The sequence below is a fragment of the Lentimicrobiaceae bacterium genome, from assembly GCA_028697555.1.
GTDB lineage: Bacteria > Bacteroidota > Bacteroidia > Bacteroidales > UBA4417 > UBA4417.
The window spans coordinates 1-47,659 of record JAQVEX010000013.1; the positions used below are offsets into that span (position 1 = coordinate 1).

Here is a 47,659-nt window from a genome sequence, read left to right on the forward strand (position 1 = left end):
GAAAGGTGTATGGTGTATGGGCTAGTTTCGAGTTTTGAGTTAGGAGTCAGGAGTTTAGAGAGTCAGAACTCTCCGAAACTTTGGGACAGAACTCAGAACTAACACGTACCACGCAACACGTACCCTAAACAAGCCAACGGCTAAGAGCCAATAGCCAACAGCCAAAGGCATTTATCAGACGACAATAAATATTTTTATATTTTAAAAAAACTACGTTTTGTAATTAATAATATAATCAATAGCTCTCTGTGTGTTTACTTTCAGCCCGTCAGACAGGTTTAACCAAAATATTTCAATTCCTTTTTTCTGCATATTTCTGTACCAAGTCATTTGTCTTTTTGAAAACTGATGAATAGCGATTTCTAAACCATTTTTCATCGTTTCAAAATCAATTTCGTTAAGCAAATAAGATGTGATGAATTTGTATTCAAGTCCGTAATATTTCAAATTATCGGGACTAATGCCACTATTGATAAGACTTTCAACTTCTTCAATCATTCCTTCCTTAAGCCGTTTTTCAAGACGCAGGTCTATGTTTTTAATAATATTTTTTCTTTCGTCAGTAATGCCGATAACAGGCGAAGGATAAAGTTTTTGCGGTTTCTCAGAATTATCCGAATTGTTTTCCGCTTTTGCAATTATCAATGCCTTAATAAGTCTGTTGCGGTCTTCCGTATCGGTTGTGTTGTGGAGCGTTTTTAATGATTTTAGCTCTTCAATAAGTTCTGCATCGCTGTAAGCAGCATACTTATCAATATTTTCTTTACTAAAATCGGCTTGAGGCAAATTGTAGTCTAACAAAACCGTATTCAAATACAAACCGCTACCACCGCACAGAATAGGAGTCTTGTTTTTGCTTTTTATTGCATTGTACGCAGCAATAAAATCGTTTTTGTAATTGTAGATATCATATTTTTCGCCAGCATCAACAATATCAATAAGATGTACAGGAATTTTTTCTCCGCAATAATTATAATCGTCGATATCTTTTCCCGTTCCAATGTCCATTCCCCTATAAACCTGACGAGAATCGGCACTAATAATTTCCGTTTTAAAATAATGAGCAATACCGACTGCCAATTTGGTTTTTCCAACGGCAGTAGGACCCAAAACTGTTATTAACGGTATATGCGACAACATTTTGCAAATATGCAAAAAAATACTCAATACTGCATCTTTTATTGATAATAATTAAAATGAAAATGTACCTTTGCATAAATATGGAGGCGATTACAAAATATTTTACAAATCTTAATGCGGTTCAGCTGAAGCAATTTCAGGAGATGAAAGAATTGTACGGCTATTGGAACGAGAGGATTAATTTGATTAGTCGCAAAGATTTCGATTCCTTTTATTTGCATCATGTGTTGCATTCGTTGAGCATTTGTAAAATTATAAGTTTTACCGATAATACAAAAATTATTGATGTCGGCACAGGTGGCGGGTTCCCCGGAATACCTTTGGCTATAATGTTTCCTAATTGCGATTTTGTTTTGGTAGATTCTATTCAAAAGAAAACCAATGCAGTCAAGCAGATAGCTGCCGATTTGAGTTTAAAAAATGTAGAAGTCATAACCGGTAGAATTGAAGAAATGGATATCAAGTCGCATTTTGTTGTAAGTCGTGCCGTTACTCAATTGCCTGTTTTTGTAAAATGGATTAAGGGGAAAATTGTCAGCGAAAATTTTAATGAGCTGAAAAACGGTATTTTGTACCTAAAAGGAGGTGATTTTGAAGACGAAATTAAAAAAATAAAAAATAAAGTTGTGCAATATCCAATTTCCGATTTCTTTGCAGAACCGTATTTTGAGACCAAAAAAATTGTATATATAAAAGCGTAGAATAAAAAACCACAAAACAATGACAAAAAAAGTAATATTATTTTTAATTATAATTATCATTTCGCTAAGTTCCACAAGCTGTCTGACTTGCGAAAAGAAAGAGTACGTTTTTCAGGTTTTAAAGGACAATAAAATACGTCTGACAATCAAATATTTAAATATTTTTTCATCGCTGATTGATTCGGTTCAGGAAATAGACCACGATTACGACGAGTTGATAAACATGTGGTTGGAAGGCGACAAAATTGAAAGAGATTTTCCAAAAGCAAAGAAAGTGAAAAAGCGTTTGTATGTGGAAAAAGGCGAGCTTAACGGCGAGATAACAATGACTTTCGATAACTATCAAGATGCGCGTTTGTACCGATATTTAAACAACGATTTTTTCATGTTCAGCATGTCGTCGGTTAACGACGATGGCGAAAATTTCTTTCAATCAAACGGTGATTTTGGTGGCGATATGATGCCGGTGGTTTTTTGGTCGAAGGAAGAAAAAATACTGAGGCTAGTTACAAAAATTGCAACACCCGACTCAACCTGCGTCAGTATGGCAAGCATGTGGGAAAATAGATACAAAAAGAGGCGAATTTCGGCTCCTTAAACTAGAACGAAAGCCCCAACGAGACGTAAACAGCTGAATGTTTTACGTCCGGAAAAGTATATTTGTTGCCAAGAATGGTGTTTTCTTTTCCTAATGTTTTCACACCGTAGTTGTATCTAAGCGATAGCTCCAGACTTCTACTAACTAACGAAGCTCCAAAAGCCAAACCGTAGTCCAATTCGTTGAGATTAACTTTTTTAAAGTCATCTTTTACCTGAGCTACTATATTGTTGTTATCGCTATTGCTTGTAAGTGATTTTTTATTAATAAGATACGAAAAATACGGTCCGGCATGCACATGGAGAATATCTATAATTGCAATGTCAAGTAAAACAGGCAATTCAATGTAGTCGGTCGATGATGTAGTGTTAATTTCCACATTACCAAATTTCGACATTTCTATTTTCGAGCCTTTTTGAGTGTATAGTAGTTCAGTTTGTAGCGATAAAAGACTAACTACAGGCAAACGCAAATATACTCCTGCGTTGAAGCCATATTTTAAGTTTTCATCATCAATTTTTTCGTCATCCGAAAGGTAACTTGTGATGTTTAAACCGCCTTTTATACCGAATCTTACTTGCGAATTAGCAATCAATGTAGTAGTCGCTAATAATAAAACTAAAGCTATTTTTAAATATTTCATAGTACTCTGTTTTTAAGATTATACATAACTTACATACTTTTTGTGTTAATTTTAGTTAGTAAGTTTGTCCCATATTCGCTTATTTATTAGAAGTAAATTAATTTTATTGTCAGATAAGTTGTTTTATTAGCTTCAACCAAAAACTCGCATTCGTCCATTCGTGGCGACCTTGTAAGCACTTTAGGGTTAGTTGAAAAGCCAAAACCTTCTTTTGGAAGACCTATAACGTTGCTATTCATTTTTCCGTCATTATTTGCGTCGTGAAGTACGGCAATAGCATATTTACCGGGAGTTATATTTTCAAAAACGAATTTAGCCGTATTATCTTTATTTATTTCGGTACAACCTTTTTTGAAAAATAAATTATCATTGTTAAATCTGTTTGGAGAACTCTCGTAGAGAGCGATGAATAGTGAGCCCTTATCATTTTTTAGGTTTGTGAAATTTATTTCTACTTTTCCCAAATTTTGTGATATCAAAAGGGAAGGACAAAAAAACAAAAACACTAATATTGTCAGTATTGAAGATATTTTTGTGTTTATTTTCATAATTCAATTGTTTTTATGGTAAAATTCTGATTAAATATGATACAATAACTATTCCTTATTGTTAGAATAACGAAAATTAATATTTAATTATTATCTTTGTGAGATTAAAAAAAAACAGAGTCATGGAAAAAAAAGATAATAAAAACGTTATTGGTGTTGATATTGGAGGCACCCATATTACAGCTTGTGCAGTTGATGTTAATTCAGACAAAATTTTAAGTAAAACTAAAGTTGAAGCCGATATTGACAACAAAGCCGAAGCTGATGTGATAATAAATAAATGGAGTAGTGTAATTGAGAAGTGTTTTAACAAAACCGAAAATTGCAGCAATATCGTATGCGTTGCTATACCCGGTCCTTTTGATTACGCCAATGGAATAGGTTTGTACGAAGGCAACGACAAATATCCTTTGCTTAAAGATGTTAATATAAAACAAAAGTTGGAGCAGAGTTTAAGTAAATACGATATTGAGGTGCGTTTTGTTAACGATGCGTTGGCATTTGCTATTTCGGAAGCCAATACTGCGGAGGCAAAAGCTATAAGTAAGACTATTGTGCTAACCCTTGGAACAGGTTTCGGTTCGGCGTTTATGGATAATGGTTTGCCTGTATTGGAAGGTGAAACAGTCCCTGAGCACGGCTGTTTGTGGTATATTCCTTTCAAATCTGGTATTGCCGACGATTATTTCTCAACACGTTGGTTCGAAACATCGTACTATCACGTTTCGGGTGTTGAAATTGAAGGTGTTAAAATGTTAAATAATCTTGCACAAAAAGATATTGTGGCTAAGTCGGTATTTGAGAAAATGGGAACTAATTTAGCTGAATTTTTGCATCCGCACATAAAGCAGTTTGGAGCTGAACAAATTATTTTAGGCGGCAATATTGCCAAGGCAAATGAATTGTTTTTGCCGTCTTTTGTTGAGAAATTAAAAGAGTTTGAAATAGAAGTAAAAATTTTAATCACCAAACATTTTCAAGATTCGGCTATTATTGGAGTTACAATGTTGGCTGACGATTCGTACTACGAAAAAATTAAGCCAATGCTGAAAAATATGTAGTTTTGGGGATTGGTGTTTAGTGTTTTTTTACGATTTTACGACTTTAATGTACACTTATTTAGAATTGTTTTACTTTTGTTTAGTTGACAGAATATTAGATATTGTGGGGAAAATTGTAGCATTTCGTTTTAATGTCTTGCAGCAAAATCAACTATTGGCAGAGTAACAGCACAGATAAATTAAATATTAACACTTAAATATTATTGAAATGAAAAAACTGAAAATTATAGCAATTATTTTATTGTCATTTTGTTTTATTACAAAAGTTTATTCACAGAGTAGTATTTCCGTCCATGTAGGACCTTCTTTTCCCCTTTCTGACTTTGGCTTAAGTAAGATGATTGATGAAGATTCTGAAGAAGTCATTACGAATGAGGGTTGTGCTGCAATTGGTTTAAATGGCGGTTTGCAATACGTGTACACATTCTCGAAAATTGGATTAGGCGTATTTGGTGGCGTTGATTTTAACTATAACGGATTACAAAAAAGCAGTAGAAGAGATTTTGAAAGAATATTTGAAGAAGATGGCATTGATGATATCAAAATAGAATACTTTAAGTACGTCAATGTCCCAATAAGTGTCGGTTTGAATTATACTTATGAAGGTGATGGTATGATTGGAGTGTTTGCCAATGCGGGTGTAGCTCTTAACTTATTAAAAATGACCAACATGAAATTAAGTTCCGAAGTTGAAGAGGAAGCTTTAAAAGTTAAGATGGACTTAGCTAGCAATTTAGGATTTAAAGCTGGTGCCGGTATTTTATTCGCTAAAAAGTATTTCGTTTCTATCGATTACTATGGCTTAGGAAAACACGAGATTGACGGTGAAATCAAAGAAATGGAACGGGTGGATTTGATAGTAGGTTTTGATATTGAACGCAAAGTAGATTTGCTTACAGTGTCATTGGGAATTAGGTTCTAAAAACCAAGCTCAAAGCGAGCTTTTGCATAAGATCGTTAATAAGGATTACGAAGTTTTAGCTATGTTGCACACTAGCTTGAATTAAAACCTTGTTCAAAAATATAATGTGCGAGTGTGGTATTTTTTGTTTAAAATATTATACCTTTGCTATGTAGATTATTTGTTATATTGATAGTTAAGTGTAAGACAAATTATTTTTACAATGAATTTTGACACTATATTAAATTCAATAATTACAGCAACATCAATTTTAGTGGCTGTTGGGTTTCCTTTTATTATACTTATTACTACAAATCATAAGAGCCGTAAAGAAAGATTACTCATTGAAATAAAAACTTATTATCCAAGATTAAATGCTTTTAGAGAGTTAATTTCTAAAGTGTCAGCAACAGGAATTGTTGATAATTATGATAGGTTAAAACAAAAAGCAAAAAAGGAAGAGGGAAAGAAAGAAATTGAAAAAAAAGAATCGTATGGTTTTTATAGAGCAATTGACTATATTTCAAAAGAATATAGTAAAGATTGTCTAAGTGAATCTATTCACTATAGAATATTCAATTTTGAAGAGATACAAAAATATCATTCATATGCAAATACAATATGGTATGATATTAACTGCCGAACAGACATTGTTAAAGAATTGAATACTTCTCAATTTTCCCAAATGTCGCCATTTGAGAGAGGAAGAATGCAAGAGATAATATTGTCAATAAATCCAAAATATAAAGATGATGAAATTACAATTGGATTAATAGCTAAGGTTGCTGGAGATATAGAAATGGAAGTAATTTATCCGCTTTTATATTTGACACAAAAATATGAAGAACCAATACCACCATTAGTAAAAAAGCTCTTTTTTACTTTATCTTCATCATTACTCGTCGGTGTGATAATTCCTTTGTTTATGATGCAATATATGTATTTAATGAAGTTATGGATGTTAATTAGCATAGTGTCTTTAATTACTATCTTTTATTCTTTGATAGTTATTTTTACGGGTAAGTACATTTGGAGAAATGGAAAGAATTAATATTGCTTTAAAAACACAAAAAATGAAAAAAATATTTATACTCAGTTTAATTATTAGCTTTTTAGTTCCAAGCTTAAAATCTCAAGTTCGTATAAAAATGCAAAGAGAAGGAGGGGTTTATACAATGCCATGCACAGTCAATGGATTGAAATTGCGTTTTATTTTTGACACAGGTGCCAGTAATGTTTCATTATCTCTTTCGGAGGCAATATTTATGTTAAAAAATGGGTACTTGGAAGAAAGTGATTTACACGGATCATCATTATCTCAAATTGCAAATGGAGATATTATAGAAAACACAACAGTTAATTTAAAAGAAATCGAAATAGGAGGAATAAAAATTTATAATGTTGAGGCAGCAATAATACATAATCTTTCCGCACCACTTTTACTTGGGCAATCTGCTATAAATAAATTAGGAAAAATACAACTTGATGGAGACGAGTTATTAATTATAGATAGCGATATTGTACCCGATAATTATAAATGCGAACTTGCTTCATCGTTAATTGAAGCAGCAAAAAAACATTATTATGATGATTTATATGCTTTAGCAGCACATACTTACGTAAAAGCTTATAATTTGTGTCCTAGTGTATTTTCGGAACCTGATATATGCTTCATGGGGCAGTCTTATTATGAAATGGAAGATTATGAAAACTCAATAAAATTTCTAAGTATGTGGCTTGAGCTTACCCAGGATGATGATGTATATCAGTATTTTCCTATTATGACAATAGCTAAATCGTATATGGTATTGGAAAATTATACAAAAGCGGAAATTTTTTATGAAAAAGCTTTTTCAATTGCTAGGGATGATCTTGACAGAAAAATGGGTTGTTTTGGTTTAGGTATTTTATACTATAAAAAAAAGTCATATTATAAATCAATAGATCATTTCAATGAAAGCCTTGATTATTACCTTAGATATAAAAATATTAATGATTTTGGTGAAGTACTTAGGAAAGCATATAAGGGTGAATTTGTAGATAAGCAAATCGGAGAAATTCTTTATAATATTGCCATGAATAATTTAAAACTAGGCGAAATTGATAAAGCTGAGGAGCTTTTGTATGATGCAGGACGTTTTGGTCATTCTGAAGCAAAGAATTTATGTAAAAAATACGGAATAAGTTTTAAACTTGTAGAATAACAGGGTGCTAACCAAAATAGGATATACAAATAAAAATGGAGAATAAAAAAAAGCTCACAATCCTATACTGTATAGGTGGTTGGATGTGCATAATGTTTATTTCCAAGTATTTTACGCAAAATCCATTTGAACCCAAATACAGCAACCTCCTAAAAATTCGGCTTCAAAGCGTACTTCAAGTAGTATTGTTCAATTTTGTTTACTGCTGTTTCGGCGTCGTCAACAAGTTCGTAAATATCTATATCTTTTTGGCTTACAGTGCCTTTTTCAAGCAATACTTCGTTAATCCAATCAACAAGACCGCCCCAGTAGCTTTTTCCAACTAAAATAATAGGGAATTTTACCATTTTGTGAGTTTGGATAAGAGTAATAGCTTCGAAAAGCTCGTCAAGTGTGCCGAAACCTCCTGGCAATACAATATACCCTTGAGAATATTTTGTAAAAATCAGCTTTCTGACAAAGAAATAATCGAAATTCAGAAGTTTATCGTTGTCAATAAAGGGGTTACCGCCTTGTTCGTGGGGCAGATTTATAGTAAGTCCGACAGACTTGCCACCGCCGAAGTGTGCTCCTTTGTTTGCAGCTTCCATTATTCCGGGTCCACCACCTGAAATAATTCCAAATCCTCTTTTGGTCAGAAGGTAAGCAATTTCTTCAGCAAGTTTGTAATATTGATTGTCGGGTTTTAGGCGCGCCGACCCAAAAATAGAAACGCAAGGACCTATGCGAGCCATTTTTTCAAATCCTTCAACCAATTCGGACATTATTTTAAACACCGACCACGAGTCAGTCGATTTTATCTCCGTCCAATCTTTAGGAGTTATAGCATCTATAATTCTTTCGTCTTCCGTTTTAAATGTTTTTGAATCGCTCATAATAAAAATATTAGTTTATTTGACAATGTACGGCTTTAAGTATTTTGCCGTGTAATTATTTTTAACTTTAATAATTTCTTCGGGTGTTCCTTGTGCAGTAATGGTTCCGCCATTGTTGCCGCCTTCGGGACCCAAATCTATAATGTAGTCGGCTATTTTAACAACATCAAGGTTGTGCTCAATAACAACGACCGTATTTCCTTTATCGACTAACTTTTGCAATACATTAAGCAATATTTTAATATCTGCGAAATGCAGACCGGTTGTCGGTTCATCTAGCAAATATAAGGTGTTTCCGGTATCTTTTTTACCCAACTCGGTTGCTAGTTTAATACGCTGAGCTTCGCCACCCGAAATAGTAGTTGAAGGTTGCCCTAAAGTAACGTAACCCAAACCTACATCATTAATTACTTTTATTTTTGAATAAATATGTGGAATGTTTTCGAAGAAAGAGCAGGCATCTTCAACCGTCATCTTTAGCACGTCGTTTATGGATTTGCCTTTATATCTGATTTCGAGAGTTTGCTTGTTGTATCGTTTTCCGTTGCAGGTTTCGCAATTGACGTGTACATCGGGCAGGAAGTTCATTTCAATAGTTTTTACACCTGCACCCGAACAGGTTTCGCATCTGCCACCTCTGACGTTAAAAGAAAATCTGCCGGGCTTGTATCCTCTAATTTTAGCTTCTGGAGTTTCGGCATACAGTTTTCTGATATCGTCAAAAACGCCGGTGTAAGTAGCCAAATTTGAGCGTGGAGTGCGTCCTATAGGCGATTGATCGACTTTGATTACTTTATTAATGTTTTTAACTCCTTCAATCGACTTGTAAGGCAATGGCTGTCTTATTGAACGATGCAATGTTTTACTTAAAATTGGATGCAAAGTATCGTTAATAAGTGTTGATTTTCCGCTACCCGAAACTCCCGTAACGCAGATAAATACACCCAAGGGAAGAGTCAGAGTAATATCTTTTAAATTGTTTCCGTTTGCTCCTTTAATCACAATTTTATCTTCTCCAATTTTTCTTCTTTTTTTAGGGACGGGTATTTCTTCCGTACCTTTCAAGTATTTTCCGGTGATTGAATTACTGTTTTCTATATCGCTGATGTTTCCTTTTGCTACAATTTTACCGCCGTGGGTTCCGCCTCCGGGACCTATATCCAAAATAAAATCGGCGGCTCTCATCATTTCTTCGTCGTGTTCAACAACAATTACCGAGTTGCCTGCATCTCGCAGTTGTTTTAATGAATTTATAAGTTTAATATTATCACGCTGATGCAGCCCTATGCTGGGTTCGTCTAAAATGTACATGACGCCAATCAGTTTAGAGCCGATTTGACTTGCCAACCTAATTCTTTGAGTTTCGCCGCCTGAAAGACTGTGTGCCGGACGGTTTAAGGTCAGATAATCAATCCCTAAATCAAGCAAAAATTGTATACGTTTTTCTATTTCGCCTATGATTTCGTTTGCTATGAGCAATTTCTTTTCGGACAAGTTGTTACGCAAGTCGGCAAACCAATCGCGCAGCGTTAAAACGTCCATTTCCGATATTTCCGAAATATTCTTATCGTTTATTTTAAACAAAAGACTGTCGGGTTTGAGCCGTGTGCCGTTACATACAGGACATTTTATTGTGTTGGTAAATTTTTCAGCCCAACTTTTCATCTTTAGCGATGTGGTTTCTTCAACCTGATTGTTGATGTAATACGCAATGCCCTTAAAATTAAGCTGATACGAACTTGTTATACCCAAATAGGCATTGTGTTCTTTGATGATTTCGTCGGTGCCGAACAAAATCTTATCGATTATTTCGGGCGGGATTTGTTTTATTTTTTTGTCAATACTGAGATTGTATTTATCTAAAATAAGTTCAATTTGTTTAAAAATCCATGAGTTTTTATATTTGCCAATGGGCGATATTCCACCGTTTCTGATGCTTAACTCGTCGTCGGGGATTACCTTTTTTATATCAACATCTACTATATAACCAATACCTTTGCAGTTGGGGCAGTAGCCGTACGGAGTATTAAACGAAAATAAATTCGGCTCAGGATTTTGGTATGATAAGCCACTTTCAGTGTCAATAAGGTTTAGACTGTAAAATTGGGCTTTATTTGTTTCGGTTTCGATAATCAAAATGCTATTGTCTCCCATTTCCAAAGCCGTATTTATCGACCTTGTCAATCTTCTTTCCGTTTGTTCAGAAACTGTCAGATTGTCGATTTCAATTTCTATGTTGTGCGTAACGTATCTGTCAAGCTGCATTCCTTGTATTAAATCGACAATTTCGCCGTCAATTCTGGCTTTAAGGTAACCTTTTCGTCTCGACTGCTCCAACTGCTCTCTGTAATGTCCTTTCCTGCCTGTAACAATTGGAGCAAGGATTTTAATGTTTTTGTCGAAATAAGTCTCAGAAATTAAGTCAATGATTTGACTACTAGTATATTTGACAAGTTTATTTCCGGTTGTAGGCGAGTAGGCATCGGCGATACGCGAATATAAAAGACGAATAAAATCGTAAATTTCGGTAATTGTACCAACGGTTGAACGCGGATTTTTATGCGTTGTTTTTTGCTCAATTGCAATAACCGGACTAAGTCCTCTAATGCTGTCAATATCCGGTCGTTCCATAGAACCAATATATTGTCGCGAGTAAGCCGAAAATGTTTCCAAGTAACGTCTTTGTCCTTCGGCATAAATAGTATCAAAAGCTAAGGACGATTTTCCGCTTCCGCTCAAACCCGTGAACACAACCAACTTGTTTAAAGGAATTTCTACGTCAATATTTTTTAGGTTATGGACTTTTACTCCTTTAATTTCAAGATTTTTTATTGCCTTAGAATTTTCTTTTATGCCTTCGGATCTCATTAATTACAAATTTTTTAGTACTGTCATTCGTTGAAAATTTCATCAGGATTTTCAGTTTCTAATAAAAGTGTGTCGTAGTTGAAATATTCTTTCTTTGGCAATAAAATATTATACGATAATTTTTCGGGATTGTCCATTTTGGTCGAACGAATCCAAGGGTTTAGCTCTTTAAGTATAAGATAATTGGTATTATGTTCTTTTGCAAAATTTATCCAATTAGAAATCGACGAATCTACCGAAACCTGATAAGTAGGGTAGTCGGGGTATAGGTCAACGTTTCGCAAGTAAAATCCGAAGTTGGTAGGCGAGTTGTAGATAAATTTTATAGCGATAATTCTGTACAAATACCTCATAGTTTCTTCGGGCAATACCATGTTGTAGTAGTCGTTGGTGCCTTGTCTTTCCATCTCTTTCAAAATACGGTTTTCGCCGGCATTAAAAGAAGCAGCAACCAAAGTCCAAGAGCCTAACATATTGTAATGCGATTTAAGCATTCTGCAGGCAGCATTTGTAGCTTTAACAAGGTCGTAGCGTTCGTCAACTTGGTCATCAACTCGCAATCCGTAGCGACGGGCTGTTGCGGGCATAAATTGCCAAAACCCTGCTGCACCGCGTGGCGAAACATCGTATTTAAAACCGCTTTCTATCATTGCAATGTACTTAATATCGTCGGGGACATTGTTTTGCTTTAATATAGGTTCGATGATTTTAAAATATTTCCGCGATTTTTTGAGCAAAAGCAGGGTAGAAGAGTGCCAATAAGTATTTACCGACATTTCTCTGTCTAAGCGTTCTCTGACGTGATAAATTCCTAATGGTAACTCTTCGTCGCAAAATTCGGCTGTCGACGGCAATACTATTCCATAGACTTTATTGCTATGCATAAAAGCCTTGTGATAGTCTTTGTCGGAATCGGTTTTTCGAAGTTTGTAACTGCTGTAAAAACCTTGTAGCGAAGCTGCGACTAACAAAATCAATATTATTAATATCCTTTTTTGCACTATTTGTTATTTGTTTTAAAATATTTCTGCCTGTTTAAGAGTAACGGCTTGCTTATCTTTTTCAGATATAATAAAGTCACCGTCGCTTTTTTTGAATTTATCCCAAGTAATATTTATATCCGGATCGTTCCAAATAATAGCTCTTTCCGATTCTTTGTTGTAGTAGTTTGTACATTTGTAGCAAAATACGGTGTTATCCGCAAGAGATAAAAAAGCGTGAGCAAATCCCGCAGGAATCCAAAGTTGATGTTTGTTGTCTTCAGTAAGTTCGAAAGCTACCCACTTTAAAAATGTAGGCGAATTTCGACGAATATCAACAGCAACATCTACAACAGCACCTTTTAATACTCTAACCAACTTGCCTTGTGCGTAGGGGTTAAGCTGATAGTGCAAACCGCGTATTACGTTAGCTTTCGACATAGATTCGTTGTCCTGAACAAAATCGGCATTGCAAACCAACTCTTTAAACTTTTTATCCTGAAACGACTCAAAAAAATATCCTCTATCGTCTCTGAAAATAGTCGGTTTTATAAGTTTTACTTCGGGTATGTCTGACGAAATTATCTCCATAAACTATAGATGTATTGCTTTGTTATACGCATTTTCAATAGCTTCAACAATTCCCTCGTTTATTGTTGGGTGCGGATGCACGGCTTTAACAATATCGTGAGCTGTAAGATTGTTTTCTATAGCTAAAACCATTTCGGCTATAAGTTCTGTAACATTGTAGCCAACAAGGTGTGCACCAAGCAATTTATCGGTTTTTTCGTCGATGACAACTTTTACCATACCGTCTCTAACTCCTACTGCTGTTGCTTTACCCGATGCAGTAAATGGAAATTTACCAACTCTCACACTATAACCTTGTTCAATGGCTTTTTTCTCCGAAAGTCCGGTTGATGAAACTTCGGGAATTGTGTAAATACAGCCTGGTATGTTGTTGTAATTTACAGGATTAACTTCTTGTTTTGCAATGTAATTAACACAAGCCAAGGCTTCGGCTGATGAAATGTGAGCCAATGCAGGTCCCGGAATTACGTCGCCTATGGCGTAAATGCCATCAACATTGGTTTTGTAGTTTTTATCGACAATTATTCTACCTTTTTCTACGTTTATTCCTAATTCTTCCAAACCGATATTTTCAATATTGGCACTTATACCAACAGCCGATAGAACTATGTCGCATTCAACTTGTTCGTCGCCTTTTGCGGTTTTTATGGTAACGTTGCATTTGTTGTTTTCGTTGATATCAACACTTTCGACAGTTGCAGAAGTCATAACTTTAATTTTCGACCTCTTGAAGTTTCGTTCAAGAATCCTAGCAATTTCTTCATCTTCGGTAGGCACTATTTGTGGCATAAACTCGACAAGCGTAACCTTGACGCCTATGGTGCTGAAAAAATACGCAAATTCGCTTCCAATGGCTCCAGAGCCGACAACAACCATACTTTCGGGCTTTTCTTTAAGAACAAGAGCCTCGCGATAGCCTATAATTTTTTTACCGTCTTGTTTTAGGTTAGGTAGCTCTCTAGACCTTGCTCCAGTAGCAATGATGATGTTTTCGGCTTCTATTGTTGTGGTCTCGCCGGTATTTAGTTTTACTTCAACAGAAGAATTGGTTTTGAGTTTTGCAAAACCTTCGTAAATGTCAATTTTATTTTTATCTAACAGAAATTTAACGCCTTTGCTCATGGTTGAAGAAACATCACGACTTCTGTTTACCATTTTCTCCAAATTTGCAACCGGCTGAGTTTCAATGTCAACTCCGTAGTTGCCGGCATTTGCAGAGTCTTTATAGACTTGTGCACATTTCAAAAGGGCTTTTGTGGGAATGCAACCCCAATTAAGGCAAATTCCGCCTAATTCGCTTTTTTCAACTACTGCGGTTTTAAGTCCAAGTTGTGCCGAACGTATGGCAGCAACGTAACCGCCGGGTCCACTTCCAATTACTAGTATATCGTATTTCATAATTATTACTTTTTTATGTTATTTATAAATAAATTCTTCATCATCATATCTTATGCTTAGTTTATTGCCTTCATCTTTGTTAGTTTCGCAATAGCCTATAATTTTGGCATCTATATTAAATTGCTTTGCAATAGAAATAATATTATTGGCAGCAACCAACGAATGTGTATAAATTTCCATTCTGTGTCCCATGTTAAAGACTTTAAACATTTCGTAAAGCGGAGTGCCGGATTCTTGCCTGATTAGCTCAAAAAGTGGCGGTATTTCGAATAAATTATCCTTAACAACGTGAATGTTTTCGACAAATTTTAAAACCTTAGTTTGAGCTCCACCGGTGCAATGTATTATTCCATTGATGTCGGAGAAGTTTTCGGCAAAAATCGCTTTCATAACAGGAGTGTAGGTTCTGGTTGGCGAAAGTATCATTTTACCAACATTAACGCCGTCAATGCTTGTGCTGTCGTTTATAAGTTTTGAACCGCAGTAAACCAAATTTTCGGCTATGCTATTATCGTAACTTTCGGGATATTTTTTTGCGTAATAATTGCTAAGCACGTCGTGGCGAGCAGAAGTCAGTCCGTTGCTACCCATGCCTCCGTTGTATTCGTCTTCGTAATTAGCCTGACCGAAAGATGCAAGACCGACAATAATATCGCCGTGTTGTATGTTGTTTTCAATAATTTGATTTCGTTTTACGCGTGCCGTAACGGTACTATCAACTATTACAGTTCTGACAAGGTCGCCGACATCGGCTGTTTCGCCACCGGTTGAATAAATATTTATTCCCAGACTTCTCAATTTTTCTAAAAATTCTTCGGTTCCGTTTATTATTTCGGAAATAACTTCGCCCGGGATAAGATATTTGTTTCTGCCTATGGTTGACGAAAGCAATATATTATCGGTAACGCCTACGCATAAAAGGTCGTCGATGTTCATAACAACTGCATCTTGAGCAATGCCTTTCCACACCGACAAATCGTTGTTTTCTTTCCAATAAATATAAGCCAAACTCGATTTGGTTCCGGCTCCGTCGGCGTGCATAATGTTGCAATATTCGGGGTCGTTGCCCAAATAGTCGGGGACAATTTTGCAGAAGGCATTTTCGTAAAGTCCCTTATCTATATTTTTTATTGCATTATGAACATCAGTTTTGCTTGATGAAACACCGCGTAAGTCATATTTATTGGTTTCCATTATCTTTTTGCTTATTGAAAAATAATCTGATTTTTTTCGTAATTAATATTGAAAGCACCGAACTTGCGGAGTATCTTTCTATTAATCACCAACTCGTAATTAAGCTTATGGTTTACTTCCGTTTCGATTTCAAAAGCAGAGTTGTCGCCTAAATTAATTTCGGCAATGTACAGTATAGCTTTGTTTGCAACGGTATTTTCGCCGATAATTTTTTCCGGGTCTCCTTCAAAATCGTATTTACCAATTGCACCCGACCTCAATAACATTAGCACGGCATCTAACGATATTTGAGCCACGTCAAACTCATCGTTGAGAGTTATTTTAAGAGTTTTACCGTTCACAATACCTGTAAAGCTAATGCTGTGGTCTGGATTTTCAGTAAACTGAATATTTTTAACTTCCGGATTAAGCTCTATACTTACAGCTTTAGAGAAGCTGGAGATGTCTTTGTTTTGTTTTTTGGGAACAAAATCTTTGCTAAGAATTCTAAACTCGGTACGACGGTTAAGTTCGTGAGCTTTTTCCTGCAATTCTTTGCTTTCCAACGAGTTGATAAATTCTTCGGTAAGTTTGGTTCCGGCTTTAAAGGTAAAATCGTTGTATATACGGTCTTCGCTTAGTGTTCGTGGCACTCTTTCGCCGTAGCCTTTAGCAACGAGTCTATCTGGGTCTATACCTCTTTCTATCAAATAATTTACAACCGATTCGGCACGTTTTTGCGATAAAATATCGTTGCTTTCTTCGGAACCACGCAAGTCGGTGTGCGAAGCCAATTCGATTATAATTGTTTCGTTTTCGTCTAAGGTTCTAATTAATCCTTGTAACGAGTCTTGATATTGCGGTTTTAAATCCCACTTAGCCAAATCGTACAAAATATCCGGTAACACAATAGGTTTGTCGGGTATTGGTTCCAAATTGAAATTAATTACAAAGTCGGTGTCAACTTCAACATCGACAGTAGTTTCTTTGGCTTTCTTGTTGAAGTAGTTAGGCTTTTCACAAACCAAATCGTATGTGGTGTTTGGTTTAATTTGTGATTTACTGAAACTATAAAAACCTTTTGCGTCAGTTTTAGCCTGAACAGTTGTTCCGTCGCTACCAATCAGCTTGATAATGGCGTTAGGAACAAATTGCAATGAATTATCGTCTTTAACTATTCCCGACAGGGTATAAACGACCGGCGGATTATCAAAGAAGTAGATATCATCTCCACCTCTACCGCCTTTTCTATTTGAGCAAAAGAAACCTTGGTCTAATTCGGGATGGAAAATAATTGCAAAGTCGTCGTAGTTGGAGTTTATAGGAGCTTTGACATTAACTGGTTTAGTCCATTTCCCGTTTGAAAATTTTGTTACGAAAATATCCAAGCCACCAAGTCCGGGATGCCCGTTTGATGCGAAATATAAAGTACTGTCGTTTCTCATAAATGGAAACATTTCATCTCCGGGAGTATTAATAACATCTCCCATATTTCGTGGTTTAGAAAATTCGGAGTTCACATTTTTTCTGGTAGCGTACCAAAGGTCTTTTCCACCAACGCCGTTTTTCAAATCGGAAGTGAAAAACAACACCAATTCGTCGGGCGAAAGAGCAGGAGTGCCGAACACGGTGGAACTATCGCCACCTAAGTCAATAACAATAGGCTCCGACCAATTTTTTCCAACTCGCTTGCTCACCATAATTTTACAGCCTTGCAACTCGTCGTCTTTTTTGGTGCATCTGGTAAAATACAGCTGATTAAACTTTGAGTTCAAATGCGGGTTTCCTTCGTTAGCTTCGGTGTTGATAATTTCGTTGTTGTCGATTAAAACCGGCGTCGACCACTTTCCTTTTGGGTCTATTTTTGTAATAAACAAGTCCGAAAAGTTTTCGTTTGTCCAATCGTCGGTGTATTTTCCGGTAGCTTCGTCTCTTGTAGAAGTAAAAATTAGAGTGTTGTACAGTTTGTCGGCGTACGTAGGCGAGAAGTCGGAATAGCGTGAGTTGATGCTTTTTATGGTTTCAATATTGTATTTCGATTTGTTATCCATCCAAACATCAGCCGAATCGCATGTTATAATGCCGTTATGACCTAACGGACTATCGGGGACGGCTTCTGCATATTTTTCGAAAAAAGGTTTCGCTTCGCTGTATTTTTGATTCATCACAAGCATTTGAGCCAAGTACAAATATGCCTGCGGGTTTTCTTTGGCATAGTTGCCTTTAATTATGCGTTTGTACGCAGGTATTGCTCGGCGATAATTATTTGTAATGCGGTAGCATTCAGCCATTTTAAAGCCAATGTATTCCTTTTCAGGTTTTATTTTGGCTTTAGAATATGCTTTTCGATAACGTTTTGCAGCTTTATTGTACTGCATGTTGTCGAACGCTTCTTCGGCTATTCGCATATGTCTGCTTTGTCTCGACTGTGCATCGACGCTTGTAGCTGCTATCAATAATGTTATTAGTAAAACACTTATTTTTATCTTCATTGTTTATTGTTTTCGTTTAGATATAAACGTTTGTTATAATGTTTTGTTTTACAAAAGTACTAAACACTTCTTAATTATGTATCTTATTCGGTGTTTTAGATGTAAATTTAATGCTAAAATTTACTAATCGTATAGTTTTAATAAATGATAAGTATTGCCGCAGTGGTTCAAAAATTTTATAAAATCGCTCCAACTTGTACTTATCGATGCAGTGTTTACGCATGGGTGAAAACTTATTCTTTCGACATTGGCAAGATTTTCGTCGATGAAAACTACGACGTGCTTTTCGGTGTCGTTTATTAAGCCGTACGGAGTAACCGAACCGGGTTTTACGCCTAAGTATTTGTCCAATCTTTTTTCTGAAGCAAACGTGAGTTTACCTTGTTTTAAACGTTTTTCCAAATCGGTAATATCAAGTCTTTGCTGATGTTCGATTATTACAAGATAGTGCTTGTTACCTTTGTGATTTCTGAAAAAAATATTTTTGCAATGAACGGCTTTGTCATTTTCCCAATATTGTCTGGCTATTTCAATGGTTGGAGCTTCGGGATGCTCCATGTAGCCGTATTTTATATTCAGATTTTCTAATATTTCGTAAAGTTTTGGATTTCCTCTCATATTTATGCAAAAAGGCTCATTATCATCAGTTTGATAATGAGCCTGGTAAAAGTTTAAATTATGTTACAAAGTTTGGTCGTCTATAGTAGCATCGGGTGCATTTTTCATAACAGATTTAATACCGTTATTCATACCGGCTTCAGCTTCGTACAACTGGCTCGAACCTACTACTTGTCCGTTTGTGGCTTTCACAACAAAATGAAACTTGCCGTTTTTTGCAGTTTTTGTCTCAAATCTTTCGGCAGCTGCATTTTTACGAACCGATTCTACACCGTTCATGCACGATTGCTTTGTTTTGTAACCTTCGCTCGATAAAATAATTTGACCGTTGTCGGCTAATAAATTAAACTGAAATTCGCCGTCTTTTCTTGTTGAAATAACAAATTTTCCCATAGTTATTATAAATTAAGAATTAATAAATGATACTGATTGCTACGCAAGTTTCGTACCAAAAAGTCAGACAATTACATTATTAAAATGTTATTTCCTTCTCTTTTTTACCGTGTTAATTTTAAAAATTCGGTAAATCAGGCTGTAGCCTGCTAATGCGGTTATTGCAATTATTATAGCCAAAATTATTAATACAATTCCGGTTTTAGAAGCAAGAATATCGCTGTATAACAACACAACAAAAATTATTAAAGCAATTAATAAGCGAATGGTTTTGTCGGTATTTCCAATGTTTTTTTTCATAAGTATAAAATTTTATCCTTTATTTAAAATTTTTTTCAGTGCACCATCAATTGTGGGGTATTGAGTGATGTAAATTTTCACTTTTCTGTTGGTAAGTCTTTCCAAATTTTCTTCCTGTTCCGATAAATTTGCTGCCTTTGCTTGTAGTATTGCTGGTTTTAGATGTTCGCGAAGTGCCAACTCGTTAAGGTTTTTCACAATTTCTTCCTTATCAATTTTTATAGACGGATCAATAGAAGCTTCTCTTATTTGATTTATAGTACTGTTGTCGATGGTGATATAAGTGAGCTCTAGCGAAGCATGTATTTCTATAAGGTCTTTTTTTACCACAAATTTAGTGTTTATCGTGTCGGCTAAGTCGATGTGAAAACCTATTCTTCCTCTTGCCGATGTTATAACTTTTTCCTGAAAGGTGAGAAAATCTAAATTAAAATATTTTTTTTCCTTTTCGGCAACGTTGTTAATTACAAAATCTTGCTCCCAAATAACCAATTTAGCAGCTGCTCGCAGCTTTTCCAAAACAATAATATTGTTAACGCTTTGTTTCGATTCGCTTAGTTTTATACTCGAAAGTTTTACAACAAAAACAATCAATATTATTGCTATTATTAGAAATAGTACAGCTTTTGCGTAATTGCTTAATTTTTTCATCATAATTGTTTACAAATTTTCCGAATCGGTTTCGGTGTTATTGTTTGTTTTTACCTTTGTTACCATATACTGTGCGTGCGAGTAGCTCACAATTTTGACCTGTTCGTTTTTTTCGATATAACCTACCATTGCAGTTGCATCGATAATTTCATTACCAACTTTGATTTTTCCTGACGGACGTAGGTCTGTGTAGGCAACACCTGTTTTGCCTATTTGCGTTTCGGTGTTTTTGGGAGCCGAATAGTAGCCAAAGTCTTTGTTTTGTTCTTCGCTAAGCGATAATGTTCCGAAAATTGTTTTGCCACCAAATAATTTTTTAGCAATAAAAAACGAAAAAATAATAGAAGTAAACGACGCAATAATTACAATAGCAAACGCTTTAAATATTTGTATGGAAGCATTTACCGGAAATTTGAAATAAAAATTGTCAATCATAGCAAAAGCTAAGCCTGCAACCATAAGTGTAATACCCGATATGCCGAAAACTCCAAAACCTGGGAAAGCAAATATTTCTATCGCCAGCAAAATCACTCCTATGACGAAAATTACAATTTCCCAATTGGCTGCCAAACCTTCAATGTATAAAGGTGCAAAGTACAATAACGCACCAACAGCGGCAATTACTATAGGAAATATAGCTCCAGGCGATTGGAATTCTAAATATATTCCGCCTATTATCATCATGATAAGTATTCCGGAAACTATACTGTTTGTCAGAAATTCTATCACCGAGTCCATTGCCTTAATTTCCTGGTGGACTATTTTATGCTGTTCAGTTTTGGCAAATTCTAAAATTTCGTCCATGTTTTCGGTTATGGCGTCGCAATATTTAACTTTAAGAGCTTCGTCAGCAGTTAGGGTAAGAATTTTACCTTTTTCCGAAACACCTTTAACTTCAACATCTTCATCGACCATAGCTTGAGCTATATCAGGGTTTCTGCCTTTGGCTTCGGCTGTACTTCTCATCAACGAACGCATGTACGATTGGTACTTATCGGGAACTTTATCGCCTTTTTGGTCGACTACGGTTGCTGCTCCCATGTTAGCTCCTTGTCGCATAAAAATACTATCGGCAGCTATTGATATCAATGCTCCCGCCGATGCAGCGTTATTGTCGATAAAAACCCAAAAAGGAATTTTTGAATTAAGTATCGCAGTTCTGATGCTGTCGGCTGCAACTAACTGACCACCGTAGGTGTTAAGTCGTAATAAAATAACATCGGCTTTAATCTCATTGGCTTCCTTTAAGGCTTTTTGAGTTCGTCTGACGGCTGCCTTTGATATTTCATTGTCGATTGTGTACGTGTAAATCAGCGTAGTGTCCGATGTTCGAGCTATCGAAATATTTGCTATTCCGCCGATTAGCAATAGTATTAAGATAGTGTTTTTTATTAGCTGTTTTGTCATATTTAAGTGTAAGTCAATTAGTTAGTATAATTGTATGTCTGTTGTTTTTCCCGATGATATTGTAAAAACTTTTTCCACATTATAAATTGTCGATTTTGAATTTTGCGGACGAAAAATTACCCTGTATTTGCCCGGCTGCATGTAAAGCGTTTCTAATGTTAAAGAGTTTTTAAGCGTGTAAATGTTTGTTAGTACATCGTTGCTGTAGCTTTGTATAATACCCGAACCTTGATAATTTTTTCGCAAGACTAATATTCCGGGTTCCGGAATTTCAATAGTTGTTGTGCTACTTTGTGCAATGTTTATATCTTTAATTTCTATTTTTGGTAAGGTGAAAATTTCAATATCGTAATCGCCAACAATAAAGTTGTGTTCGCGTTCAAAATTGTTTATCAATAAAGGCTTACAATCATTTGTGTGTGAAATTGCATAATTCAGATTTTGGGTGTAAAGGTTAGAAGTGTTCATCTTCAGTTTCAGCTTACCCTGTGGCGTATCTAAGGCAATAATATTATGTTTTCCGGGAGTAATTGTAACGTTTTCGATTTGTACCGGTGGAGTTGTGTGTGCAACAACCCTGTATGTTATCAAAGGGTCGATTACAATAGTGTCGGGTAAACCCCTATTGTTGAAAGTATGTATAAAATTGTAAACAATTCTTCCCGAAACTTGGTCGTAAAACGTAATACCTACATTTGTTTCGGTAGGTTTTTCGTTTATATCCAAAAGGTTTACTTGCGCCGTGGTTGAGTTTAACGTTTGAGAAATAATCACATTAAGGGCTTTTTTGAAATCTTCTTCCTTAGTTGCATCAAAGTAAGTTCCTACACAGTCGAAAGCTTCGTTAAAATCGTTGCCTATCCCGATAATAAAAGGTTTAAGAGCGATTCCGTTTTTCTGCAACATAGCCGAAACTGCACATGGGTCGCCGTTACATTCTTCTATTCCATCTGTTATTAAGATTATAATATTTCTAGAGTTTTCATCATCGGCAAAGTCTTTAACAGCTTGTTCCATAGCGAATGATAGGGGAGTTGTACCCCTTGCTTTTGAGCTTTGTAATTTCTGTTTAATTCTTTCAATATTATTATTGCCGAAAGGAACTTCCAATTTAGTGTCGTTACAAACCTGCGGTGGAAACTGATACTGATGTCCGTACAAACGTAGCGCTATTTGTGTATTTGGTACGCCTTTAATGCTATCTAAAAGTTCGTACATCAGTTTTCGGGCAATATTGAATTTCGAATCGCTTTGCCATCTACCAAGCATACTCTGCGAAGCATCGAAAATAAACAAAATACGTGTTACAGGTTTCGTTTTTTCAATATTTTCAACAGTTTGACTATGTGTATTTGTTGAAAATAAAGTCAGAAACAAAACAACAGCTACAGAGTATTTAATTGTTTTTTTTAACATCAAAATATATTAATAATCGCCTAAGGTTTCCTTTAACTGACTTAGAGCAATCTTAATTTCATCATCATTTGGCGGTGTGCCGTGCCATTTGTGGTTGTCGAGCATAAAGTCGACGCCTTGCCCCATATGAGTGTGCATTATAATAACAACGGGTTTGTTGCTGCTTTGTTGTTTTGCTTCGGTAAGAACTTTACGCATGTCGTCAAAGTTGTGTCCATCCATTTCCATAACATTCCAATGAAACGAAGTCCATTTGTCTCTAATACTTTCCAAAGCCATAACATCACTAACATCGCCATCAATTTGCTTGTTATTGTAGTCGATAACGGCAACAATATTTTTAACATTTTTAGCTCCGCCGTACATAATAGCTTCCCATATTTGCCCTTCCTGTATTTCGCCATCACCAATCAGGCAGAAAGTAACGCTATTATCATTGTTAAGCATTTTGTTTTGTGCCATACCCAAGGCAACCGACAAGCCTTGACCCAATGAGCCTGAAGCAATTCTGATTCCGGGCAAATTGAAGCTCGGAGTAGGGTGTCCTTGTAGGCGTGATTCTAATTTTCTGAATGTTGAAAGTTCGCTTATCGGAAAAAATCCAAAACGGGCTAAGGTGCTGTACCAAACCGGCGAAATGTGTCCGTTTGATAGAAAAAACACGTCTTCGTTGTTGCCGTTTATAGCAAAATTTTTCACATCATAATTTAAAATTTCGGCATACATTATGGTAAAAAAATCGGCACAACCTAAAGATCCACCAGGGTGTCCGGACTTTGCCGAATGTATCATTCGTAGACAATCGCGACGAATTTGTGTTGAATAATTTAGAAGTTCAGAATTTGTCATATTACAAGTTGCATTTATTTTTTGCTAAATTAAAAGTTTACTCTAAATAATAAACTTTTTGATAAATAATTTTTATTGGTGTTTGTTTTAAAAATGTAAAGTAACATTTATCTCATATTAGGACTTTTTGAATTTGTTTGTAAGTTACTGCTTATATTTTAATTAGGGTTATACTTTACAGTTGAGATTTTTTTATTTGATTAAAACTTTTCGATTTTAAAAAATTATCTTAAATTTGCATTGAAATCGAATAATGCAAATTGTATGAGACTTAATAAAAGTTTTGTTTATGTTCTGACGTTGATATTATTAATATTAAAGTCGTCATTTTCATTTGCATCGGAAGATCCATTTATCCATGTATCGGATTCGTTATTACAGGTTTTAGAAAAGACTACAGACGCAGAAAAAAAGTTATCTGCTTATTACGAATTGGGCAAGTTGTACGAATTGAACAACCTATCAAGAGAGGCAGTTGATATATACGAAAAAGCTTTAAACTTTGTTGATGCTGATGGTAAGTTTGAGGAGGAACTTCCCAAACTTTGTTTTTTGTTAGGAACGGCATATTTGGAGATTGGTTATAACAATAAGTCGTTACCTATTTTGTACAGAGGTTTCAATATAGCCGAAAAATATAATCAGAAAGAAATATCGGCAAGAATACTAATAAGTATAGGAGTATTATATTATTATTTAGACGATATAGAACAGGCTTTATATTACTATAATCAGGCTTTAAAGTATGTTGATGAAATGGATAACGATCTTGGCAAATCTATAGTGTTAAACAATATAGCAAATATTTATCAAGTTAAAGGAGATGCGAGTTCGGCAATAAATTACTATACAAAAGCTTTGGATATACAAAAGACTGTAAAAGATACATCTTCGATTTGTAATATCATGGTAAACATGGCATCAGTCTACATTGCGACTGGCAAATTTGATAAGGCTGAAGAGCTTCTTACTGAGGCAGATAACTTAGCTGCCATTATAGGCGATAAAGAACAATTAGCAATGGTATTTGTCAATAAAGGACTAATGCATAGTGCTATCGATAATTACTATATCGCTCAAAGTATGTTTGATAAGGCATTGGCAATAGCTTCCGAAAACGACATGAAAAATGTAGAATTGGAAATATTGAAAACAATGGAAAGTTTTTATGGCAAATACAAAAGATACGAAAATGCGTATAATACACTAAAAAAAATATCGGCTATTGAAATTGAAACCAAAACAAAAGAACTTAACATTGACCGCAGTCGATACGACGCTATATATAAAAACTCCGACAAAAGAAAACAAATTGCCGAACAACAACAAAGATTGAGAACAACTAGAACCGTACTTATACTTGTTATTTGTTTTATTATTCTGTTTATTGTGTTTAATATAATTCTGCTTCGAATGTTGTCGGAAAGAAAAAAATATATCAATAAATTGGAAAATTTAAATATAACTAAAGATAAACTGTTTTCTATAATTTCGCACGATTTGCGTACACCTGCTTTGGCACAGAAAATAGCAGTAAACAACGTTATTGAATACTATAATGATTTAGACGACGAGTCGCGTTTGAATTATTTAAAACTCATATATGAAGGCTCTGAAAACCAAATAGATTTGCTTGAAAATATGCTTAGTTGGGCAAAAATTCAAACAGGTAAAATTAAGTTTAATCCGATAAATTTCGACTTGTACGAGGTTGTTAAAGAAGTTATGTCTTTGTATGCAGGATATTCGAGTAATAAAAAAATTACTATCGAAACTAACCTCAGCGAAAGCTTATACGTGTTTGCCGATAGAGTAATGATTTCAACAGTTATTAGGAATTTGGTCAACAATTCATTAAAATTTTCTTATCCCGATTCTGTTGTTAGAGTTAATGTTGATGTTTTTGACGAAAAAGTAGTTGTCAATGTTGTTGACTACGGGAAAGGCATGTCGGAAAATCAAGTGGAAAACATTTTTAGTCTGAAAGGAGGAACAAGAAGCGAAGGAACCGGTGGAGAAAAAGGTAGTGGAATAGGATTGACTGTTTGTAAAGAAATGATTGAAGAGCATAATTCCGATCTTGTAATAAACAGTAAATTGGGGGAGGGTACTGTAGTATCGTTTGAGCTAAAAAGGTAAAATAATTGATGTTTTTTTCTTACCTTTGCACGACACATCATATAACTGCCATTAATGGATACTTGTAAACCAAATATACTAGTTGTCGACGACCACGCTCTGTTTAGGTTTGGATTGGTTGCCATGATAAAAAGCAACTACAAAAATGCAGTTATTCACGAAACAGAAAACGGTTTAAGCACCTATAATTTTATAGAAAACAATCCCTTACCCGATCTGATTTTTTTGGATATAATGCTGCCGGATACAAACGGTGTTGAAATAGCTAAGACATTAAAAGCAGATTATCCGGATTTGAAAATAATAATACTTTCTTCGGAAGTTAATGCAAAATTTGTTGAAGAACTTTTAGAAATAGATGTCGAAGGGTATATTAACAAAACCGCACCTACAAAAACCGTAATTGATGCAATGGAAGCGGTTTGTAACGGCGAAAAATTTTACGGAAAAAGCGTTTCGGAAATAATATACCAAATATATTTGGCAAAATCGGGTAACAAAAAATCGGAAAATATTTTAGATACGCTTACCGCTCGCGAACTTGAAATAATAGAACTGATGAGCGACGGTTTGAGCTCTAAGGCAATAGGCGAGAAGTTGTGTATAAGTCATAGAACTGTTGAAGGGCACAAAGACAAACTTATGAAAAAGCTAAACCTTAATAGCATTGCTGAAGTAGTTAAGTTTGCTATCAAAAATAAAATAATTGAGCTGTGATGCGGGTTGCGGGTTGCGGGTTACGTGGTGCGGGTTATGACATTTTTGGTCATTGAGTGCCGATATTGAGCATAGCGAAATATCGGTGTATCGAAATGCCGAAAATGGGGAATAATAACGTGTTACTGGTTTAATAGTGGAATTATGCAAGACACCCATCACTCATCACCGACCACTCCCGAATTCTCGGAACAAGCAATCACAAAAAAGCCAATAGCTAATAGCTAACGGCTATTTAGCTTTACGGCAAAAAATAAACTTTAAAGAAGAAAGTTTGCTAAAAAAATCAAATCCTACTACATTCAACCGTAATATCAACTTCAACCAATTCATCTTTACAAAAATACGAAACATTCAATGTTGGCATGCTGCTATCAAACTTATCGGCGTGAGCTTCTATTATCGTTGAGCCTACGTTAACATTATCGGCAGAAAAGATAACAGTTTGCTCACCGTCTTCAATTTTAAAATCAGATAATACTTGATTTGTCTTGATTGTTAAACTTGTTGGGATATAATTTTTCGGAATATCGAAAAGCAATATTCCGGGCATTAGTTCTTTTTCGTGCAGAGTATCAAATTCGATTAAAACGATCTTGTCGGTAAGTGTAGAGTCTTTTATCTGATTAAATTTTACAGTCTGCATACAATTTCAATTTATCAGTTCAGGGTTGTTTTGAATGTGAAGTATAACGTTTTTAATCGATTTGAAGGCGATATCATCAAAATTTACCGAGTCTAAACTTTTAAAAACGACATCGGCTACATCATCAGCAGGTTTTATATTTTTAAACGAATTTATTTTAACCTTAAAAATGATGTCAAGAGTTTGATACTCAATATTTTTGTATAAATAATTATTGACAAAGGTGTTGATAATACTCATTTCTACAACTTTAACGCCAAGTTCTTCGTATATCTCTCGTACAATGGCTTCTTCGGCAGTTTCACTCAAATCCACAAAGCCACCCGGAAGGTCTAACTTACCTTTCTGCGGATCGTTTTTTCTAACAGCAAACATAATTTCCTGCTTGTCGTTACAGATAACTGCGGCAACTGCGGCATTCATATTTATATAGTAAACAAAATCGCAGCTTTTACAGGTGATGCATTTATCATTATGTTGTAAAGATTTTTGTCCGCATTTCGGACAATAAACAAACTGATTTTGGGGACTGAATTTATTCATTTATTTTAAAGAATTATAAAAAATTTCAATTGGGTGCATAGCCTTTCTGCCTGTTCCATCAAGGATTTGAGTCCGACAACTTGTTCCATTGGCAGCTATAATAGTGTTTTCGTCGGTGGCTCTAATTGCAGGAAAAAGGACTAATTCGCCTATTTGTTGCGATATTTTGTAATTATTTTTCTCGTAGCCGAAAGAACCAGCCATTCCGCAACATCCCGATTTTATTTCGTTAACGTGATAATTTTTCGGCAAAGACAACATCTGTATAGTGCAGTTTGTCCCTACCAATGATTTTTGATGACAGTGTCCGTGAAACTCTATAAAACGCTCATCGTTTGTAAACATCTCGCTGGTGATGCTACCGTTGTTTATATTCATGGAAATAAACTCTTCAAAAAGCAAGCAATAAGGTTTTATTTTGTTTGCTGCCGAAATTAAATTTTCATCGACAATAGACGGATATTCATCTCTGAAAGATAGAATTGCCGATGGTTCAATGCCGATTAACGGAGCTTGTTCGGAAATAAATGAGCCGAAAGTTTTGATGTTTTTATTCGCAATTCTTTTTGCTGTTTTAAGCATTCCCTTTGAAAAATAAGCTCTTCCGCTTTCGGTTACACCCAAATTTTTGACGTAATATCCTAACTTGTTCAAACTTTTTACACATAGTTTACCGATTTCAACATCGTTGTAGTTTGTAAACTCGTCAATGTAAAGGTAAACAACTTTAGTTAAGGTGTTGCCAGCAATTTGGTCATACGATTTTAACCACTTCGACAAGGATTTTTTCGACAGCGTAGGCAAACTTCTTTTCTGAGAAAATCCCATAAAATACTTAATAAACTTCGATGTTAAAGCGTTGGTAACAAATATGTTATATATTTTTGGGACAAGTTGTCCTATTTCATTAATTTTAGCAATATTGCCAATTATGAAAGTACGTAGCGGAATACCCTTTTTTTTGTACCAATTGTAAAAAAACTCTGCTCGATACTTAGTCATATCAACATTGCTGGGACATTCGTTTTTGCAACCCTTGCAAGCCAAGCAAGTCAGCATAACTTGATGCAGTTCCTTGCTTATAAATGGATTTTTACTGTTGTTTCGCGTCAAAGTGTATCGTAACAGGTTTGCTCTGGCTCGTGTAGAGTTTTTTTCATCTTGAGTAGCCATATAGCTCGGACACATAAGTCCGCCTACGGTCGTACTCTTACGGCAATCGGCGCTACCGTTGCATTGTTCGGCAGCTCGCAATATATTTTCGGTATGTTCGTACCTGAATATTGTATTGAATTTAAAGGGATTGGAGTCAGTGTCATATCTTAGCGAAGAAGTAATAGGTTTAGCATTTATAATCTTGCCCGGATTGAAAATATTTTCAGAATCCCAAGCATTTTTAACTTCGCTAAACATATTCATAATTTTTTCGCTGTAAACGATTGGCAAAGAGTTTGCTCTTAATCGTCCATCGCCGTGTTCGCCGCTGATAGAGCCCTTGTACTTTTTAACCAATTTGGCTACTTCGGTTGAAATAGTTTCAAATTTTTTGACACCTTCTTTGGTTTTCAAATTAATAACAGGACGTAGATGTAGCTCGCCTGTAGCCACGTGAGCATGATATACACAAGATAAATCATGTTTTTCCAACAATTGTTTAATATCTGCTATGTATTGCGGCAAATAATCGGGCAAAACGGCTGTGTCTTCAATAACAGTGATGGGTTTTGCATCGCCTTTAACGTTGGAAAGTATGCCCAAACCGGCTTTTCGCAAACTCCACACCTTATTGATATCGTTTCCTTTAATAATAGGGTAGTGGTAACCGAAATTATTTTTTTGCAGTTCCGAAATTACTTCTTTGCATTTGTTGTCCAACAATTCATCCGACTTTTCGGCAAATTCTATGATAAGCACCGCTGCAGGTTCGCCGTTTATAAAAAAGCGATTTTTTTGCTGAGCCAAATTGTTTTTAGATAGCTGAAGTATCGTCTCGTCCATAAGCTCAATGGCGACAGGATTGCATTTAAGAGCAACTAAGTTAGCGTAAAGAGCTTCGGAAATATTATTATGATGCGAACAAACCAATGCCTTATGTGGCGGTGGCAAAGGTTCTAAGTTGAGTTTCAGCTCGGTGAAAAAGCATAGCGTGCCTTCAGAACCGGCTAATAAAGAGCAAAAATTGAATTTATTTCCGCTATCTGTAAAGACTTCTGTGTTTTTCAAAATATCCAATGCGTATCCTGAATTGCGCCTTTTAAGTTCAGGTACAGGGTAATGATTGTCTATTTCTTTGCGATTGTCGGCATCAGAAAGTAAATTGTAGAGGTTTCTATAAATATCGCCTTCCAAAGTTTTCAGTTTCATTTTTTCTAAAAACTCATCTGACGACAATTCTCCAAAACTTACGATATCACCATCGCTTAAAACTGCTTCAACTTCAAGCAAATGGTCGCGGGTGCTGCCATAAACCAACGAATGCGAGCCACAAGCGTTATTTCCAACCATGCCGCCTATATTGCACCTGTTGGCAGTAGAAGTTTCGGGAGCAAAAAACAATCCGTAGGGTTTTAAATACATGTTAAGCTCGTCTAATACAACTCCGGGCTGCACTTTAACCCATTTTTCTTCAACGTTGAGTTCTATTATTTTATTCAAATGTTTGGAAATATCAACGACAACGCCTTCGCCAACCACCTGACCTGCAAGCGATGTGCCTGCTCCTCTGGGTATTATGCTTAACTTGTTTTTACGAGCCCAAACAACAATATTCACAATATCCGACGAGCTTTTAGGATAAACTACCAATGCCGGCTTTTCTTGATAAACGGAAGCATCGGTAGAGTACATTATCCTGTCGGCTTCGCTGTATGCAACGTCGCCTTTAATAGATTTTTTAAGTTGCTGTATTGTGTGGGTATCCATTATTTGCAGTTTAGTCTTCCAAAAGCATTTTTATAGCTTTAAAGTAGTAGTTGTCCCAACCGTCTAAAATGTTTTCAAAAGCTTCGTCCGGAATATTTATATGAAGCAACTCGACCACAGTAATATCGTTTTTTTGTTCCAAATTTATTGTAACTATCGAATCTTCGTCTTCTCCATCAAAATACCACTGTTGCACAATGGTTTTGTCCTTTTCAAATCTCAGATTTTTACCAACGATATCTCCGTCAAATAATGAAAATTCGGAGTTTGGCTCGGTGCTCATAATGGCTTCGGAATCAGTCCACAACTCTATTGTAAGCGGATTTGTGAGAGCCGTGTAAACGTCGCAGGCTTCTGCCTTTATTTTATATGTCTTTTTTATGTTTTTCATGTTCTAATCTTGAAAATAATTGATGCAAATTTATTATATCTCCACAAATACCTTTGAAATAAGCTACATAAATTTATCGTAGCGAAATACTAATGCTGTCCTATTAGTCAAATACATTTTGATAAACGGTTTCGAACCTTCTTCCGTCTTGGATTCGTACAACATAGAATCATCTATTCGATTATGACCGGCATATTCGGGCTTATCTGAGTTGAAGACAATTTTGTAAAATCCAAGTCTATTAACCGGTACTTCATATCCTTCATAAGACTTATTGGTATTAAAATTGAAAACAAATATCAAGTCGCTTTTTTCAAATACTAAGCACTTATTTTCTTCGTCAATTTTTAAAATGTTTCCATAACCTCCATCTAATAGGTTTGCTTTTTTAGCGAAGCTAATCATATCTCTATCGAAGTTGGCAAGCATGTGATATTTCAAGTCTTTGTTGTCATTCAACGACCATTTTCTTTGTGCGTATTTATAACTCCAATTGTTGCCTAATCTGGGAAAGTCAATCCATTCGGGGTGTCCGAACTCGTTTCCCATAAAATTCAGATATGCTTGTCCGCCCAAAGCCAAAGTAATAAATCGTATAAGTTTATGCAGAGCCAAACCTCTGTCAATTATGTGATTTCGGTCTGTTATTTGCATCAAATCGTACATTTCCTTATCCATAAGTCGGAAAGCAATAGTTTTATCGCCAACCATGGCTTGGTCGTGCGATTCGGCGTAGGCAACCGTTTTGATATAATACAATCTGTCGCACAAAACATTCCAAATTTCTCGTATATTCCAATTTTCGTCGGGAACATCTGTCAGCATTTTAATCCAAAAATCGGGTATTCCCATTCCCAATCTGTAATCAAAGCCAATACCGCCTTCGTCGGAAGGATAAGCTAATCCCGGCATTCCGCTAACATCTTCAGCTATGGTAATAAAATTTGGATTTAAGCTGTGAGCAAGCTCGTTGGCTAACTGCAGGTACAAAATTGCATTTTCATCGACAGACGAGTTAAAATATTTGTCTATAGAGTCAAACATCTCATTGCCATGATGCTCGTACAGCATTGAGCCAACGCCGTCGAATCTGAATCCGTCGAAATGAAATTCTTCAATCCAATACTTAATATTAGAAAGCAAAAAGTGTTGCACAGCTTCGTTGCCGTAGTCGAACAGTAACGAATCCCAATCTGGGTGGATGCCTTTATCTCCTTTATAAAAGTACGAATTAGCCGAGCCGTCGAACTTGTTTAAACCCTCATTCAGGTTTTTAACCGAATGCGAGTGTACAATATCCATAATAACGGCAATACCCATCTTGTGAGCAGTATTTATCAGAGTTTTAAGCTCTTCGGGAGTTCCAAAACGCGATGAAGGAGCGAAAAAATTGGAAACGTGATATCCGAAAGAGCCGTAGTAGGGGTGTTCATGAATACCCATAAGTTGCACTGCATTATAACCGGCTTTTTTTATGCGAGGCAAAATATTTTGGGTGAATTCGGCGTATGTACCAACTCCTTCCTTTTCCTGCGCCATACCGATATGAGCCTCGTATATGTACAAGTTGTTTCGTTCAATCTTGTTTTCAAACTCAAACCAATCGAAAGGCTCTGAAAACCAAACCTGACCGCTGAAATTTTTGGTATCATCGTCTTGTACGGCACGTTTTATATATGCCGGAATCCTGAAATGTTCGCCGATGTCGCTAACAACAATGACTTTGACCTTACTGCCGTGCACAAATTTATCGGCATATAAATTTGCATCTAAAACAATTTCCCAATCGCTTTTATTGATTTTAGTCAGTGGATGCGAATATTTATTCCAATCGTTAAAATCGCCTGTAAGGAATAATTCTTTTGCATTGGGAGCCCATTCTCTGTACGTGAATGTGTTATTTACTTTATTGTGGTTAATTCCATAATACATATATCCGTTTGAGTACTCGGAAATGGAACCGTGTTTTTTCTCAATACCGCTTAATTTGTTCACAAACCTTTTGTGCCGCTCCGTTAAACTCTTCTCGGCTGGCTTTAACCAAGGGTCGATATTTATTAGTTCCAAATTTTTACTCATAGTACTGCATTTTTTAACGATTAGAACCTTGTATTATCGGAATGTATATGAATGTCGTGTCGGGGTAAGGATTATTGCTATTGTAGAACGAAAGCGGATATTCTTCAAACTGAGTGCTGTCAATGGCTATGTTGTTTAATTTGGCGTAATTGATAATAACATCGTAAGCATTTGTGCTGTGCTTATATTCACCGAAAAATGGAAGTTTAAGAACTAAAATTGAATCTAATAGTAGTTTTTTTGAATAAACAGTTTCGTTTTGTAGCGGAATAATAAGGTTGTAATGAATTAATGAACTGTCAATTTTGGTAATATAAACCAATGGATTTGTGTCAATTTGTTGCTTATAGTAGGTTTGCGTTTTTGTATATTTATTTTTTAGATTTTCAAAAAAGTCGTTGTGCAGGCACGAATCTGTTTCGCAAGCAATATTGTCGTAGTAAAGCCAGACTTTTGAAATAGAATTATAATTACAAACTTCGTTTTTGGTAAATAGGTTTTGCAGATTTTGCAGACTTCTCTCCATTTCCGGCTCGACCAATTTGTCCGTTCGTAATGCCAACCAACGAGAAATAGGATTATTTCCAAGTTTGCTTTCAAAAGTCCAAACTACTTGTGTGGAGCTATCTTCGGGAATAAAATAAAATGTAGAAGCACTTTTGCCTTCGTCGGAAAAATCGAACACAAAGTACAAGGAATCTTTTTGAAACGAATGTTTTAAATAGTATTGGTAAGAATTTCTTCTGTCGATTAAACCTAAAATATTGCCGTCAATATCGATAATATTGTTAATTGAGTCGGAATCTTTAATCCAAGTAACCCATTCGTTCCACCATTGCATATTGGCAACTTTGCTGTAAACCAAGTAGGTAGGAGCTTTTATCGTTGTTTTACATCTAACGGTTACGTTTTTGGGTAGGAAAAACCCGACCGCAATGCACGATAGTATTAGCACCAACAAAACTATCAGTATGTTTCTGAATATCCTCATTTGAAGCTCAAATTATTTCAACAAAAATATTTTGTTCAAAAATAATAAAAAAATATAAAACGAATTATATTATTCTATTTGAGCAAATGTTTGGAGAAAATAATGTTGCGAACAAGCTAAAACTACTGCAAAGCAATTTTAACCACATCTAACATGTTTTCCAAATAGTGAAAGTTAAGACCTTCGATATATTTAGGGTTTATTTCGTCAACATCTTTTTTGTTATCCGAGCAAAGTATTATATCTGTTACTCCCGACCTTTTTGCCGCCAGAATTTTTTCCTTTACACCTCCAACTGGTAATATTCTGCCACGAAGCGTTATTTCGCCCGACATAGCATATTTAGGATTGACCGGTTTTTTCAAAAATGCCGATACCAACGAAGTAAACATTGTAATTCCTGCCGAAGGACCGTCTTTTGGAGTAGCACCTTCGGGAACGTGAATATGTACGCTGTTTTCAGCAAAAAGTTCAACAGGAATTTTCAATTCGTTAGCTTTCGATTTTAAATATTCTAAAGCAATGATTGCAGACTCTTTCATAACATCGCCTAAGTTGCCTGTGAGAGTAAGTCCGGCTTTGCCTTTATTTAAAGCAGTTTCAATAAATAAAATTTGTCCTCCCACCGGAGTCCAAGCCAATCCAGTTGCAACGCCGTAAGATTTGCCCGAATAGCTTGTAGCGTAGTTGAACAATGGCTTTCCTAATATTTCGTTTAACTGATTTTTGTTTATGCTTTTTGTATAAGGTTTGTCGGCAACAATTTGTAAAGCTCTGTTTCTGACTATTTTAGCAATTGTTTTATCCAAAGTTCTTACACCCGACTCTAAGGTGTAATTTTCGATAATTTGGGTTAATGTAGCTTTTGGGAAAGATATGTCAGACTTTTTAACGCCGTGTTCTTTCAGTTGTTTTGGTATTAGATGGCGTTTTGCTATTTCGATTTTTTCTTCAACTAAGTAACCGCTAAGTTCAATAACTTCCATACGGTCGCGTAGAGCTGGGTGGATATTCGATAATGAGTTTGCGGTGGCAATAAACATAACCTTAGACAGGTCGTATTCAACTTCTACAAAGTTATCATAAAAAGCGGTATTTTGTTCAGGGTCAAGCACTTCAAGCAGTGCTGCCGAAGGGTCGCCATTTACATTCATACCCGAAACTTTATCAATTTCGTCTAAAACAAAAACGGGGTTTGAAGTCTTAGCTTTTCTGATACTTTGAATAATCCTTCCCGGCATAGCTCCAATGTACGTGCGGCGATGTCCTCTAATTTCCGACTCATCGTGAAGACCGCCAAGAGAAACTCGCACATAATTTCTGTTTACAGCACGTGCAATAGATTTTCCCAACGAAGTTTTACCAACTCCGGGAGGTCCTACCAAACATAAAATCGGCGATTTCATATCACCTTTAAGTTTCAGCACCGCCAAATATTCCAAGATACGTTCCTTAATCTTTTCCATGCCAAAGTGGTCTTCATCTAAGATTTTGCGTGCACGCTCCAAATCGAAATTGTCTTGTGTGTATGTTTCCCAAGGTAAATCGGCAAGGATGTCAACATAGTTGAGTTGCATCGAATATTCGGTTGACATGGGATTTATTCGCGATAGTTTCGACAATTCTTTTTCAAAGACAGCATACGCATTTTTGGGCCATTTTTTCGATTTAGCTTTTTGTTTAAGTTGGTTTATTTGGTCTTCGTTTGGGTTGCTACCCAACTCGTCTTGTATTAGCTTAAGCTGTTGATTTAACACATAGTCGCGCTGTTGCTTGTCAATTTCGTGTTTTACCTTACTCTGTATCTGATTTTTAAGGTCAACCAATTGGAGTTCCCTCGAAAGCAACTCCACAATAACTTTGGCTCTTTCGTCAATATCGTTTATAGATAATATCCTTTGTTTTTCTTGGGTAGAAACGCTTAAATTAGAAGCTACATAGCTTATCAAAAGCATAGGGGTTTCAATGTTTTTGAGTGCAAATATTTTGTCATGTTCGGCACTTCCGCCAACTTTTTCAACAATTTCAATAGCTAAGTCTTTTATTATATCGACTATAGCATTAAATTTTTGATTGTTTTTGCGACGTTTGTTAACATCGTTAAAAGGCTTGACTTCCGCTAAAATGTACGGTTCTTCCTGAATAAAATTTGTAATCTCAAAGCGACCGCTGCCTTTAATGAGAGCTGTGGTGTTGCCATCTCGCAGTTGTAATGTTTTCACAATATAGGCAAAAGTTCCTATTGTGTACAAGTCTTCCGGTTTTGGGTCGTCAGTATCGGCTTGTTTTTGAGCGACAACACCTATCAGCTTATTTTTCTTGTAATTATCTTTTACTAGTTTTATTGATTTTTCTCTTCCTATGGAAATTGGAATAATTGCTCCCGGAAACAAGACCGTATCGCGCAACGACAATATTGGCAATGCCGTAGGAATGTCCTTTGTGTCTGTTTCAAGGCTGTCTTCTCCTGCCATTATCGGGATAAAACCTCCGTCTAATGAATCATCTATCTCAGAATTATAAATTTTATATTCTCTCATCAAATTAAAAAATGCATTAATATTCGCCTTTTTAATATCAACTAACATACCATAGTCAAAATTATTTGCAAACTAATGCAAAATATGCAATTTTGACACACTTAATTATGCGGTAATGACAAAAATGGTTATAAGTACCTATATCTGAGTGATAATTCTTTTATATGTTTGAAAACATCTATATCTTTTTGCGAAATATCAACATTTCGGCGTTTCATAACGATTTCGGCGGTTTGTATAATATGTTCAATATCTGCCTCTTGATAATTGGACGGTTTTCCCCAAGAAAAAGACGGAACAAAATTCCTATGGAAACCGCTATCGAACAAGTTGCAGCATACTCCAACAACAGTTCCGGTATTAAACATTGTATTAATTCCTATTTTGCTGTGGTCGCCTAATACCAATCCCAAAAACTGCATTTTAGTGTCCAAAAACCTTTCGTTTTCGTAGTCCCACATTTTAACGGGACTATAGTTGTTTTTAAGATTACTGGTGGTTGTGCCGGCTCCTAAGTTACACCATTCGCCAATAACCGAATCGCCTAAGTATCCGTCGTGTGCTTTCGACGAAAATTTCATTAATATGCTATTTGAAACTTCGCCACCTATTTTGCAATGTGGACCAACCGAAGTTCCTTCATACAAAAGGGCTCCCATTTTTACTGTGGCTGTATCGCATACGGCGACAGGTCCTCTTATATACGAGCCTTGCATAACGGTAGCATTTTTACCAATATAAACCGGTCCGTGTCGAGTATCAATACTGCAACCTTCAACATCGGCGTCGGGTTCAACAAAATAGTTGTTGCCATAAACCATATTGCTTTCCGACAAATACGCAGACTCACGACCGAATGTGATGAGTTCAAAGTCGTTTATTATTTCTTGTTTGTTGAGTTTTACAATATCCCATGTGTTTTTAAGTCGATTGAAGTCTTCTTTGTATTCGACAGAGTCCAAATCGGCAGTATCGCCCGAACTAAGACTTGCAAGATTATCGGCTGTAAGTCTCATAGCAATCAAATAGCCGTCACTAGTAAGCGTTGTATCTTTTTTAAGTTTTTTAATAGCTTTAAACAAGTTGGAGCCGGGGAGTACGCTACTGTTTATCAAAACGTTGTCGTCGGTTACATTCAGCGGATACAGTTCCGATAGGTAGTCGTCGCTTAGGTTAGACATCTCGGCTTTGAAATAATGTTTCCATTTTTCTTCAATAGTCAGAATGCCAACGCGCAACTGCGATATCGGCTTAAAGTAAGTCAATGGACGTAACGAAATACGATTTGAAGTCTCATCGAATAAAATATAATTGCTCATATGTTTTTTTGGGTTTAATTTAGGAAATCAATGATTTAAAAATGAACTCATACAAAAGTCGTACAAAACTAAATAAATTTTTCAGAAAAAATAATAGAAACAAAAAAAAGTCCCGTAGTTATGGGACTTTTATAATGAAAACAAAAAAAACGCATTTATTATTTTTGTTGTCTCTGTTTTTTGAGCTGTTCAAATTTTTCTTGTTTCTGACGGAATTTATCAACACGTCCGGTGCTATCAACAAGTTTCATCTTACCGGTATAAAAAGGGTGTGATGTGTTAGAAATTTCTAACTTAACAAGCGGATATTCTTTACCGTCTTCCCAAACTATGGTTTCTTTGGAAGCCACAGTAGAACGAGTGATAAATGCTTCATCATTAGATATGTCTTTAAACACAACTAAACGATAATTATTTGGGTGAATGTCTTTTCTCATAGTCAATAATATCTTTTTCTTTTTTGAATTTGCAAAGATACACAACTTTTTATTATTGGCAAGATTATTATAATTTTTTTTCAAATATTTTTAATTGGCTTTTAGCTCTTGGCTTTTGGCTGTACTCAGCTAACGGCTAACAGCTAATAGCCAAAATGCCCGATTTTAACATTTTTATCAATACTTTGCAAAACAACTTTCCAAAACTTAACATTTTCGTAACAATCATATTTTGCATTTCTTATAATCCTATTGTACCTTTGCGATCCAAATAATTTTTTTAGAATGAAAAAAGCTGTACTCTGTCTTCTTATACCAATGCTTTTGTTTTCTTGTGGTAGGTTGAGTTCCGACAAAACAAAAAGTGGCGGAGTAACTATTTCGGGAGCTGGTGCTACTTTTCCATATCCTTTTTATAACATTGTTTTTCGCGACTATATGAGTCTTAACGACAATATTGTCGTTAATTACGGAGCAATAGGCAGTGGCGGTGGAATACGCAGTTTGCGCGACAAATCCGTCGATTTTGGTGCTAGCGATGCTTTTCTTACCGACAGGGAACTCGAATCTATGAATGCTCCTGTAATTCACATTCCAACTTGTATGGGTGGAATTGTAATGGCTTACACGTTGTCGGGAGTTGATAGTCTGCGACTTACAGGTTCGCTTATTTCAGATATTTATTTGGGCAATATAACACGATGGAACGATTATCGCATCGCGGCAATCAATCCAAATGTAAAACTTCCCGATTTGGAAATAACTCCTGTTTATCGTTCTGACGGCAGCGGTACAACATTCAATTTTTCGGAATATTTGTGCGATGTTAGTCCCGAATGGAAAAAGGTAATGGGAATGGGAAAAGCTTTGAAATGGGACGTAGGTATTGCCGCCAAAGGTAATCCAGGCGTTGCCGGAATTGTTCAACAAACCGAAGGTGCAATTGGTTACATTGGCTCAGAGTACTCGCTTACACTTGGGTTGCCAGTGGCTCAATTGAAAAATAAAGCAGGCAATTTTGTTTCGGCTTCGTTAGAATCTATTTCTGCTGCATCTAAAATACAGTTTCCCGACGACATGCGTGCATCTATTATCAACGTTGATAATCCCGATGCCTATCCCATGAGCATATTTACTTGGCTCATTGTTTACCAAGAACTTAACGATGGAAATCACACAGAAGTCCAAGCTCAAGAGTTGGTTAAGTTGCTTAGCTATATAATTAGTCCCGAAGGGCAACAAGTAGCAGCTCGAATAAACTACGCTCCGCTTTCTGAACAAGCTATTGAAAAAACCAAAGCATTAATAGGAAAAATTACGTACAACGGAGAAGTTTTAATTCCATATACTGAAGACTCAACTAAAACTTCGTTGAATACACATTTAACTACAGATACTTTGTATAATGAAAGATAGAATATTTAAAATATCACTTTTTGCAGCAGCTGTAGTTATTCTTTTACTCACAGCAGGGATTTTGTACGCATTGGTGGGAAAATCCTTAGAAGTGTTTAACGAATACGGTGTGTGGGGTTTTGTTTCAAACGCCGAATGGGATCCGCGTGCGGCAACCGAAGAATACGGAGCGCTTTCGTTTATTATGGGAACTATATACACCGCTTTCTTTGCTTTATTGCTGTGTATTCCGTTTTCATTGCCTGTGGCACTATTTACCGGCGAATACTTTAAAGGGAAGCGTATAGCTTCTATCGTAAGTTCCATTGTTGACTTGCTTGCTGGAATTCCATCAATAGTCTACGGTTTGTGGGGGTTCTATGCTTTGCGACCTGTTGTGATTGCCTTAGGGGTTAATGCGCAGGGTTTCGGAGTTTTTCTTGCATCTATTGTTTTGGCAGTAATGATTATTCCTTATGCCTCGTCTTTAAGTTCGGAGTTCCTTTCAATGGTTCCTAATAATTTAAAAGAAGGAGCTTATAGTTTGGGCGCAACTCGAATTGAGGTAATTCAGAAAGTGAGCATACCCATTGCCGGTTCCGGTATTGTAGCTTCATATATTTTAGCTTTAGGACGTGCCTTAGGCGAAACAATGGCAGTTACAATGCTTATAGGTAACACGAACAATATCCCTGCCGGATTGCGGGGTACAGGAAATACAATGGCGAGTGTTATAGCTAATCAGTTTGGCGAAGCAGACGGTTTAAAGCTAAGTGCTCTCATAGCTATAGGTCTATTGTTATTTATTATTACGGCTATTATCAACCTAATAGCTAAACTGATTATGAAAAAATTAAGTGCGGCATGACAAATAATGTATCTACTTCTACAACAGGTGTAAAACGCAGAATTGTCAAAGACAAGATGGCTTACGCATTTATATGCATTTTCGCTTTCTTGGCAATGGTTCCGCTTTTTCTCATCTTATGGGAAGTGGTTTCAAAAGGATATAAGAACTTCAATTTCCGTCTCTTTACTGAGGTCGCTCCATCTTCTATGGATGCGATGTTTGCTCGTGTGAACGGCGAGCCTATTCCTGGCGGAATATTAAACGGGATCACCGGTACAATCCTAATTGTAGGTTTGGCAATATTTTTCACAATTCCTTTAGGATTGTATATAGGTATATATTTGTCCGAAAACTCAGAGAAACGTTTTTCAAAAATAATAAGTTTCCTCACCGATTTATTGCAAGGCATACCTTCAATTGTAATAGGTATTATTGCTTACGCTTGGGTTGTAAAGCCGCTCGGAAGTTATTCGGCATTAGCAGGCAGTGTTGCACTTTCTATCATGATGTTGCCTATGATTGTGCGCTCGACGGAAGAAACCTTGAAGATGCTTCCCAGAGCGTATAAAGAAGCCGGTTTAGCTTTAGGCTCTTCGTATACTAATGTGGTTTTCAGGATTTTGTTACCTTCCGGTTTTGGTGGAATTTTTACGGGAATTTTGTTGGCAATATCGCGTGTAATGGGTGAAACCGCACCGCTTATGCTAACAGCTCTCGGAGCATCACTTGTAAATTGGAATATCTTTGAACCAACATCGTCTATTCCCTTGCTAATATGGGAGTTTTATAACGATCCAAACCTTATCGATTTAATTTGGTCTTCGTCGTTATTACTGTTAATTGTAATTTTTGTATTGAATTGGATTGCCAAGATTGTGGCACGTAAATGGAAAATATGACAACAAACCAACAAAAACCAATTTTAGAATTAAAAAACCTTTCGGTTTCGTACCAGCCCGGAAAATACGCTGTCGATAAGGTTACGGCAGATGTTTATCCTAACACTATTACGGCAATTATGGGACCTTCGGGATGCGGAAAAAGTACTCTCTTGCGAGCCATAAACCGTATGCACGATTTGTATCCAAACATTAAAACTACAGGCGAAATATTTCTGAAAGGAAAAAATATATTCGAAATGAATCCTATGGACGTTCGCCGAATGGCGGGAATGGTGTTTCAGCAGCCTAATCCTTTTCCAACTATGAGCATCTACGACAATGTGCTTGCAGGCTATAAACTGAATGGGATAAAATTGAATAAAACCGAAAAAGACGAGATTGTAGAGCAAAGTCTGCAAAGTGTTGCTCTTTGGGACGAAGTAAAAGATGTAATGAGCAAACGCGGCTCTTTTCTGTCGGGCGGACAGCAACAACGTTTATGCATAGCACGTACATTAGCCTTAAAGCCGGAAATTCTTTTAATGGATGAACCGACTTCGGCTCTAGATCCTATATCTACCAATAAAATTGAAGAATTATTGCTTCAACTAAAAGAAAAATACACCATAATTATTGTAACGCATAACATGTCGCAAGCGGCACGAATTTCAGATAATTCAATGTTTATGTACTTAGGTGTATTGGTAGAATACGGTAATACCACACGAATGTTTACCAAGCCACAAAATAAGAAAACCGAAGAATACCTAACCGGAGCCTTCGGTTAAGCAATAATTATATAAACAATTGAAATAATAGAAAAAACGTATATTTGTCAAACAAACAATTATGAATAACGATAATATTAATCTTCAACAACCCGAAAATGTTATTATGGGAATTAAAGATCAATACTTAAGTCAGCTTGAAAGCGATTTTCAGTTGCTAACTGAAATAGTTCTTTCGCAAATGGATTTTGTAAGGCACATGCTTGTAGAAAAGCCAAGTAAAGAAATTAATTCGCAAATAAAGCGTAACGAAAAACTTATCGATTCTCTAGATATTACCATAAAAGAAAAGGTAATAAACGCCATTATGCTTTTTACACCACGTGCAGGCGATCTACGCCGACTAATGGCATACCACGACATGACTATCTCTATGGAGCGTGTTGGCGACCTGATTACGAATATATCGGCATCATTGCAAAATACTGATTTTTCGATTCACGGATTTAAAGACTATAAAAAGCTTGTGCTAAAAATGTACGACCGCGCATTTACTATGCTCAAAAATTCGTTGTTTGCATTCACCGACATCAGCGATGAAGCTGCTTATTCAACTATTCTGATGGACGATAAAGTGGATAAAATGGAGAGAAAAATTGAAAAACGTCTAGCCGATGACTTTGGTGGAAAAACCCACAACAGCCAAGCTTTGCTTAATATTATGAATTTAAACGCAATTTCTTATCATATTGAAAGAATTGCCGATAAAGCCGTTGATATTTCCACATCGGCAATATTTTTGATAGAAGGTAAAGATATACGCCATATAAAATCGCCGAAAAGAGAAGAAAAGCCGTCAACTGAAACTCCAAAGAATGAGTTGACAGACGAAAAAATTGGCGAATAAAGACTTTTAGCAGTAATTTTTTTATAATTTTGCACCATTATTTTGTCTTATGGTGTAATGGTAGCACAACAGATTCTGGTCCTGTTTGTCTAGGTTCGAATCCTAGTAAGACAACAGATGTAGTTTTTAGTATTGAGTTCTGAGTTCCGAGTAAAATTAGTAATTCTAATTTCTAACTTCTAACTTCTAACTTCTAATTTTATAACTCAATACTCCTGACTCTCCCGAAACTTCGGGACGAAACTAAAATCACTCACCACTCGTCACTGACCACCATTCACTATAGTGAAATCACAGGAATACGATAAATAAATCCTGCTGAAATTCTGCAAGTATTATTAGGAGTATTTATTTGCCTGACAACAGGTTCTTGGTAATCCTTTAAAGTTGTAATTAAAAATAAGTGCAAATTATCGTCTTCCATTGGGTAAAACTCAATACCGGCTTGGTAATTCAAGGAAGTCAGACAATTACCTTCATCTAGGTTAATGCTTGGTTTGTAGGTAGAATAATTGTTGTAAAAGCATTTGAGCAAAATATTCCATTTGGGTGAAAGTTTGTAATTAATTTCTCCCAATACCGAAAAATAGTTTACATATTCCGCAATATTATCCGAACTGTCGGTCATATTTCTAATTGCACCTAAATAATCAACTTCCGAATGCTGATAAAAGGCATCGATGTATACGCTAAAATCACCCGACTGCCATTTTTGTCCACCTGTAACCATAAACAATTTTTTGTCTTTTGCGGGTGTAGTAAAGTTAGCTGCATATCGCAGTTGCAAAGCATCATCAAAATAGCTGCTATTCCAACCTATAGAGTAATACAAGGGCAGAGTAGGCGACTCAAGGTTTGAAGTCGCGTAAGGTCTACCTACAGCTTCTTCCCATGTTCCCATTCTGTTATTAAGAATTTGAAAAATAAACTCCTGATTTTTTGTAGGAGAGTACGCAACTTGCACTCCCGTCAAGTAACAAGTAATAAAATTTGTTGTTCCGCTGTAGTCGTAAACATCAACAGGGTATTTGTTGTATTCAAATCCGCCGATTAGTAGGGCTTGCTTTCCGGCAGCAACTGAAAAATGATCGTTAAACTTGTATTTCAAATATGCGTAATCTATAGAAGATGGTAGGTTTTCAGTTGAAAAAACAGGTGTTGCTTTGTTTAGGCGTTGCAAGTAACGGTACGTTAGCTTTGGCGTGATTTGTCCGGTTATGTCAACATTTACGTGCTCAAATTTAAATGAAGCGTCATCGTACTTCAAAGGTTTTCCTTCAAAATGGGAATTGAACGCCGGGCGTAAATGTAGCGAAAGGTTTAAGGTTTCCGGTTTTTTATCGTTAGTTGATTGAGCTTGCAATGACGAACTGCAAATGAAATAAATAAAACAGGTTAGTATTACCGTAAGAATGGAAATTTTATTCATAAAACTTTTCTTTAGTGTTGATATAAGTTTGTCTATTTTTTTAAATACGCATTAAATTTTTCAATATCATTTGCAAAGTTAGAAAAAATATAGATATTTGCGGAAATATTTCAAAAGAATGCTTTATGAAGAAACCCAATAATAAACCCAAAAGAAAAGTAGCAAGTACAATGCTAACGCTTTTAGTTTTGTTTGTTGCCGGATTGTTAGTTAGCTACTTTGTTGATTTTATAAGCGATTCGCGAGCCGAAAACCAACGCTTGGCACAGCAAGCTATCCAAACTATTGCAACTACAGATGTTTCTAACGCAGTATTTCCTGCCGAAGGTGCTTACTGTTTAGCTTGCCATCAAGGAATAGAACCAACTCGTCCTATGGAGTCTGAGATGATGCAACAAATATTCGAGAAAGGCACAGCTCTCGGCGATCCTAACGGTTGTGTTGTCTGCCATGGTGGAACACCTGCCGAATTGCACAATAAATATAGGGCTCACAGCGGAGTACCTAAAGGCAGTTCTCTATCAGCTTTTACGCCTGTTCCGGCTGCTTTGCAAGTCAATGAGAACACATGCGGATTATGTCACCAAGACCACGTGTATAATACACGACTATCAATGATGAACAGCGATGCCGGTAAAATGAAAGCTATGGCATGGAGTTTTGGCATAGGCACCGAAAACTACGACCACATTTACGCCAACAGCACTCTTGTTGATACCGACGGACAAACACCCAGATTTGGCACTGAGCAATACATCGATTATATGAAAGAGATGGCTGCGACTTTTCCGGGACAATTTCCTACTGAATTGAAGGAAATTCCCAAAGTTTCTGCCGAAGAAATAAAAACCAATCCCGAACTCGCTGCATTTACCTATTTGCGCAATTGTAATGCTTGCCACTTGAGCAACAAAGGAAATCAGGGTAGGGGACACTACCGCGGAATGGGATGTGCTGCTTGCCACAGCGTTTACAGCAACGAAGGATTTTACGAAGGCGGCGACCCCGAAATTCCCAAAGATAAACCCGGACACTTGTTGGTACACTCAATGCAAGGAACCAGAAAGTCTAGCATTAGCTTTAACAACCACCAAATGAGCGGTGTGCAGGTCTCCACTTGTGCATCTTGCCATGCCGGCGGACGTAGGATAGGTCACTCTTATCAAGGGTTTATGCCGTTGGAATCTTCGTATAATAAAGGTCCTTTTGACGAAAACGGATTGCCGCAAAAGCCCAATGCAGGTTATGTATTCAAATATATGCAAGGCGATGCTCACCGACAAATAGAGCAAGACGGAAAAATGGTTCCTGGATTATTGTGTCAAGACTGCCATACAACTATTGGTGTGCACGGCAACGGAAATATTGATGTTGCAGCTCTTGGAGCGATAGAAATTGAGTGCTCTGACTGCCACGGTACGCCAACTCATTATCCTTGGGAATTGCCTTTGGGTTACGGCGATGAGTTTGGTAAAAAGCTTGACATGAAAAATGCAAGAGGTTTAGCTGACGAACCACTCGCAGTTACCAAAGAATTTGGAATAACTTATCCGAAAGAAGATGGCTACTTGCTTTCTACACGTGGAAATCCGCTGGGTAATGTTGTACGCCGTGGCGACCGCGTTATAGTGCATTCAGACGGTAGCGACCGCGAGTTCGAGTTAATCACCCTTAAAGAAATAAATAAGAAAAAGGGATGGAAAAACCCAAAAGATGCTAAAGTGGCAATGGTTACCACCAAGCACATTGATAAATTGGAATGCTACGCCTGCCATTCTACTTGGGTTCCGCAGTACTACGGATATAAATACGTGATTGATTATAGAAAATCATCTGTCGATTGGCTTCAATCGCCACAAGTTTACGGAGCAGACGGTACAACAGCCGATTATCACGGCAAATTTGCAATGCAGCCGGGTGCTCCTACCTACGGCGATTATAGTCATATACGTTGGGAAAATCCACCTTTGGGTATAAACGGCGAGGGAAGAGTTTCGCCGTTGGTTGGTGTTATTCAAACTGTTAGCACCGTTATTGACGAGCAAGGCAAAACCGTTGTGTGGAACAATGTCGCAAAAACCGAAGCCGGATACGATGCTATTGAGTTAGCTCCGCTTAATCCGCATACTACATCGCTAAAATCGAGAGAGTGTGCAGAATGCCATGGAAATCCGATTGCAGCAGGATATGGCATAGATGGCGGAATTTATGATGCAACACCAGGCACACCACGCTACGCCGATGTAATTGATGCCGACGGTAATAATGTCAGCCAATACACGCAGGTGCAAATAGCAGCTATAAGTAAGTTGCACGGCGATTTTATGCGATTGCTCAATTTAGATGGTGAACAGGTTCAGACAATAGATTCGCATTGGCCCACTGCTATACCGCTTACTCAAGAGCAACGCGATTTTCTTGCACGTGAAACAGCTTGTGTTGCCTGCCACCAGGATATTCCTAACGGAACAATACCTAATAGAATGCTAACCAAAATTGCACAGGTAACCAATCTGTCTTTTGCAACACCCGAAGCACACGACAATATACTTCACAGCAACAACTTGATGATTGCGTGGATTAAAGCACTTGGAGTTGTAGCTTTAATAATATTAGCAGGATTAATAGTATGGGGAATTATAAAGCGTAAAAAGGTTATTGACTTTTGGAAAAGATTTGTTGCACTCTTTAAAACTCCAAAGGATAAATAGCTAAAAGTTTCATGTTATATATTAAGCCCGATAGTATCATCTGTCGGGCTTTCTTTATTTATATAATTTTTGTGATTAATTTGGCTATAGTCTAAATAGACAAACTTTTATGGTTTCAATTTTGTTTTTTTCATTTTCTTTGCTTGTCCAAAGAAAACGAAACAAAAGAAAAGACACTTTTTACAAGGAATTTTTTATTGCCTTTAGGCAATAAAAACCGTATAAAA

At 36.3% G+C, this 47,659-nt stretch carries 41 protein-coding genes and 1 tRNA gene; 15 read left to right on the forward strand and 27 right to left on the reverse strand.

The features are described 5' to 3' along the window. Positions 1–210: 210 nt before the first annotated feature. Entirely contained in the window at positions 211–1,167 is a 957-nt protein-coding gene (miaA, locus tag PHP31_03100; protein ID MDD3738261.1) for a tRNA (adenosine(37)-N6)-dimethylallyltransferase MiaA, read from the reverse strand. A gap of 53 nt (positions 1,168–1,220) precedes the next feature. On the opposite strand from miaA, the gene rsmG reads away from it, so the two are divergent. Beyond that, the gene (gene rsmG, locus PHP31_03105; GenBank protein MDD3738262.1) at positions 1,221–1,841 is read left to right on the forward strand and encodes a 16S rRNA (guanine(527)-N(7))-methyltransferase RsmG; all 621 of its coding nucleotides are present in this window, start codon (positions 1,221–1,223) and stop codon (positions 1,839–1,841) included. 19 nt (positions 1,842–1,860) lie between these two features. Beyond that, complete coding sequence (locus PHP31_03110) at positions 1,861–2,439, forward strand: hypothetical protein (GenBank protein MDD3738263.1); 579 nt, start codon at positions 1,861–1,863, stop codon at positions 2,437–2,439. A 1-nt stretch (position 2,440) separates the two neighbouring features. Here PHP31_03110 and PHP31_03115 read toward each other — a convergent pair whose 3' ends face one another. Further along, positions 2,441–3,082, reverse strand: a complete 642-nt coding sequence (locus PHP31_03115) for a porin family protein (GenBank protein MDD3738264.1) — start codon at positions 3,080–3,082, stop codon at positions 2,441–2,443. A gap of 86 nt (positions 3,083–3,168) precedes the next feature. After that, positions 3,169–3,630: a DUF2141 domain-containing protein gene (locus PHP31_03120; GenBank protein ID MDD3738265.1), complete on the reverse strand. Its 462-nt coding sequence runs from the start codon at positions 3,628–3,630 to the stop codon at positions 3,169–3,171. Positions 3,631–3,752: 122 nt separating this feature from the next. Here PHP31_03120 and PHP31_03125 point away from each other — a divergent pair, with 122 nt between their 5' ends. The 4 genes from PHP31_03125 (at position 3,753) to PHP31_03140 (ending at position 7,796) form a co-directional block, all read left to right on the forward strand. Next, complete coding sequence (locus PHP31_03125) at positions 3,753–4,691, forward strand: ROK family protein (protein MDD3738266.1); 939 nt, start codon at positions 3,753–3,755, stop codon at positions 4,689–4,691. 208 nt (positions 4,692–4,899) lie between these two features. Further along, complete coding sequence (locus PHP31_03130; GenBank protein MDD3738267.1) at positions 4,900–5,613, forward strand: hypothetical protein; 714 nt, start codon at positions 4,900–4,902, stop codon at positions 5,611–5,613. 202 nt (positions 5,614–5,815) lie between these two features. After that, positions 5,816–6,643 carry a hypothetical protein gene (locus PHP31_03135; GenBank protein MDD3738268.1) on the forward strand — a complete coding sequence of 276 codons (828 nt, stop codon included), beginning with the start codon at positions 5,816–5,818 and terminating at the stop codon, positions 6,641–6,643. Then, positions 6,630–7,796 (forward strand): retropepsin-like aspartic protease, encoded by a 1,167-nt coding sequence (locus PHP31_03140; GenBank protein MDD3738269.1) that lies wholly within the window; start codon positions 6,630–6,632, stop codon positions 7,794–7,796. Before PHP31_03135 ends, PHP31_03140 begins: the two co-directional genes overlap by 14 nt. Before the next feature lie 149 nt (positions 7,797–7,945). On the opposite strand, the gene PHP31_03145 is transcribed toward PHP31_03140, so the two are convergent. From PHP31_03145 to PHP31_03210, 14 genes are all read right to left on the reverse strand, one after another. Further along, on the reverse strand, positions 7,946–8,671 hold the full coding sequence (locus PHP31_03145) for a TIGR00730 family Rossman fold protein (protein ID MDD3738270.1): 726 nt from the start codon (positions 8,669–8,671) through the stop codon (positions 7,946–7,948). Positions 8,672–8,686: 15 nt separating this feature from the next. Continuing rightward, positions 8,687–11,539, reverse strand: coding sequence for an excinuclease ABC subunit UvrA (gene uvrA, locus PHP31_03150; protein MDD3738271.1), 2,853 nt, complete (start codon positions 11,537–11,539; stop codon positions 8,687–8,689). Positions 11,540–11,562: 23 nt separating this feature from the next. Next, complete coding sequence (locus PHP31_03155; GenBank protein MDD3738272.1) at positions 11,563–12,540, reverse strand: lytic transglycosylase domain-containing protein; 978 nt, start codon at positions 12,538–12,540, stop codon at positions 11,563–11,565. 15 nt (positions 12,541–12,555) lie between these two features. Further along, positions 12,556–13,110 carry a dTDP-4-dehydrorhamnose 3,5-epimerase gene (gene rfbC, locus PHP31_03160; protein MDD3738273.1) on the reverse strand — a complete coding sequence of 185 codons (555 nt, stop codon included), beginning with the start codon at positions 13,108–13,110 and terminating at the stop codon, positions 12,556–12,558. Positions 13,111–13,113: 3 nt separating this feature from the next. Next, positions 13,114–14,508, reverse strand: coding sequence for a dihydrolipoyl dehydrogenase (lpdA, locus tag PHP31_03165; GenBank protein MDD3738274.1), 1,395 nt, complete (start codon positions 14,506–14,508; stop codon positions 13,114–13,116). An 18-nt stretch (positions 14,509–14,526) separates the two neighbouring features. Beyond that, on the reverse strand, positions 14,527–15,702 hold the full coding sequence (locus tag PHP31_03170; protein ID MDD3738275.1) for a phosphoribosylformylglycinamidine cyclo-ligase: 1,176 nt from the start codon (positions 15,700–15,702) through the stop codon (positions 14,527–14,529). An 11-nt stretch (positions 15,703–15,713) separates the two neighbouring features. Beyond that, positions 15,714–18,173 carry an OmpA family protein gene (locus PHP31_03175; protein MDD3738276.1) on the reverse strand — a complete coding sequence of 820 codons (2,460 nt, stop codon included), beginning with the start codon at positions 18,171–18,173 and terminating at the stop codon, positions 15,714–15,716. Between the two features lie 123 nt (positions 18,174–18,296). Beyond that, entirely contained in the window at positions 18,297–18,791 is a 495-nt protein-coding gene (locus PHP31_03180; GenBank protein MDD3738277.1) for a prolyl-tRNA synthetase associated domain-containing protein, read from the reverse strand. Positions 18,792–18,854: 63 nt separating this feature from the next. Beyond that, positions 18,855–19,184, reverse strand: a complete 330-nt coding sequence (locus tag PHP31_03185; GenBank protein MDD3738278.1) for a YegP family protein — start codon at positions 19,182–19,184, stop codon at positions 18,855–18,857. Positions 19,185–19,271: 87 nt separating this feature from the next. Next, complete coding sequence (locus PHP31_03190; protein MDD3738279.1) at positions 19,272–19,484, reverse strand: DUF2892 domain-containing protein; 213 nt, start codon at positions 19,482–19,484, stop codon at positions 19,272–19,274. Between the two features lie 12 nt (positions 19,485–19,496). Beyond that, a complete protein-coding gene (locus PHP31_03195) occupies positions 19,497–20,138 on the reverse strand; it encodes a hypothetical protein (GenBank protein ID MDD3738280.1) in 642 nt (213 codons plus the stop codon). Positions 20,139–20,144: 6 nt separating this feature from the next. Then, positions 20,145–21,542, reverse strand: a complete 1,398-nt coding sequence (locus PHP31_03200) for an NfeD family protein (GenBank protein ID MDD3738281.1) — start codon at positions 21,540–21,542, stop codon at positions 20,145–20,147. Positions 21,543–21,563: 21 nt separating this feature from the next. Further along, complete coding sequence (locus PHP31_03205) at positions 21,564–22,958, reverse strand: VWA domain-containing protein (protein MDD3738282.1); 1,395 nt, start codon at positions 22,956–22,958, stop codon at positions 21,564–21,566. A gap of 9 nt (positions 22,959–22,967) precedes the next feature. Next, positions 22,968–23,807, reverse strand: a complete 840-nt coding sequence (locus tag PHP31_03210) for a transketolase (GenBank protein MDD3738283.1) — start codon at positions 23,805–23,807, stop codon at positions 22,968–22,970. 264 nt (positions 23,808–24,071) lie between these two features. Here PHP31_03210 and PHP31_03215 point away from each other — a divergent pair, with 264 nt between their 5' ends. Next, positions 24,072–25,946: a tetratricopeptide repeat-containing sensor histidine kinase gene (locus tag PHP31_03215; protein MDD3738284.1), complete on the forward strand. Its 1,875-nt coding sequence runs from the start codon at positions 24,072–24,074 to the stop codon at positions 25,944–25,946. Positions 25,947–26,000: 54 nt separating this feature from the next. Beyond that, positions 26,001–26,663, forward strand: a complete 663-nt coding sequence (locus PHP31_03220) for a response regulator transcription factor (protein ID MDD3738285.1) — start codon at positions 26,001–26,003, stop codon at positions 26,661–26,663. Positions 26,664–26,949: 286 nt separating this feature from the next. Here the strand turns inward: PHP31_03220 and PHP31_03225 are convergent, their stop codons facing one another. From PHP31_03225 to PHP31_03265, 9 genes are all read right to left on the reverse strand, one after another. Then, a complete protein-coding gene (locus tag PHP31_03225) occupies positions 26,950–27,309 on the reverse strand; it encodes a hypothetical protein (GenBank protein ID MDD3738286.1) in 360 nt (119 codons plus the stop codon). Positions 27,310–27,315: 6 nt separating this feature from the next. Further along, positions 27,316–27,852 (reverse strand): NUDIX domain-containing protein, encoded by a 537-nt coding sequence (locus PHP31_03230; GenBank protein MDD3738287.1) that lies wholly within the window; start codon positions 27,850–27,852, stop codon positions 27,316–27,318. Next, positions 27,853–30,774, reverse strand: a complete 2,922-nt coding sequence (locus tag PHP31_03235) for an FAD-linked oxidase C-terminal domain-containing protein (GenBank protein MDD3738288.1) — start codon at positions 30,772–30,774, stop codon at positions 27,853–27,855. Positions 30,775–30,784: 10 nt separating this feature from the next. Beyond that, positions 30,785–31,165 (reverse strand): SRPBCC domain-containing protein, encoded by a 381-nt coding sequence (locus tag PHP31_03240; protein MDD3738289.1) that lies wholly within the window; start codon positions 31,163–31,165, stop codon positions 30,785–30,787. A gap of 63 nt (positions 31,166–31,228) precedes the next feature. Beyond that, positions 31,229–33,244 carry an alpha amylase C-terminal domain-containing protein gene (locus tag PHP31_03245; GenBank protein ID MDD3738290.1) on the reverse strand — a complete coding sequence of 672 codons (2,016 nt, stop codon included), beginning with the start codon at positions 33,242–33,244 and terminating at the stop codon, positions 31,229–31,231. 13 nt (positions 33,245–33,257) lie between these two features. Next, entirely contained in the window at positions 33,258–34,235 is a 978-nt protein-coding gene (locus PHP31_03250) for a hypothetical protein (protein MDD3738291.1), read from the reverse strand. 122 nt (positions 34,236–34,357) lie between these two features. After that, positions 34,358–36,775 carry an endopeptidase La gene (gene lon / locus PHP31_03255; protein MDD3738292.1) on the reverse strand — a complete coding sequence of 806 codons (2,418 nt, stop codon included), beginning with the start codon at positions 36,773–36,775 and terminating at the stop codon, positions 34,358–34,360. Positions 36,776–36,903: 128 nt separating this feature from the next. Then, positions 36,904–38,094 carry a putative sugar nucleotidyl transferase gene (locus PHP31_03260; GenBank protein ID MDD3738293.1) on the reverse strand — a complete coding sequence of 397 codons (1,191 nt, stop codon included), beginning with the start codon at positions 38,092–38,094 and terminating at the stop codon, positions 36,904–36,906. A gap of 158 nt (positions 38,095–38,252) precedes the next feature. Continuing rightward, a complete protein-coding gene (locus tag PHP31_03265; protein MDD3738294.1) occupies positions 38,253–38,531 on the reverse strand; it encodes a type B 50S ribosomal protein L31 in 279 nt (92 codons plus the stop codon). Between the two features lie 285 nt (positions 38,532–38,816). Here PHP31_03265 and pstS point away from each other — a divergent pair, with 285 nt between their 5' ends. The 6 genes from pstS (at position 38,817) to PHP31_03295 (ending at position 43,406) form a co-directional block, all read left to right on the forward strand. Beyond that, positions 38,817–39,947: a phosphate ABC transporter substrate-binding protein PstS gene (gene pstS, locus PHP31_03270; protein MDD3738295.1), complete on the forward strand. Its 1,131-nt coding sequence runs from the start codon at positions 38,817–38,819 to the stop codon at positions 39,945–39,947. Further along, entirely contained in the window at positions 39,937–40,794 is an 858-nt protein-coding gene (pstC, locus tag PHP31_03275) for a phosphate ABC transporter permease subunit PstC (protein ID MDD3738296.1), read from the forward strand. Before pstS ends, pstC begins: the two co-directional genes overlap by 11 nt. Then, positions 40,791–41,675, forward strand: coding sequence for a phosphate ABC transporter permease PstA (pstA, locus tag PHP31_03280; protein ID MDD3738297.1), 885 nt, complete (start codon positions 40,791–40,793; stop codon positions 41,673–41,675). Before pstC ends, pstA begins: the two co-directional genes overlap by 4 nt. Continuing rightward, positions 41,663–42,445, forward strand: a complete 783-nt coding sequence (gene pstB, locus PHP31_03285; protein MDD3738298.1) for a phosphate ABC transporter ATP-binding protein PstB — start codon at positions 41,663–41,665, stop codon at positions 42,443–42,445. Before pstA ends, pstB begins: the two co-directional genes overlap by 13 nt. A 61-nt stretch (positions 42,446–42,506) precedes the next feature. Then, positions 42,507–43,292, forward strand: coding sequence for a PhoU domain-containing protein (locus PHP31_03290; GenBank protein ID MDD3738299.1), 786 nt, complete (start codon positions 42,507–42,509; stop codon positions 43,290–43,292). A gap of 43 nt (positions 43,293–43,335) precedes the next feature. Next, a tRNA-Gln gene (locus PHP31_03295) sits at positions 43,336–43,406 on the forward strand. Positions 43,407–43,572: 166 nt separating this feature from the next. On the opposite strand, the gene PHP31_03300 is transcribed toward PHP31_03295, so the two are convergent. Next, positions 43,573–44,721, reverse strand: a complete 1,149-nt coding sequence (locus PHP31_03300) for a porin (protein ID MDD3738300.1) — start codon at positions 44,719–44,721, stop codon at positions 43,573–43,575. 125 nt (positions 44,722–44,846) lie between these two features. On the opposite strand from PHP31_03300, the gene PHP31_03305 reads away from it, so the two are divergent. Next, complete coding sequence (locus PHP31_03305; protein ID MDD3738301.1) at positions 44,847–47,432, forward strand: hypothetical protein; 2,586 nt, start codon at positions 44,847–44,849, stop codon at positions 47,430–47,432. Positions 47,433–47,659 lie beyond the last annotated feature (227 nt).

Excerpts from the sequence above, each read along its gene's own strand:
- rsmG (MDD3738262.1), top strand. The coding sequence starts at position 1,221 with ATGGAGGCGATTACAAAATATTTTACAAATCTTAATGCGGTTCAGCTG.
- PHP31_03110 (MDD3738263.1), top strand. The coding sequence starts at position 1,861 with ATGACAAAAAAAGTAATATTATTTTTAATTATAATTATCATTTCGCTA.
- PHP31_03115 (MDD3738264.1), bottom strand. The coding sequence starts at position 3,082 with ATGAAATATTTAAAAATAGCTTTAGTTTTATTATTAGCGACTACTACA.
- PHP31_03120 (MDD3738265.1), bottom strand. The coding sequence starts at position 3,630 with ATGAAAATAAACACAAAAATATCTTCAATACTGACAATATTAGTGTTT.
- PHP31_03125 (MDD3738266.1), top strand. The coding sequence starts at position 3,753 with ATGGAAAAAAAAGATAATAAAAACGTTATTGGTGTTGATATTGGAGGC.
- PHP31_03130 (MDD3738267.1), top strand. The coding sequence starts at position 4,900 with ATGAAAAAACTGAAAATTATAGCAATTATTTTATTGTCATTTTGTTTT.
- PHP31_03135 (MDD3738268.1), top strand. The coding sequence starts at position 5,816 with ATGAATTTTGACACTATATTAAATTCAATAATTACAGCAACATCAATT.
- PHP31_03140 (MDD3738269.1), top strand. The coding sequence starts at position 6,630 with ATGGAAAGAATTAATATTGCTTTAAAAACACAAAAAATGAAAAAAATA.
- PHP31_03145 (MDD3738270.1), bottom strand. The coding sequence starts at position 8,671 with ATGAGCGATTCAAAAACATTTAAAACGGAAGACGAAAGAATTATAGAT.
- uvrA (MDD3738271.1), bottom strand. The coding sequence starts at position 11,539 with ATGAGATCCGAAGGCATAAAAGAAAATTCTAAGGCAATAAAAAATCTT.
- rfbC (MDD3738273.1), bottom strand. The coding sequence starts at position 13,110 with ATGGAGATAATTTCGTCAGACATACCCGAAGTAAAACTTATAAAACCG.
- lpdA (MDD3738274.1), bottom strand. The coding sequence starts at position 14,508 with ATGAAATACGATATACTAGTAATTGGAAGTGGACCCGGCGGTTACGTT.
- PHP31_03170 (MDD3738275.1), bottom strand. The coding sequence starts at position 15,702 with ATGGAAACCAATAAATATGACTTACGCGGTGTTTCATCAAGCAAAACT.
- PHP31_03175 (MDD3738276.1), bottom strand. The coding sequence starts at position 18,173 with ATGAAGATAAAAATAAGTGTTTTACTAATAACATTATTGATAGCAGCT.
- PHP31_03180 (MDD3738277.1), bottom strand. The coding sequence starts at position 18,791 with ATGAGAGGAAATCCAAAACTTTACGAAATATTAGAAAATCTGAATATA.
- PHP31_03185 (MDD3738278.1), bottom strand. The coding sequence starts at position 19,184 with ATGGGAAAATTTGTTATTTCAACAAGAAAAGACGGCGAATTTCAGTTT.
- PHP31_03190 (MDD3738279.1), bottom strand. The coding sequence starts at position 19,484 with ATGAAAAAAAACATTGGAAATACCGACAAAACCATTCGCTTATTAATT.
- PHP31_03195 (MDD3738280.1), bottom strand. The coding sequence starts at position 20,138 with ATGATGAAAAAATTAAGCAATTACGCAAAAGCTGTACTATTTCTAATA.
- PHP31_03200 (MDD3738281.1), bottom strand. The coding sequence starts at position 21,542 with ATGACAAAACAGCTAATAAAAAACACTATCTTAATACTATTGCTAATC.
- PHP31_03205 (MDD3738282.1), bottom strand. The coding sequence starts at position 22,958 with ATGTTAAAAAAAACAATTAAATACTCTGTAGCTGTTGTTTTGTTTCTG.
- PHP31_03210 (MDD3738283.1), bottom strand. The coding sequence starts at position 23,807 with ATGACAAATTCTGAACTTCTAAATTATTCAACACAAATTCGTCGCGAT.
- PHP31_03215 (MDD3738284.1), top strand. The coding sequence starts at position 24,072 with ATGAGACTTAATAAAAGTTTTGTTTATGTTCTGACGTTGATATTATTA.
- PHP31_03220 (MDD3738285.1), top strand. The coding sequence starts at position 26,001 with ATGGATACTTGTAAACCAAATATACTAGTTGTCGACGACCACGCTCTG.
- PHP31_03225 (MDD3738286.1), bottom strand. The coding sequence starts at position 27,309 with ATGCAGACTGTAAAATTTAATCAGATAAAAGACTCTACACTTACCGAC.
- PHP31_03230 (MDD3738287.1), bottom strand. The coding sequence starts at position 27,852 with ATGAATAAATTCAGTCCCCAAAATCAGTTTGTTTATTGTCCGAAATGC.
- PHP31_03235 (MDD3738288.1), bottom strand. The coding sequence starts at position 30,774 with ATGGATACCCACACAATACAGCAACTTAAAAAATCTATTAAAGGCGAC.
- PHP31_03240 (MDD3738289.1), bottom strand. The coding sequence starts at position 31,165 with ATGAAAAACATAAAAAAGACATATAAAATAAAGGCAGAAGCCTGCGAC.
- PHP31_03245 (MDD3738290.1), bottom strand. The coding sequence starts at position 33,244 with ATGAGTAAAAATTTGGAACTAATAAATATCGACCCTTGGTTAAAGCCA.
- PHP31_03250 (MDD3738291.1), bottom strand. The coding sequence starts at position 34,235 with ATGAGGATATTCAGAAACATACTGATAGTTTTGTTGGTGCTAATACTA.
- lon (MDD3738292.1), bottom strand. The coding sequence starts at position 36,775 with ATGAGAGAATATAAAATTTATAATTCTGAGATAGATGATTCATTAGAC.
- PHP31_03260 (MDD3738293.1), bottom strand. The coding sequence starts at position 38,094 with ATGAGCAATTATATTTTATTCGATGAGACTTCAAATCGTATTTCGTTA.
- PHP31_03265 (MDD3738294.1), bottom strand. The coding sequence starts at position 38,531 with ATGAGAAAAGACATTCACCCAAATAATTATCGTTTAGTTGTGTTTAAA.
- pstS (MDD3738295.1), top strand. The coding sequence starts at position 38,817 with ATGAAAAAAGCTGTACTCTGTCTTCTTATACCAATGCTTTTGTTTTCT.
- pstC (MDD3738296.1), top strand. The coding sequence starts at position 39,937 with ATGAAAGATAGAATATTTAAAATATCACTTTTTGCAGCAGCTGTAGTT.
- pstA (MDD3738297.1), top strand. The coding sequence starts at position 40,791 with ATGACAAATAATGTATCTACTTCTACAACAGGTGTAAAACGCAGAATT.
- pstB (MDD3738298.1), top strand. The coding sequence starts at position 41,663 with ATGGAAAATATGACAACAAACCAACAAAAACCAATTTTAGAATTAAAA.
- PHP31_03290 (MDD3738299.1), top strand. The coding sequence starts at position 42,507 with ATGAATAACGATAATATTAATCTTCAACAACCCGAAAATGTTATTATG.
- PHP31_03300 (MDD3738300.1), bottom strand. The coding sequence starts at position 44,721 with ATGAATAAAATTTCCATTCTTACGGTAATACTAACCTGTTTTATTTAT.
- PHP31_03305 (MDD3738301.1), top strand. The coding sequence starts at position 44,847 with ATGAAGAAACCCAATAATAAACCCAAAAGAAAAGTAGCAAGTACAATG.